The 57,671-nt window shown below is 46.8% G+C and carries 49 protein-coding genes and 2 pseudogenes (1 of these 51 running past the window's edge); 43 read left to right on the forward strand and 8 right to left on the reverse strand.

Annotated features, from left to right (window positions below):
- Window positions 1-305: 305 nt before the first annotated feature.
- Complete coding sequence (thiM, locus tag J2S00_RS08930) at window positions 306-1,049, reverse strand: hydroxyethylthiazole kinase (protein WP_307338393.1); 744 nt, start codon at window positions 1,047-1,049, stop codon at window positions 306-308.
- 233 nt (window positions 1,050-1,282) lie between these two features.
- Between thiM and J2S00_RS08935 the strand changes: the two genes are divergently transcribed.
- The 15 genes and pseudogenes from J2S00_RS08935 (at window position 1,283) to J2S00_RS09005 (ending at window position 17,559) form a co-directional block, all read left to right on the forward strand.
- Window positions 1,283-1,798: a DoxX family membrane protein gene (locus J2S00_RS08935; RefSeq protein ID WP_307338396.1), complete on the forward strand. Its 516-nt coding sequence runs from the start codon at window positions 1,283-1,285 to the stop codon at window positions 1,796-1,798.
- 152 nt (window positions 1,799-1,950) lie between these two features.
- The gene (adhE, locus tag J2S00_RS08940; RefSeq protein ID WP_307338398.1) at window positions 1,951-4,557 is read left to right on the forward strand and encodes a bifunctional acetaldehyde-CoA/alcohol dehydrogenase; all 2,607 of its coding nucleotides are present in this window, start codon (window positions 1,951-1,953) and stop codon (window positions 4,555-4,557) included.
- Between the two features lie 39 nt (window positions 4,558-4,596).
- Window positions 4,597-6,824, forward strand: a pseudogene (gene pflB, locus J2S00_RS08945) (formate C-acetyltransferase).
- A 28-nt stretch (window positions 6,825-6,852) separates the two neighbouring features.
- The gene (pflA, locus tag J2S00_RS08950) at window positions 6,853-7,623 is read left to right on the forward strand and encodes a pyruvate formate-lyase-activating protein (RefSeq protein WP_307338401.1); all 771 of its coding nucleotides are present in this window, start codon (window positions 6,853-6,855) and stop codon (window positions 7,621-7,623) included.
- A gap of 129 nt (window positions 7,624-7,752) precedes the next feature.
- Window positions 7,753-9,171, forward strand: coding sequence for an anion permease (locus tag J2S00_RS08955; protein ID WP_307338404.1), 1,419 nt, complete (start codon window positions 7,753-7,755; stop codon window positions 9,169-9,171).
- 30 nt (window positions 9,172-9,201) lie between these two features.
- Window positions 9,202-9,399 carry a hypothetical protein gene (locus tag J2S00_RS08960; RefSeq protein WP_307338407.1) on the forward strand — a complete coding sequence of 66 codons (198 nt, stop codon included), beginning with the start codon at window positions 9,202-9,204 and terminating at the stop codon, window positions 9,397-9,399.
- Entirely contained in the window at window positions 9,392-10,237 is an 846-nt protein-coding gene (locus tag J2S00_RS08965) for a fumarate hydratase (protein ID WP_307338410.1), read from the forward strand. Before J2S00_RS08960 ends, J2S00_RS08965 begins: the two co-directional genes overlap by 8 nt.
- A 13-nt stretch (window positions 10,238-10,250) precedes the next feature.
- Window positions 10,251-10,829, forward strand: coding sequence for a Fe-S-containing hydro-lyase (locus J2S00_RS08970; RefSeq protein WP_307338413.1), 579 nt, complete (start codon window positions 10,251-10,253; stop codon window positions 10,827-10,829).
- A gap of 6 nt (window positions 10,830-10,835) precedes the next feature.
- A complete protein-coding gene (locus J2S00_RS08975; RefSeq protein WP_307338415.1) occupies window positions 10,836-12,545 on the forward strand; it encodes an FAD-binding protein in 1,710 nt (569 codons plus the stop codon).
- Window positions 12,545-13,501 (forward strand): succinate dehydrogenase/fumarate reductase iron-sulfur subunit, encoded by a 957-nt coding sequence (locus tag J2S00_RS08980; RefSeq protein ID WP_307338418.1) that lies wholly within the window; start codon window positions 12,545-12,547, stop codon window positions 13,499-13,501. Before J2S00_RS08975 ends, J2S00_RS08980 begins: the two co-directional genes overlap by 1 nt.
- Window positions 13,498-14,379 carry a CoB--CoM heterodisulfide reductase iron-sulfur subunit B family protein gene (locus J2S00_RS08985; protein ID WP_307338419.1) on the forward strand — a complete coding sequence of 294 codons (882 nt, stop codon included), beginning with the start codon at window positions 13,498-13,500 and terminating at the stop codon, window positions 14,377-14,379. The genes J2S00_RS08980 and J2S00_RS08985 overlap by 4 nt, the downstream gene beginning before the upstream one ends.
- 293 nt (window positions 14,380-14,672) lie before the next feature.
- On the forward strand, window positions 14,673-15,395 hold the full coding sequence (locus J2S00_RS08990) for a helix-turn-helix transcriptional regulator (protein ID WP_307338422.1): 723 nt from the start codon (window positions 14,673-14,675) through the stop codon (window positions 15,393-15,395).
- A gap of 82 nt (window positions 15,396-15,477) precedes the next feature.
- Complete coding sequence (gene ybaK / locus J2S00_RS08995; protein ID WP_307338425.1) at window positions 15,478-15,963, forward strand: Cys-tRNA(Pro) deacylase; 486 nt, start codon at window positions 15,478-15,480, stop codon at window positions 15,961-15,963.
- 60 nt (window positions 15,964-16,023) lie between these two features.
- On the forward strand, window positions 16,024-16,914 hold the full coding sequence (locus tag J2S00_RS09000) for an EamA family transporter (protein ID WP_307338428.1): 891 nt from the start codon (window positions 16,024-16,026) through the stop codon (window positions 16,912-16,914).
- 93 nt (window positions 16,915-17,007) lie between these two features.
- Window positions 17,008-17,559: a hypothetical protein gene (locus J2S00_RS09005; protein WP_307338431.1), complete on the forward strand. Its 552-nt coding sequence runs from the start codon at window positions 17,008-17,010 to the stop codon at window positions 17,557-17,559.
- Between the two features lie 143 nt (window positions 17,560-17,702).
- Here the strand turns inward: J2S00_RS09005 and J2S00_RS09010 are convergent, their stop codons facing one another.
- From J2S00_RS09010 to nikA, 6 genes are read right to left on the reverse strand one after another with little or no spacing between them, the layout of a single operon-like run.
- Complete coding sequence (locus tag J2S00_RS09010) at window positions 17,703-19,085, reverse strand: MATE family efflux transporter (protein WP_307338434.1); 1,383 nt, start codon at window positions 19,083-19,085, stop codon at window positions 17,703-17,705.
- A gap of 37 nt (window positions 19,086-19,122) precedes the next feature.
- Entirely contained in the window at window positions 19,123-19,890 is a 768-nt protein-coding gene (locus J2S00_RS09015) for an ABC transporter ATP-binding protein (protein WP_307338436.1), read from the reverse strand.
- Window positions 19,890-20,966 (reverse strand): ABC transporter ATP-binding protein, encoded by a 1,077-nt coding sequence (locus J2S00_RS09020; protein WP_307338439.1) that lies wholly within the window; start codon window positions 20,964-20,966, stop codon window positions 19,890-19,892. The genes J2S00_RS09015 and J2S00_RS09020 overlap by 1 nt, the downstream gene beginning before the upstream one ends.
- A gap of 2 nt (window positions 20,967-20,968) precedes the next feature.
- Window positions 20,969-21,805 carry a nickel transporter permease gene (nikC, locus tag J2S00_RS09025; RefSeq protein ID WP_307338441.1) on the reverse strand — a complete coding sequence of 279 codons (837 nt, stop codon included), beginning with the start codon at window positions 21,803-21,805 and terminating at the stop codon, window positions 20,969-20,971.
- On the reverse strand, window positions 21,802-22,746 hold the full coding sequence (gene nikB / locus J2S00_RS09030) for a nickel ABC transporter permease (RefSeq protein WP_307338444.1): 945 nt from the start codon (window positions 22,744-22,746) through the stop codon (window positions 21,802-21,804). The genes nikC and nikB overlap by 4 nt, the downstream gene beginning before the upstream one ends.
- A gap of 1 nt (window position 22,747) precedes the next feature.
- Window positions 22,748-24,304 carry a nickel ABC transporter substrate-binding protein gene (gene nikA, locus J2S00_RS09035; RefSeq protein ID WP_307338447.1) on the reverse strand — a complete coding sequence of 519 codons (1,557 nt, stop codon included), beginning with the start codon at window positions 24,302-24,304 and terminating at the stop codon, window positions 22,748-22,750.
- Window positions 24,305-24,416: 112 nt separating this feature from the next.
- Here nikA and cls point away from each other — a divergent pair.
- The 13 genes and pseudogenes from cls to J2S00_RS09100 all read left to right on the forward strand — a co-directional run.
- A pseudogene (cls, locus tag J2S00_RS09040) lies at window positions 24,417-25,762 on the forward strand (cardiolipin synthase); the annotation flags it as partial.
- Window positions 25,763-25,912: 150 nt separating this feature from the next.
- Window positions 25,913-27,517: a multicopper oxidase family protein gene (locus J2S00_RS09045; RefSeq protein ID WP_307338449.1), complete on the forward strand. Its 1,605-nt coding sequence runs from the start codon at window positions 25,913-25,915 to the stop codon at window positions 27,515-27,517.
- Window positions 27,518-27,616: 99 nt separating this feature from the next.
- The gene (locus tag J2S00_RS09050) at window positions 27,617-28,165 is read left to right on the forward strand and encodes a TVP38/TMEM64 family protein (RefSeq protein WP_307338451.1); all 549 of its coding nucleotides are present in this window, start codon (window positions 27,617-27,619) and stop codon (window positions 28,163-28,165) included.
- 114 nt (window positions 28,166-28,279) lie between these two features.
- Window positions 28,280-29,212 carry a F510_1955 family glycosylhydrolase gene (locus tag J2S00_RS09055; protein WP_307338453.1) on the forward strand — a complete coding sequence of 311 codons (933 nt, stop codon included), beginning with the start codon at window positions 28,280-28,282 and terminating at the stop codon, window positions 29,210-29,212.
- Between the two features lie 84 nt (window positions 29,213-29,296).
- Complete coding sequence (locus tag J2S00_RS09060) at window positions 29,297-29,611, forward strand: hypothetical protein (RefSeq protein WP_007502341.1); 315 nt, start codon at window positions 29,297-29,299, stop codon at window positions 29,609-29,611.
- 166 nt (window positions 29,612-29,777) lie between these two features.
- On the forward strand, window positions 29,778-30,188 hold the full coding sequence (locus J2S00_RS09065) for a MerR family transcriptional regulator (protein ID WP_307338466.1): 411 nt from the start codon (window positions 29,778-29,780) through the stop codon (window positions 30,186-30,188).
- A 1-nt stretch (window position 30,189) separates the two neighbouring features.
- Window positions 30,190-30,459 carry a thioredoxin family protein gene (locus J2S00_RS09070; protein ID WP_007506641.1) on the forward strand — a complete coding sequence of 90 codons (270 nt, stop codon included), beginning with the start codon at window positions 30,190-30,192 and terminating at the stop codon, window positions 30,457-30,459.
- Window positions 30,460-30,861: 402 nt separating this feature from the next.
- Window positions 30,862-31,038 (forward strand): hypothetical protein, encoded by a 177-nt coding sequence (locus J2S00_RS09075; RefSeq protein ID WP_307338475.1) that lies wholly within the window; start codon window positions 30,862-30,864, stop codon window positions 31,036-31,038.
- 42 nt (window positions 31,039-31,080) lie between these two features.
- Window positions 31,081-31,677 carry a class I SAM-dependent methyltransferase gene (locus tag J2S00_RS09080; RefSeq protein WP_307338477.1) on the forward strand — a complete coding sequence of 199 codons (597 nt, stop codon included), beginning with the start codon at window positions 31,081-31,083 and terminating at the stop codon, window positions 31,675-31,677.
- A 176-nt stretch (window positions 31,678-31,853) separates the two neighbouring features.
- Complete coding sequence (locus J2S00_RS09085; protein WP_307338480.1) at window positions 31,854-32,606, forward strand: urease accessory protein UreH domain-containing protein; 753 nt, start codon at window positions 31,854-31,856, stop codon at window positions 32,604-32,606.
- 180 nt (window positions 32,607-32,786) lie between these two features.
- On the forward strand, window positions 32,787-33,395 hold the full coding sequence (locus J2S00_RS09090) for a hypothetical protein (protein ID WP_307338483.1): 609 nt from the start codon (window positions 32,787-32,789) through the stop codon (window positions 33,393-33,395).
- A 73-nt stretch (window positions 33,396-33,468) separates the two neighbouring features.
- Window positions 33,469-34,173, forward strand: a complete 705-nt coding sequence (locus J2S00_RS09095) for a response regulator transcription factor (RefSeq protein ID WP_307338485.1) — start codon at window positions 33,469-33,471, stop codon at window positions 34,171-34,173.
- Window positions 34,170-35,594 (forward strand): sensor histidine kinase, encoded by a 1,425-nt coding sequence (locus J2S00_RS09100; protein ID WP_307338488.1) that lies wholly within the window; start codon window positions 34,170-34,172, stop codon window positions 35,592-35,594. The genes J2S00_RS09095 and J2S00_RS09100 overlap by 4 nt, the downstream gene beginning before the upstream one ends.
- 304 nt (window positions 35,595-35,898) lie before the next feature.
- On the opposite strand, the gene J2S00_RS09105 is transcribed toward J2S00_RS09100, so the two are convergent.
- On the reverse strand, window positions 35,899-37,578 hold the full coding sequence (locus J2S00_RS09105; RefSeq protein WP_307338491.1) for a plastocyanin/azurin family copper-binding protein: 1,680 nt from the start codon (window positions 37,576-37,578) through the stop codon (window positions 35,899-35,901).
- Window positions 37,579-38,111: 533 nt separating this feature from the next.
- Between J2S00_RS09105 and J2S00_RS09110 the strand changes: the two genes are divergently transcribed.
- The 15 genes from J2S00_RS09110 to J2S00_RS09185 all read left to right on the forward strand — a co-directional run.
- On the forward strand, window positions 38,112-38,543 hold the full coding sequence (locus J2S00_RS09110; protein ID WP_307338494.1) for a cytochrome c family protein: 432 nt from the start codon (window positions 38,112-38,114) through the stop codon (window positions 38,541-38,543).
- 16 nt (window positions 38,544-38,559) lie between these two features.
- Window positions 38,560-40,428: a Sec-dependent nitrous-oxide reductase gene (gene nosZ, locus J2S00_RS09115; RefSeq protein ID WP_307338496.1), complete on the forward strand. Its 1,869-nt coding sequence runs from the start codon at window positions 38,560-38,562 to the stop codon at window positions 40,426-40,428.
- 101 nt (window positions 40,429-40,529) lie between these two features.
- Window positions 40,530-41,093, forward strand: coding sequence for a hypothetical protein (locus J2S00_RS09120; RefSeq protein WP_307338498.1), 564 nt, complete (start codon window positions 40,530-40,532; stop codon window positions 41,091-41,093).
- Complete coding sequence (gene nosD / locus J2S00_RS09125; protein ID WP_307338501.1) at window positions 41,090-42,460, forward strand: nitrous oxide reductase family maturation protein NosD; 1,371 nt, start codon at window positions 41,090-41,092, stop codon at window positions 42,458-42,460. The genes J2S00_RS09120 and nosD overlap by 4 nt, the downstream gene beginning before the upstream one ends.
- Entirely contained in the window at window positions 42,460-43,254 is a 795-nt protein-coding gene (locus tag J2S00_RS09130; RefSeq protein ID WP_307338505.1) for an ABC transporter permease subunit, read from the forward strand. Before nosD ends, J2S00_RS09130 begins: the two co-directional genes overlap by 1 nt.
- Window positions 43,254-43,925, forward strand: a complete 672-nt coding sequence (locus J2S00_RS09135) for an ABC transporter ATP-binding protein (protein ID WP_307338508.1) — start codon at window positions 43,254-43,256, stop codon at window positions 43,923-43,925. The genes J2S00_RS09130 and J2S00_RS09135 overlap by 1 nt, the downstream gene beginning before the upstream one ends.
- Window positions 43,922-44,296, forward strand: a complete 375-nt coding sequence (locus J2S00_RS09140; RefSeq protein WP_307338510.1) for a FixH family protein — start codon at window positions 43,922-43,924, stop codon at window positions 44,294-44,296. Before J2S00_RS09135 ends, J2S00_RS09140 begins: the two co-directional genes overlap by 4 nt.
- A 701-nt stretch (window positions 44,297-44,997) precedes the next feature.
- Window positions 44,998-46,167 carry an MFS transporter gene (locus tag J2S00_RS09150; protein ID WP_307338513.1) on the forward strand — a complete coding sequence of 390 codons (1,170 nt, stop codon included), beginning with the start codon at window positions 44,998-45,000 and terminating at the stop codon, window positions 46,165-46,167.
- Between the two features lie 172 nt (window positions 46,168-46,339).
- The gene (gene queD, locus J2S00_RS09155) at window positions 46,340-46,780 is read left to right on the forward strand and encodes a 6-carboxytetrahydropterin synthase QueD (protein WP_307338516.1); all 441 of its coding nucleotides are present in this window, start codon (window positions 46,340-46,342) and stop codon (window positions 46,778-46,780) included.
- 217 nt (window positions 46,781-46,997) lie between these two features.
- On the forward strand, window positions 46,998-50,681 hold the full coding sequence (locus tag J2S00_RS09160; RefSeq protein ID WP_307338519.1) for a nitrate reductase subunit alpha: 3,684 nt from the start codon (window positions 46,998-47,000) through the stop codon (window positions 50,679-50,681).
- The gene (gene narH, locus J2S00_RS09165) at window positions 50,671-52,149 is read left to right on the forward strand and encodes a nitrate reductase subunit beta (RefSeq protein WP_307338521.1); all 1,479 of its coding nucleotides are present in this window, start codon (window positions 50,671-50,673) and stop codon (window positions 52,147-52,149) included. The genes J2S00_RS09160 and narH overlap by 11 nt, the downstream gene beginning before the upstream one ends.
- A gap of 18 nt (window positions 52,150-52,167) precedes the next feature.
- Window positions 52,168-52,722, forward strand: a complete 555-nt coding sequence (gene narJ / locus J2S00_RS09170; RefSeq protein WP_307338525.1) for a nitrate reductase molybdenum cofactor assembly chaperone — start codon at window positions 52,168-52,170, stop codon at window positions 52,720-52,722.
- Complete coding sequence (narI, locus tag J2S00_RS09175) at window positions 52,719-53,426, forward strand: respiratory nitrate reductase subunit gamma (protein ID WP_307338529.1); 708 nt, start codon at window positions 52,719-52,721, stop codon at window positions 53,424-53,426. The genes narJ and narI overlap by 4 nt, the downstream gene beginning before the upstream one ends.
- Before the next feature lie 274 nt (window positions 53,427-53,700).
- Window positions 53,701-54,111: a hemerythrin domain-containing protein gene (locus J2S00_RS09180; RefSeq protein ID WP_307338532.1), complete on the forward strand. Its 411-nt coding sequence runs from the start codon at window positions 53,701-53,703 to the stop codon at window positions 54,109-54,111.
- Between the two features lie 16 nt (window positions 54,112-54,127).
- Window positions 54,128-57,671: the 5' portion of a nitrate reductase subunit alpha gene (locus J2S00_RS09185; protein ID WP_307338535.1), read on the forward strand. It continues 137 nt past the right edge of the window; only the first 3,544 of its 3,681 coding nucleotides appear in the window; the start codon lies at window positions 54,128-54,130; its stop codon lies beyond the right edge, outside the window.

Below are 57,671 nucleotides of genomic sequence, written 5' to 3' on the forward strand. Positions count from 1 at the left end.
TTTCATCCATTTTGTTAATTCCCTACCGCGCTTCCGCTTGGGGGCCTTTTCATCCAGTTAACGGCTTTGCCATTACCTGTATGAAAAGGGAAATATATCTCCAACAAATATTTTACTCATACGGCAGTTCGCCAGTCCTCAAAGTTTCTTTCATTGTTAATCTACAACCACGTTCATCTCAAACAACCACAACGCAGCGCAAGTACAAAAAAGAAGCAACCCACCTTGGAAGCTGGCGGGTGGGTTGCTTGATGTCAGGACCGCTTTTTGGGGATGATGAAGGGCAGCCAGATCAGCCGCCCAAATTACAAGATGGATGCCACCCTTTTTTCCAGCTGTTCAGGTGTGATGTGATACAAAGCGTCCAACAGAGCCGGAACGAAGCTGCCTGGTCCGGATGCCTGGGCCCCAGCCATCTCCCCTGCCAGTTTAAGCATGCTTAAGGCATGAAACGCTGCTTTCTGAGCGTCTTGTTCCACAGCCAGAAATAATCCAATCAGGGAAGTGGCCAGACAGCCGGTGCCTGTCACTCTGGCCAGCAGCGGATGTCCACCAGGGATGGCCACGTGATTGACATAGTCCGTCTCTCCCGTCAATGCCATCACCGCCTCGAAAGGCCAGTCGATAGGAGCAGCAGACGAGCCGGCATCCACTCCCTTTCCTTCCCAGCTGCCATTGGCCAGAAAGGAGAACTCTGCTCTATTGCCGCAAATCACGACAAAGGAGACCTCATCCATCAAACGTGCAACGGCACGGCGGCGGAAAGCGGTTGCGCCCACCCCAACCGGGTCCAGCACAACGGGAATGTTCAGCTGGTTGGCTTTTTTTCCGGCGAGTGCCGCGGCCTCGACCAGGCCAGGGTCAAGGGTGCCAATATTGATCACCAAAGCTTGGGCGTGGCTGACCATTTCTTCTACTTCCTCAGCATGGTGGGACATGACAGGACTGCCGCCGGCAGCCAGTGTCCCGTTAGCCACGAAGTTCATCACCACTTGATTGGTAATATGGTGAATAAGCGGAGATTGCGCCCTGATTTTTCTCAACAGCATAATCGATAACCCTCCTTATTCTTGCCAGGCTTATACCTTGGCTGATACCATTCCTATTCTTTAGCAAGTATAAAGCGTGGAAAGGGGATGTCAAGGCAAAAATTTCTAACAAGACTGTGACCAAATTATGAAAACAAACAAAAATGTGATGTATTTCACAGGTCTTTAGCTGCTAAGAACTGTACACTTAAGGTGTAAAAAACACCACTTCATTTTGAAAGGAGGAATGGTTGATGTTTGTCAAGTTTCTCAGGGAGAGCGCCGTTGCGGCTTGGTTGTTATTAGTTGCCCGTCTGTGGCTGGGGTGGAAATGGTTGAAGGCAGGTTGGGGCAAAGTGACAGGGGATTTTGACGCTTCAGGGTATTTACAAGGAGCCATTGCCAAAGCCAGCGGAGACAATCCAGTTGTACAAGAGTGGTGGGCCAACTTTTTAAGCGGATTCGCACTTCCTAATGTTAACTTGTTCAACTTTTTGGTTGCCTGGGGAGAGTTACTTGTCGGTCTGGGTCTTATTTTAGGCACATTTACAACATTTGCAACTTTGATGGGCGTTGTGATGAATTTTGCTTTCCTGTTCTCTGGAACAATCAGCACCAACCCTCACATGATCCTAGTGGCCATGTTTATCCTGGTTGCCGGAGCCAATGCCGGTAAAATCGGTTTGGACCGCTGGGTCATTCCTTACCTCAGACAAGGAATGCAAGGGCTGCTCAACCGGGGTAAGGAGTTTAAACAGACTGGTGTCTAGGGAGAGATGTATAAGCAGAGAATGAATAAGTAAAGAAATAATAAAGAATAATTGTTCTGAGCAATACCTGTTCTTTTTTTAGCCATATATGTGAAATGTTTCACAAACTCAAGCTTGTTAAACCTTTAATAATGTAGGAGGAGAGAGAAATCATGGCGGTCAAACACAAAGAAGCCAAACAATCTGATCTAGCTGCAGTGATTGACACGTTAATCACTAATGCTGAGCATGCCCAGCGGGAGTATATGCACCTCAATCAAGAGCAAGTGGATCACATTGTCAAGGAGATGGCGCTGGCTGGGCTGGACCAGCATATGGCCTTAGCCAAACTGGCCGTGGAAGAGACCGGGAGAGGTGTCTTTGAAGACAAAGCAACCAAAAACATTTTTGCTACTGAATATATCTACCACAATATTAAATATGACAAAACAGTAGGCAGCATTAAGGAAGATCCGTACAACGGGATCATGGAAATTGCCGAACCCGTGGGGATTGTGCTGGGGGTGACACCCGTTACCAATCCCACCTCAACAACCTTGTTTAAATCCTTAATCGCCGTTAAAACACGCAATCCTATCATCTTCGCTTTCCATCCTTCTGCTCAAAAATGCAGCCGTGAGGCGGCGCGCATTGTCCGTGATGCAGCGGTCAAAGCAGGGGCACCTGAGCATTGTATCCAATGGGTAGAGAACCCTTCTGTGGAAACCACCCAGGCGCTGATGAAGCATCCTAAAGTGGCCTTAATTCTGGCCACCGGAGGGGCAGCCATGGTCAAATCAGCTTACAGCTCAGGCAAGCCGGCCTTGGGTGTGGGACCGGGGAATGTGCCCTGCTACATTGAAAAGACAGCTCACATCAAACGGGCTGTGACTGACTTGATTCTCTCCAAAACTTTTGACAACGGCATGATTTGCGCTTCCGAGCAGGCTGTTATTGTTGATAAAGACATTTGTCCAGAAGTTAAGGCGTATATGGCTGACAATGGCTGCCACTTTTTATCACCTGCTGAGTTGAAAAAAGTGGAGAAACTGGTGATTAACCCTGCTTCCTGCGTAGTGAACCCCGATATCGTCGGACAACCAGCGGTCAAAATTGCTGAACTGGCCGGCATTAGGGTGCCTGACCAGACAAAAATCCTGGTCGCTGAGCTAAAAGGGGTCGGCCCCCAGCATCCCCTTTCCAGGGAAAAATTAAGTCCGGTTTTGGCCTTTTATCAAGCGAAAACAACAGAAGAGGGACTCAAACTGGCTGAAGACATCATCGCCTTTGGAGGCATGGGCCACTCCGCTGTGATTCACTCCAGCAATCCCAACGTGATTGAAGCGTTTGGCAAGCGCATGAAAACAGGACGCATCATTGTCAACGCCCCGTCTTCACAGGGGGCCATCGGCGATATTTATAATGCCTACATCCCCTCGTTGACTTTAGGGTGCGGCACATTTGGCCATAACTCGACCACAGCCAATGTGTCTGCCATCCATCTCATTAATGTGAAACGTATGGCCACACGCACGTACAACATCCAATGGTTTAAAGTGCCGCCTAAAATTTATTTTGAAAAAGGCGCAACTAAATACCTGGAAAAAATGAGGGATATCAGCCGGGTCTTTATTGTGACAGACCCTCACATGGAAAAGCTGGGTTACGTAGACCGGGTGCTGTACTGGTTGCGCAAACGTCCCGATTATGTCCAGGTGGAAACATTCTCGGAAGTGGAGCCGGATCCCTCCTTTGACACCGTGCTCAAAGGGGCAGAGCTGATGAAAAAATATGAACCTGATGTGATTATTGCCCTGGGAGGAGGATCCCCTATTGATGCAGCTAAAGCAATGTGGCTGTTATACGAATATCCGCAAGTGGATGTAAACGGCATAAAGCAGAAGTTTTTGGATATCCGCAAGCGGGTGTATAAATATCCTTTGTTGGGCAAAAAGGCCAAATTTGTGGCCATTCCAACCACGTCAGGAACCGGGTCTGAGGTCACGCCCTTCTCCGTCATCACGGATAAAGCAGAGAATGTGAAATATCCTCTGGCTGATTATGAATTAACCCCTGATGTGGCCATCATTGACCCGGAGTATGTGCTCAGTGTGCCTAAAAATGTAACGGCAGATACGGGGATGGATGTGCTGACCCATGCCATTGAAGCCTATGTTTCCAACATGGCCAACGACTATACGGACGGATTGGCCATCAAGGCGATCCAGCTGGTGTTTGAGTACTTGCCCCGGGCCTATCATAATGGACGGGATGAAGTGGCCAGAGAAAAAATGCATAACGCTTCGGCCATCGCCGGTATGGCCTTTGCCAATGCCTTCTTGGGCATCAATCACAGCCTGGCCCACAAGCTGGGGGCAGCCTTTAACATTCCCCACGGAAGGGCCAATACGATCCTGATGCCCCATGTGATCCGGTATAATGCCCTGAAGCCGACCAAATTTTCCTCTTTCCCTAAGTATGAACACTTTGTGGCCGACCAGCGATATGCCGAGATAGCCCGGGTTCTGGGTTTGCCTTGCCGGACAGTGGAAGAAGGGGTACAAAGCCTGATCAAAGCGGTGATTGATCTGGCTAAAGAACTGGAAATGCCCCTCAGCATTGCCGAGTGCGGTGTCGGGCGTGAGGTGTTTGAAGCCCAGGTGGATCAGTTGGCCGAAAAAGCCTTCGAAGACCAGTGCACAACCACCAACCCCAAATTGCCGCTGGTCAGTGAGTTAGCGGAGATTTACCGTCAAGCTTACGAAGGTTACAAAGACTGAACAAAGCATATTCAGAAAAACTTGAAAGGAGCATGTGGTATGGACAAGTGGAGAGGTTTTAAACCTGGAAAATGGATGGAGGAAGTGAATGTCCGGGATTTTATCCAGCTGAACTGGTCTCCTTACACAGGGAATGAATCATTCCTGGCCGGTCCCACGGAAAGAACAAAGCAACTGTGGGAAAAAGTACAAGTGTTATTAAAAAAAGAGAGAGAAAAGGGCGGGGTGCTGGATGTGGACACGAAAACCGTCTCCACCATCACCTCCCATCTGCCAGGCTATATCGATAAAGAGATGGAGCAAGTGGTGGGCTTACAAACGGACGCTCCCCTTAAACGGGCCATTATGCCGTTCGGGGGCATCCGCATGGTCAAAGAAGCGTGCCGGGCTTATGGTTATGAGCTGGACCCTGGGGTGGAAAAAATCTTTACCCTGTACCGCAAAACTCATAACCAAGGGGTGTTTGATGTCTATACCCCGGAGATGAGGTTGGCCCGCAAGGCAGGCATTATTACGGGTCTGCCTGACGCGTACGGGCGGGGGCGGATTATTGGTGATTACCGCCGCGTTCCCCTGTACGGCGTCGATTTTCTCATTAAACAAAAGCAGCAGGAACTGGCCCTCTTGGAAGCAGATGTCATGCTGGACGAAACAATCCGGGAGCGGGAAGAGCTGGCTGAGCAAATTAAAGCGCTCCAGGAGCTGAAGGAGATGGCTGCCAGCTACGGCTATGATATTTCCCAGCCGGCTGGAAATGCACAAGAGGCGGTCCAGTGGTTGTACTTTGCCTATCTGGCTGCCATTAAGGAGCAAAACGGGGCAGCCATGAGCTTGGGGCGTGTCTCCACCTTCCTGGATATTTACATTGAGCGGGATTTGCGGGAAGGGACCTTAACTGAGCAAGAAGCCCAGGAGCTGATCGATCACTTTGTGATGAAACTGCGCTTGGTTAAATTTTTACGCACGCCTGAGTACAACGAACTGTTCAGCGGGGACCCAACCTGGGTAACCGAGTCCATCGGCGGTATGGCTGTTGATGGGCGTCCGCTGGTCACCAAAACGTCGTTCCGGTTCTTGCATACCCTGGACAATCTGGGGCCGGCTCCTGAACCCAACCTGACTGTGCTATGGTCGACACGTTTGCCCGAACCGTTTAAGAACTATTGTGCCAAAATGTCTATTAAAACAAGTGCCATCCGGTATGAAAACGATGACCTGATGCGTCCCGAGTTTGGGGATGACTATGGCATTGCCTGCTGCGTGTCGGCCATGCGTATCGGCAAGCAGATGCAATTTTTCGGCGCCAGGGCCAATTTAGCGAAAGCGTTGCTGTATGCCATCAATGGCGGAAAGGATGAAAAGTTAAAGATTCAGGTGGCACCCCGGTTTGAACCAATCAGGGATGAGATCCTTGATTATGAAGTGGTCAGGGAGCGCTTTGACCAGGTCTTGGATTGGCTGGCAAAACTGTATATGAACACGTTGAACGTGATTCACTATATGCACGACAAATATTGCTATGAACGGATTGAAATGGCCCTGCATGACAGGGAGATTGTCCGTACCATGGCTTGCGGCATTGCCGGATTGTCCGTAGTCGCAGACTCTTTGAGCGCAATCAAATATGCCACAGTGAAGCCCATCCGGGATGAAAACGGGCTTGCTATAGACTTCAAGATCGAAGGAGACTATCCCAAATACGGCAACGATGATGACCGGGTGGACTTATTGCCAAAGAGATCGTCCACACCTTTATGAACAAGCTGCACAAACACAAAGCATACAGGGGTGCCATTCCCACCCTGTCTGTGTTGACCATTACTTCCAATGTGGTCTATGGCAAGAAAACGGGTAACACCCCTGATGGACGCCGGGCAGGAGAACCTTTTGCCCCCGGGGCCAATCCCATGCATGGACGGGACACTAAAGGGGCATTGGCTTCCCTCAACTCGGTGGCCAAACTGCCCTATCAGGATGCGTTGGACGGGATTTCCAACACGTTCTCCATCATACCCAAAGCCCTGGGCAGAGAAGAGGAAGACCGCGTCCACAATCTGAAAGGGCTTTTGGACGGTTATATAAGCCAACAGGCACACCACATTAATGTGAATGTGCTCAACCGGGAAACATTGCGGGATGCGATGGAACATCCGGAAAAATATCCTCAACTGACCATCCGCGTTTCTGGTTATGCCGTTAACTTTATTAAATTGACAAGGGAGCAACAGTTAGATGTGTTGAAGCGGACCTTCCATGAACAGATGTAACAATTAAACTGAGGAGTTGAGTCATGTCATGTTAAGAGGACGTATCCATTCCGTTGAAACTTGCGGGACCGTTGACGGTCCCGGCATCCGCTATGTGGTGTTTATGCAGGGGTGCTTGCTGCGCTGCCAATACTGCCACAATCCAGATACCTGGGACTTAAAGGGAGGAAAGACGGTCACGAGAGAGGAATTGCTGCAAGATATGAAAGGGTACGTCCCTTATATGACTTTTTCTGGCGGTGGTGTCACTGTCTCTGGAGGTGAACCGCTGTTGCAAGCCGAATTTGTGGCAGAACTGTTCAAGGCCTGCAAGGAGCGGGACATTCATACTGCTTTGGATACCTCAGGGGGTTGTTTCACCGGCCATGGGGTACAGCGCCAGATCATTGATCGTTTGCTGGAGGTCACCGATCTGGTCCTTCTTGACCTGAAGCATATTGATGAGGCGAAGCACCGCCGCCTCACTGGACGTTCCAATGCTCACATCTTACATTTTGCCCGTTACCTTGCGGAAAAGGGAACGCCAGTTTGGATCCGGCATGTGCTTGTGCCAGGTTATACCGATGATGAACTTGATTTAGCCCGTCTTGGCCAATTTATCAAGACATTGCCCAATGTACAAAAAATAGAGATTCTCCCTTATCATCAGCTTGGTGTTCATAAGTGGCATGCGTTGGGACTCCATTATCCTTTGGCAAACGTACACCCGCCCACAGATAAGAACATTCAGCGGGCCTATTTGATCCTGACTGGGAAAGGACAACAGTCTAATCTGACAGGCCAGCTTGATATGTGTTAACAGGGTGAAGGAATCATGGCTATTAAGAAGGGAACGATTTTTTTTAAAGTTGTATGTGAAATAATTCACAATTTGTTAATCGTGCAACCGTTGAATGCACAAATGAATGGACAAAGGGAGTGATAGAAAATGACGAAAAAAAGCGATGTGAAGCTTATTCCTTTATTGATCACGTTAGCGATTGGGATTGGTATTTGGAATATTGCCCCCCCAGCCGGATTGGAAAAGGAAGCATGGCAGCTTTTCGCCATATTTGTAGCTACGATTGTCGGGCTTATCATTAAGCCCATGCCGATGGGAGTTGTGGCTATTTTCGGTCTGACGGCGACCGTATTGACCAAAACGTTGACGATAGGTGACGCACTGAGCGGTTTCAGCAATTCCGTCATATGGCTGATTGTCATCGCCTTCTTTGTTTCCCGAGGGTTTATTAAAACGGGACTCGGTTCGAGAGTGGCTTACTTTTTCGTTATGAAATTTGGCAAAAAGACGCTTGGGCTTTCGTATGCCTTGCTGTTTAGCGATCTGCTTTTGGCGCCGGCGATGCCGTCCAATACTGCGCGGGCGGGAGGGATTGTGTTGCCGATTATCCGCTCGTTGTCCGAAGCGTACGGTTCCCGGGTCGAAGACGGAACGGAAAGAAAAATTGGTTCTTTCCTGACCAAAGTGGCCTTTCAGGGTGACATGATTACATCGGCGATGTTTCTGACTGCCATGGCAGCCAACCCATTAGTGGTGAGCATTGCGGCTGAAATTACGGGAGTAAACATTTCCTGGACCGGGTGGATGGTCGCAGCATTTGTTCCCGGAATTGTAAGTTTAATCATTATCCCGCTTGTGATTTACAAAATTTATCCGCCCGAAATTAAAGAAACACCTGGCGCGGCAGAACTGGCCAAACAGAAATTGGCGGAAATGGGGCCGTTGAAAAGATCGGAATGGTATATGGTCGGCGTGTTTTTCCTTATCCTCTGCCTTTGGATTTTCGGAACAAAAGTGGGGATCGACGCGACCACGACCGCTTTTATCGGATTGTGCGCGTTGCTTTTGCTTCAGGTTTTATCCTGGTCAGACATCAAAAATGAACAAGGGGCATGGGATACGCTGGTCTGGTTTGCGGCTCTCGTCATGATGGCCACCTTTTTAAATCAGCTCGGCTTCATTCCATGGTTTAGTGGAATAATGGAAGGCAGTGTGTCCGGCATGTCTTGGGTAGTCGCACTCATTGTCTTAGCTCTGGTGTACTTCTATTCACACTATTTCTTTGCCAGCAATACAGCTCATGTCAGTGCGATGTACGGGGCATTTTTAGCTGTATTAGTTGCGGCAGGAGCGCCGCCCTTATTATCCGCTCTGGTTCTCGGTTTCTTCAGCAATTTGTTTGCCTGCACTACGCATTACGGCTGCGGGCCCGCTCCAGTGTTTTTTGGCACTGGCTATGTCAGTCAAAATAAATGGTGGTCTATCGGCTTCCTTATCTCGATCATTCATATCCTTGTCTGGTTGGGAATCGGTGGACTGTGGTGGAAATTGTTAGGACTTTGGTAAGAGCGTTTTTTCCATAAGGAGGTGATGTAAGTGGCGGTGCTGATGAATGGGGTGGAATCTCCCTGTTGTTCAGCGAAGGTGGTCAAGGAATTTCGGATTGAACTTTACCATGGAGCTGATGATGAATACGAGTTGAACGTTCCGTTTTTCATCTGTATCAAGTGCGGCGAACCTGTTTCGCTGTTGCAAACGGCAGATATGATTGGAAGGGGGAAAAAAGATGCGTGAAATCTCGACAGAACAAGTGATAAAGACGGTAAGAAGACTGTGTATCGAAGCTGCCTGCGATTTGCCTGAAGATGTGGAGCAGGCTTTGAGGAAGGGGTTGTCTGTGGAAGAATCGCATTTTGGCCGATACAGTTTGGAGAAAATCTTGAAAAACGTGCATCTGTCCCGGGAAGAACAGGTGCCAATGTGCCAGGACACCGGAATGGCGGTCATTTTTGTGGAGATAGGACAAGACGTTCGTATTGTGGGCGGTGCTCTGAACGAAGCGATTAACGAAGGAGTTCGGCAAGGATATAAAGACGGTTATCTAAGAAAATCGGTTGTCGCAGATCCGGTTCTTCACCGGCAAAATACTAGCGACAACACCCCCGCGGTGATCCATACCGAAATCGTGCCTGGCGATAAACTCAAAATCCAGGTGATGCCCAAAGGCGCCGGAAGCGAAAACATGGGAGCGGTGAAAATGTGCAAACCGGCGGAAGGATTGGACGGGGTGATGGACTTTGTTGTAAACACCGTCACACAAGCGGGTGGCAACCCTTGCCCGCCGGTGATTGTCGGCGTCGGTATTGGCGGGACGATGGATAAATGCACCCTTCTGGCCAAAAAAGCGCTGGTCAGGGATGTGGGGCAGCCCCACCCCAACAAAGAGTATGCAGAAGTAGAAAAAGTATTGCTTGAAAGAATCAATAAGCTTGGCATTGGGCCTCAGGGCTTTGGAGGAAAAGTGACAGCTTTGGCCGTTCACATCGAAACCTATCCGACTCACATCGCGATGCTGCCTGTCTGTGTCACCTTGAACTGCCATGCGGCGCGCCATAAAGAGGCTGTGTTATAAGGGAGGAAAAGAAATGAGCACGGTAAAGAAGTTAACGACTCCATTGACTGACGAACAGATCCGATCTTTAAAAGCCGGCGATCAAGTTACGATTACAGGCGTTATCTATTCGGCGCGAGATGCGGCTCATCAAAGGATGGTCGATGCGCTTAAAGAAAACAAACCGCTGCCTGTCGATCTAAAAAATCAGGTGATTTATTATGCGGGACCAACCCCGGCCAAGCCCGGAAAAGTCATCGGTTCGTGCGGACCGACCACCAGCGGGCGAATGGACGCTTATTCGCCGGCCTTGATGGAGCAAGGACTTAAAGGGATGATCGGCAAAGGGCCGAGAAGCAGGGAAGTGATTGCCGCAATGAAAAAGCACGGCGCGGTTTATTTTGCGGCTATCGGCGGGGCCGCCGCCCTGATTGCGGACACGATCAAAAAGGTGGAAGTCGTGGCTTACGAGGAACTGGGTCCGGAAGCGATTCGCCGGATGGAAGTGGAAAACTATCCTTGCATTGTCGCTGTCGACTGCGAAGGAAACGACCTGTATGAAATAGGCGTCAAACAATACAGAATCGAAGAACAGACGTTGGAACAGGAGTGAATGCAGATGTTGAAGTACGATGTGATCGTTGTCGGCGCCGGGGGAGCGGGCATGATGGCCGCTCTTTATGCGAGTAAAGACAAGAATTTGCGCGTGGCCTGCTTGTCGAAAATATTCCCCACGCGTTCCCACACGGGCGCGGCTCAAGGCGGCATCAACGCGGCGATGGGTTACCGGGACGCGACAGACTCCCCCGAAAAGCATTTTAGAGACACGGTGAAAGGAAGCGATTTTTTGGCGGATCAGGATGCGGTTGAATATTTTACCGCCAACATGCCCGCTATCATCTCGGAACTGGATTATTACGGCGTTCCTTTCTCCCGTGATCCAAACGGAAGAATCGCCCAGCGTCCGTTTGGCGGCGCTTCAAGTCCTAGAACGTGCTATTCGGCGGACAAAACCGGCCACGTGATTTTGCATGCCTTATACGAACAATGCCTGAAAAACAACGTTGAGTTTTTGGACGAATGGTTTTTGCTGTCGCTTGTCGTGGCGGACGAAACGTTTCATGGACTGGTCGCGATGAATATCAAAACAGGCGAAATTCACCCTTTTCTGGCCAAAGCGGTTGTGATCGCGACGGGCGGGTTTGGCCGCATTTACTGGAACCGTACGACCAACGCCATCAACATGACCGGCGACGGGACGGCCGCCTGCTTCAACGCCGGCATTCCGTTAAAAGACCCTGAATTTGTGCAGTTTCATCCGACTGGATTGGCTTCTACAGGCATTTTGCTGTCGGAAGCTTGCCGGGGAGAGGGCGGTTATTTGATCAACAGGGAGGGCGAACGTTTTATGAAACGCTATGCCCCGGAAAAAATGGAGCTGGCCCCGCGCGACCTGGTGTCGCGGTCCATCGAGATGGAAATTAAAGCAGGGCGTGGTTTCGGCCAAGGTTTGGAAGCATACGTGCTGATGGACCTGAGACATTTGGGTAAGGAAAAAATTATGGAACGGCTGCCGCAAGTAAGGGAGCTGGCCATGGATTTCGAAGGCGTCGATCTCATCGAAGAGCCGGTTCCGATCCGCCCGAGCTGCCACTATATGATGGGCGGTATCCATGTCAGCGATTACGCCACATTGGCCACGCCCGTGGAAGGGATTCATGCCGCCGGTGAATGCGCCTGTGTTTCCATTCACGGGGCCAACCGACTGGGCGGCAATTCCGTAGCGGATGTCGTGCTGTTTGGCAAGTATGCCGGCATCGGCGCGCGCGAAAGTGCGAAGAAACGCCCGTTTGGCCTCGAAACTTTGGTGATTAAAGAGGCAAAAAAATGGGAGAGCAAGTTTGCAACTATGCGCAATAAAACTTCAGGTATTCGTCTGGTCGATATACGCAACAAAATGGCGGAAGTGATGTGGAATTATGTCGGCATTTTCCGTCATGAGCAAGAAATGAGGGTTGCCCTGGAGACGATCGATCAACTGCTGAACGATTATGAACATGCGTATATTGGCGATCCCGCCCTTCGTTACAATACGGCTTTTGTCCATTATGTCGAAATCGGAAACCTGCTAACTCTGGCGAAAGCCGTTGTGCTAGGAGCGATAAACCGGAAAGAAAGCAGAGGCTCCCATGCAAGGGCTGACTATCCGCAAAGAGATGATGAGAACTTTCTGAAGCATACGCTAATTTATAAACGAGGCGATCGTTATGAACTGAAGTATCTTCCTGTCAAAATTACGAAATATCCACCGGAGGAGAGAAAGTACTGATGGAAAACATAACTTTTCGAATTCGGCGCTATGACGGTACCAACACATGGGTTCAAGAATATCGGCTTCCATATGAAAAAGGAAAGACAATTCTCTGGGCATTAACCAAAATCAAAGATGAAATCGATCCTACGTTAAACTTTACTTCCGCATGCAGGCATGCCATTTGCGGCAGTTGCGGTGTCAAAGTTAACGGTCATGCCTTCCTGGCCTGCAAAACGTCTTTGGATAAATTGCTCGAAACCTTTGATACATCTGTATTATACTTTGAACCTCTGGGCAATTATGACGTGGTCAGAGACTTGGTCGTCGATTGGAAGCCAAAAATGGAAAAGATGAAAAAGGTAAAGCCATGGCTGCTTCCTTCCAGGGAAGGAAGCAAAGAAGAGGGGTTTCGCCAAAGCAAGCAGCAATTTGCCAAAATCTCTTCCTCTACCGATTGCATTCTTTGCGGTATATGCGCTTCCGAATGCGGCCAGCTTGCCATTAATGACGGAGGTTATTTGGAGCCGTTCATCATCAACAAAGCTTACCGCTTTGTCGTCGATTCAAGGGATAACGCACCTGAAGAACACATTAGGCCCGTATTGGAAAACGAGCTATGGAAATGTATTCATTGTATGCAATGTGTTTCAAAATGTCCGAAAGAGATCCCATTAACGGATGAAATCGCCTATCTAAGAAAAGAGACCATGAAAATGGGCGAAGTCCATAATCAGGGAGCGCGGCATGCCTACGCATTTTATCATGACGTAAAAAAATGGGGAAGATTAAACGAAATGACGCTACCCGTTAAAACGGACGGCATGGTCACCACCTTGCGCAAACGAATTCCTTTTGCTTATCGCATGATAGTCAAAGGAAAGATAAACCCGCTTCGCTTGCCTAAAGCGGTGAAAGGGATTAAAGGGGTAAGAAAAATTTACCAACAGGTAGAGGAGGAAAGCAAATCATGAGATACGCTTTCTTTCCCGGGTGTACATTGGAGTCGGCGGCAGCGGAATTGATGATTTCCACCAAAAAGGTCGCTTCCGCCTTAGGCATCGAATTGATTGAATTGGAAGGCTGGACTTGCTGCGGGGCAACGCATTTACAGGACGTTGACGAGCAATTGGCTCTGGCGATCAATGCGCGCAACATCGCCTTGGCCGAACAGCTGAACGCTCCGCTGCTTACCGTTTGCAACACTTGCACGCTTATGCTGCGGACTACAAAGAAAACACTCGATGAAAATCTACAGCTGAAAGAAATAACGAATCAAAGATTAAGTAGCGCAAATGTGGAATATCAAGGTACAAGTGAAGTGACCCACTTGTTGTGGGCCCTTATTCAAGATTATGGCCTTGAAAATTTAAGGGCAAAAGTAAAAAGACCGCTCAAGGGCTTGAAGGTTGCCAATTTTTACGGCTGCCACATCATTCGGCCGCAAGAAGTGTTGGGATTTGAAAACCATATGAATCCCCATTCGATGGAGATGGTCGTGGAAGCGCTTGGGGCGGAGAGTGTCGAATTTTCGCAAAGGTTGGCCTGCTGCGGCTTCCACGCTGTTTTTCCAGCGGAAAAAGAAGTGATGAGACTGACAGCGTTAAACTGCTTGTCGCCGAAAAAGGCCGGTGCCCATTGCATTGTGACCCCCTGTCCGCTATGCCAGATGCAACTCGATATGTACCAGCCCGATGCGCAAAAAGGATGCCGCGACAATATTACCATGCCTGTTCTGCATCTTCCGCAGCTGATCGGATTGGCCCTTGGATTCGAACCGGAAGAATTGGCCATTAACCGACATATTGTTGACGCGATTCCGGTGCTGCAGCAACATATAGGAGTAATATAATTTGTATTGGTGCTCATTGAATTAATTCAGCATTTATTATAGGCGGTGTAAATACGGGGGATCAGCTTCATGAGGCTGGTCCCCTTTATGGTGCCTATTGACTGACATCGTTTTGCGGACATCGTTTCAGGGATGGAGTTGATGGTGGCTCTCTTTTGTACTAAAATTTCAGTATCGTCAGAGAGTATGGATTGTTAAAATACAGCTGGTTTTACCATGAATGAAGGGTTTACTATTGGTCACCCACAATTAGGTGAACCTACAGTAAAGACTATAAGAAAGGCGAGGTAAAGATGGAACAACTCAGCCACGCAGTGTGTGAAATACGGCGTTATCCAGGCAAGTGCCTCACCCATAAGCACAGTTTTGGTCAGCTTTTATTTGCCTTAGAAGGCAGGATGATGATTGATACCGGTCCGCAGTTTTTGGAACTGGAGGAGGACCAATGCTACTATCTCCCCCCTCACTGTGTGCACACGTTTGAAGCCAAAGACCGCCATCAGTTTTTGGTAGTGGATGTTCCGCTTCGCTTTCTCCAGTCTAACCATCAGCAGGTTCAAGCTGACCATCATGGGCGGCTCATTTCGTTAGATGAGCGGCTGCGCTCCCTGCGCTTTTTGCTGCTGGATGAATCGGGAAGGGGAGCATCTTCGTCAGGTCCCCTTGATGATCTTGTCCATTATTTAAGCAAAGCGATTCTAACTCAACCCAAATACCGTTCTATTGAATATATTCACGCTCATTTTAATGAACCTATCACCATTGAACAGCTGGCCGCTGTGGAGCATTACCATCCGGCGTACTACCAGCAGTGGTTTAAGAAAATAACAGGAAAAAATCCGAGCGAGTATATCCGGGAGTTGCGCCTTAACGAAGCAGAACGGCTGCTCAGGGAGACTGCTTGGTCTGTCACGGATATTGCCTGCCACGTCGGTTATAGCCATCCTGCTTCATTTATTCGGGCCTTTGTGCGGCACAGGGGAGTCACACCTCATGTGTTTCGTCAAAATATTTAATGAAGTAAACAACAATGTTGGATAAGGTTTATTCCGCCTTAAGCAGCTGGTGTATACTAAACAACACGTGGGGTGAATCATGATGAAAACCAACGCCATGAGGTTATTGGAGCAGCATCAGGTTGAATATCAAATATTGACTTTCACCTATGATGAAACAGATTTAGAGGCAACGCAAGCAGCGAAAGAAGTCGGCCTGCCTCCGTCACAGGTATTTAAAACACTGGTACTAAATGGGGACAAGACCGGAATTGTGCTGGCTTCCCTGCCTGCGGATTGCGACTTAAACCTGAAAGCGCTGGCCCGGGCCAGCGGCAACAAAAAAGTAGAACTGTTGCCGGTTAAAGAGATCCCCAAAGTGACCGGATATGTCCGGGGAGGGGTCTCTCCAGTGGGTATGAAGAAAAATTACCCGTTCTATATTGACCATCGTGTGACAAAGGAAGAAAAAGTAGCGGTCAGCGGTGGCAAACGGGGCGTGCTGATGATGCTAAGGAGCAGAGATTTAATTAAAATCACCAATGCAGTGTTGGCAGATCTGTGTCATACAGACAGAACTAGGTCATAAATCAGAATGTAAAGGGCAGGCAAGCGTGTAAGAGACACAGTTACCAGGGGGAACGGAAAAATGGATTCAAGAGTTGCTGGCAGTTTGGTTCTTTTGGCGGCAGTCTTATGGGGCACGACGGGCACCGCCCAAGCCTTTGCCCCCCAAGGGGCAAGTCCCCTGGCCATTGGTGCCATGCGCCTGGCAGTGGGAGGATTGGCCTTATTATGTTTTGTACTCGTACGGGGCACCCTTAGCCGTAAAAAAGCATGGCCGCTTGGGGCTACCTTGATAGCAGCGGTAAGCATGGCCCTTTATCAGCCCCTGTTTTTTTCGGCTGTCGCTTCAACGGGAGTGGCCGTTGGAACTGTGGTGGCCATCGGCAGCGCTCCTATTTTGGCCGGGATGTTCGAATATGTTTTTCGCGGCGTTAAACCGGGCCAAAGATGGTGGCTGGCTACTGCACTGGCTGTGGCGGGCTGTGTCCTTTTGCTCGGTCATCAAGGGGAAGTGAGTATCAATATTGGAGGCCTGTTGATGGCGCTTGGGGCAGGCTTTAGTTTTGCCGTCTATACTTTGGTCAGCAAGGGGTTGCTGGCCCAACATCGGCCTGAAGAGGTTGTAGCTGTCGTCTTTAGTTTAAGTGCTGTGTTGCTGTCTCCTCTCTTACTCTTCTATGACTTAAGCTGGTTGCTGGAGATGAGAGGTTGGGCTGTCGTGTTGCATCTTGGATTGGTTGCCACTGCATTGGCTTACCTGCTGTTTGTGCGGGGCTTGACAGGGATACCTGCTGCACATGCTGTCACCCTTTCTCTGGCCGAACCCTTGACAGCTGCGCTGTTGGGTATTTTTCTTGTCGGGGAGATATTAACCTTAGCCGCTAAGTTTGGTATTGCACTTTTGTTTTTGGGTTTAAGCCTTTTGACTGTCCGGTTTCGTTCCTTGCAACAGGGCAATGTCCCCGACAAATGACCATGTGTTGTGACATAGTTCATATCAAAAACAGGGCCCTCTTGTTACGATGAAGTTACGAAACGGTTTTTCTCTTTTAAAGGAGGGTTTCCTGTGCGTTCTGTCAAGGCTAATAATGAAGAATTAAACCTGCAAGAGATTAAAAAAGATTTAAAAAACAAATTACGTGTCTGTTACGAACTGGATTTAACACGTTGTACAGACTATCAACGCTTAATTTGCTCAGAAATTCAAAATGTGGCCCGGCTGGTGCTATACCATGCTTATCACGGTTTTCAGATATCGAAGACTTATCAACTGAAAAAGAGCACGGCCCCGGAAACATTCCAGCGCCTGGTTTCTTACCTTAACAAAGGAGTATCTAATAAGGGAATTGATCAAGCTGTGTTGGATTTGTTACAAGTGTATGTGAAAAATATGCAACAAAGCGATAAAAATAAGTCTGAATTGGATCAATCTATCATGTTGTACCTGATTTATTTTACACTGGTTGAATTGGGACTTGATCATGAAAAGTATCGCTTTTGTTTGCTGAAGAACTGGCTGAAAAACAATTTTGAACTGACCGTGTTTGCCCAAAAAGAGGAAGATATTGACAAAATGTCCAAGCTCATAGGTGAAGTTTTTCCATCCCTGACAGAGTAAAAGAGGATCGAAATGGCAAGGCCAATCGGTTAAAAAATTTCCCATATGTTCTAAGAAAAGCCCCGAATAAGGGACTTTTTTTGTTTGGCCCATTATTCGGGTGTAGAACATGGGAACCAGAGGTTTTTTTGGATGTATATTGATTAAGCGGAACTGCGGTTGTGCTCTGCTGCTACGTTTTGTGGAGCAAACATCCGGTTTAAACGGGGGAGATAGGCCCACAAAACCAGGGAACGGGACAGGCTGAACAGAGTAAAGCTGAACCACAGTCCGTGATTCCCCCATAAGGGGAGAAACAGCCAAATGGCGATTAAGAAGACACCCAGGGAAACAACAAGGGAGTCGCGAAGGGGTCCCGCTTCAGTTGCACCGGCAAAGATACCGTTTAGCTGCAAGCCCCAAAAACTAACCAGGGGATAGAGCACCACCCACTCTGCAAATTGACCGGCAGCGAGCTGGACTTCCGGGATGCTGGTAAATAGGGCAATCACCCAGCCTTTATTTATAAATAGAAAGGCACCAAGCAAGACAGAAGCCGTAAAAGCCCACAAGGCTGAGAAACGGATGGTCCGGATATACAATGGCTGGTCACCCGCACCGACAGACCGACCCACTAAGATACTGCTGGCATTGGCGATCCCGTCCAGGACATAAGCCAGTAATAAATGGAGCTGAAACAAGATGGCATTGGCGGCCAGGGTCACATCACCCATGGTGGCTCCCTTGGCCGTAAAAATACCGAACACAGCGAGCAGGCAGACGGTACGGATAAACAGATCACGGTTCATTTTTAACATCTTAAGGAGCGGAGCGGTGGCTAAAATCTGTCCCTTATCCCATTTTCCCCCTTGCAATTCCTTGGATAGGTAGATGATCACCAAGCCAAGCCCGACTGCGGTAATTTCGGCAATCAGGCTGGCGGCAGCTACTCCTGCGACGCCGAATCCTAGCACCAGTACGAAAAGCAGGTCCAGAACAATGTTGAACACATTCATAAATACTTGCAAAAAGAGGGCCAGACGGACCCGGGCAATGCCAATGAGCCAGCCTAAAATCACATAATTCATCAGGGCAAAAGGAGCTCCCCAAATGCGGATCTCAAAGTAACGCAAGGCCTGGGCTTCAACGGCCTGCCCCGGATTGATCAACCACATGGCCACCCATTTGACGGGCGACTGCAGCACAATAAACAGCATCCCGCACAAAACGGCGATGCCCAATGGACGCAGAAAGGTCATCAACAATTCAGCCTTATCATTGGCCCCGTGTGCTTGGGCGGTAAAACCTGATGTACTGACACGCAAAAAACCGAGCAGCCAGTATAAGGTATTAAAAATAAGCGTCCCAACGGCCACGCCCCCGATATAAACCGGGTCAGGCAAATGACCCACAACGGCCGTGTCTACAGCTCCCAATAAAGGGGTGGACAAGGCGCCCAGGATCAGGGGCAAGGCCAGGAGCAGAAATTGGCGATGCGTGACCGTTTGGTTCTTCACGGTGTCTACAGGAGATGTTGCTGTTTTCATCTTTCATCCTCCCTCAAATTGGGTTGTTGATTGACGTTTAAGAACTGGCTGCCAGTAATTGACGGGTATAAGGATGCCGCTCGGATTTGAACAGAGCACCAGCCGCACATTGGTCCACGATCCGGCCTGCTTTCATGACAATCACGCGATCACACATAAAGCGCACAGCAGCTAAATCATGGGAAATAAAGACATAGGCCATTCCCAGTTCTTCTTGCAGTGATTTAAGCAAGTTTAACACCTGGGCTTGGACGGAGACATCCAGGCTGGCCGTGGGTTCATCACAAACAACGATTTTGGGATTAATACTGATGCCCCGGGCGATAGCGACACGTTGCTTTTGGCCCCCGCTTAATTGGTGGGGGTAACGGTCAAGGATGTCTTCGCCCAGACCGACCATGTGAAGCAGGGCCGCAGCCAGTTTACGGCGGTCATGACTCACTGGCTTTAAGAAAGAAGGAACCGCATGGGGAAAGTTATCCAAAGGTTCAAGCACAGAAGTCATCACGGTCAAACTGGGATTGAGGGAAGCATGGGGATCTTGGAATACAGCCTGGATATGCTGCCGCTTAAGTCTGAGCGCTTCCCGCCGCATAGTATAAAGGGGAACCCCTTCCAAGAAAACCTCCCCCCGGTCAGGACGTTCAAGCGCCAGGAGCAACCGGGCTAACGTGCTTTTGCCGCTGCCGCTTTCACCAACAATTCCCAGGCAGTGGCCCGCTTCTAATTGAAAGGAAATGTCATCAACGGCGGTGACTCCGGATGGATAGGTTTTGGTCAAATGTTTGACGTTTAACACCATCATCAGCCCAGTCCTTTCTCTTGCTTCGTGCTTTTTTCCAGGGGCACATCAAAAAGGTGGCAGGATGCTTCGTGGTGATCATGTATAAGTGTTCGCACAGGAGGGGTCGTGTGACATTGATCGATGGCATAGGGGCAGCGCAGGGCAAATGGGCACCCTTGATCAGCCACAAGCCCTGGTTCACCTGGAATAGTGACCAGACGCTTGGGAGGGGATGACAAGGAAGGCTTGCTTTGCAGAAGCAGCTGCGTATACGGGTGCTGTGGATTGTGCTGAATGCAATCCTTATCTCCTTGTTCCACCAGCATGCCACCATACATGATTCCAATGCGGTCGGCCCACTTCAGCACGTCGTTTAAGTTATGGCTAATTAAAAGGACAGCGCATTGGGTCTCCTGCTTGAGCTTCTGCAATAAGGCCAGCACATGCTGGGCGCTGAGGACATCCAAGGCGGTGCTCGGTTCATCAGCGATTAATAAGGAAGGACGTAACATGAGTGCTGTGGCCAGTGCTGCCCGCTGGAGTTGCCCTCCGCTCAACTGAAATGGATAGCTGGCAAATGCCCGCTCGGCAGGGAGGCCCACCCGTTTCAGAGCAGAGAGAGCCAGTTCCTTGGCTATCTTCCGTTTAACATGGAGGTGGGTTTGAATGGTTTCGACCATTTGTTTGCCAATGGTTAAGAAAGGCGTAAAGCTGCTGCGGTAATCCTGGAAAACAAAGGCGATTTCTTTATGACGCAAACGACGGTGTTCCTTCTCTGTTAGTTGAAGAAGATCAGTCTCCTTAAACAAAAGCCGCTCCCCGCCAACAGACATGGAAGGGGGCAATAGCCCAATCACTGAGAGGGCAGTAATACTTTTGCCACTGCCGCTTTCACCAACCAAGGCAAACGTTTCACCGGCCCGAATGTCTAATGTAAGGTGGTGAACTAACGTTTGGGGGAGGTGATGCTTATGGTGAAACACGATGCTGACGTTTTGCAACTTAAGCACAGACTGTTCAATCCGCTGCTTTTCGGGTGGTCCCAAGTTTAATTGTTGTGTCGGCACTCCAGTCATCTCCTTCAAGTCACTGGTCATACTCAGATGCGTTTAACATCCAATATATCTCTCAGTCCATCACCAATCAAATTGAAACTTAAAACAACCAGTAAAATAGCCAGTCCCGGGTAGATCATCAGGGAGGGCATGGTTTGGAAGTAGGCCCGGCCGTCATTCAACATGGCTCCCCATTCTGGAAGAGGAGGTTGCGCTCCCAGGCCAATATAAGAGAGTGAAGAGATAAGCAAGATCATTTTGCCCATATCTAATGTCGCCATAACCAACACGGGGGAGAGGACACGCGGCCACAAATGCTTGTATAAAATTGTCCGCTCTCTTGAGCCGCTGACCCGTGCAGCCAGAATGTACTCCTTCTCTTTTTCGGCGAGGACAATACCTCTCACCAGGCGGGCATAGCTCATCCATTTGACCATAATCATAGCGGCCATCAGGTTAAACAGGCTGGGGCCCAAAAAGCCGGCAATAGCAATGGCCACAATGAAGTCGGGAAAGGCGATAAATGAATCAACCACTCTCATTAAGACGTTATCCACCCAGCCCCCCCTGTATCCTGACCACAGCCCCAATGGAACGCCAATCAATAGAACGGTTAATAAAGCTAGAAAAGAAACACCCAGGGTTATTTTGCCCCCCTCAATCAAACGTGAAAAAATACAACGTCCTAAATGATCCGTCCCCAAGGGATAGGTTGGGCTTGGACCCTGAAGCCGTTCAGCCATATTCACCTCTGTTGGATCATTTGGTACCAGGAAAGGGCCGGCAACTATGAGCAAAACAAGAACGAGCAGCACCACAAGACCAGTTAAACAAAGCGGTTCGCGAAACACGTAGCTGGCAGTTTCCATGACACGAATCATTGCTTTTCATCCTTTCCAAAACGGATGCGGGGGTCCAGCCAGCGGTAAGACAGATCAATCACCAGATTGGCCATGACCACAAACAAGCCTGTAAACAAAATATAGCCTTGAATAATAGGATAGTCCCGTTTAAACACGGCATCGACCACCAGCTTGCCCAAACCAGGCCAGGAAAACAAGGTTTCCACCACCACAGCCCCTCCCAGCAAGTGGCCCAAGCTCATTCCCAGCATGGTGATCACCGGCAGCAACCCGGCGCGCATGGCGTGGCCCATCAAAATCTGCCACTCTGGTAACCCTCTGGAGCGGGCGGCACGGATGTAATCTTGGGAAAAGCTTTCCAACAGGCCTGCGCGGAGCAGGCGGGCATAGACTGCCGCCATGCCCAAGCCCAAGGTCACTGAAGGTAAAATTATATGTTTGAAGCTGCCTTCACCCATGGAAGGCAGCAGTTTGAGTTGGTAAGCAAATATATAAACCAATAACAGCCCCAGCCAAAATTGGGGCAGGGATGCGCCGATAAAGGCCAGCATCCGGCTGACATGGTCAAGCAGACGGTGATGAAACACGGCAGCCAGTGTTCCCAGGGGCAGGGCAATCACGATCATGACCAAGAGGCCTCCCAGCGCCAGGTAAACCGTTGGCAGGAGCCGGTCCAGCAGTTCATCCAGAACCGGACGTCCCGAAACGTACGAGACGCCCAGATCCAGCTGTATAACCCGCCACAGCCAGTGGCTGTATTGCACTGCCCAAGGCTGATCCAGACCGAGTTCCTTCCGCACAGCCTCTTCATCGGATTTAGTCACTAAGACCTCGTCAGCTCTTAGGATAGATCTTACCGGGTCTCCTGGGGCTAATTTCATTAACATAAACGTAAACAGAGAAAGCATGAACAGGACTGTGGCCAGTTGGCCTAACCGGGACAAGATCAACCGCTGCATGTTATCTCACATCCAGCTGGTGGGTGAGCATGTAATATTCCTCAGCCCCCGGTGACCAATTCAGCACCCGGTTATTAATCCCAACCACAATATGGGGGTAAATGATAAAGGCATGTAAGGTTTTATCCTGAATGATTTGCACAGCTTCCTGTGTCAAACGGTGCCGTTGTTCGGGATCACTCGTTTGGTTAAGCTGAGCAATGATCTCGCTTAAGGCAGTATCCTCAATGCCTCCTGCATTAAGGGCACCTTCTGCTGTATAGGCCACATTGAGGAAGTATCCCCCGTCACCTCTGGGAGCGGTCAAGCTGCTGTAAGTGGCCAAGTCCCAATCATGGTGTTCATGCAGATAGGTGTCGATGTTGTCCACGGACTGAATGTTAATGGTCATGCCAATTTTGGCAGCCTCGGCTTGAAGGAGTTGGGCGATCAGCGGTAACTCAGGTCTACTTTGATAAGTTAACAGGTTTAATGACAAGGGCTTTCCCTCTTTGACCAGTTGGCCCGTATCATCTAACTCCCATCCTGCTGCTTCTAGCAGTGCTCGGGCCTGTTCGGGGTCGAAAGCAGGGGCAGTTTCCCCGGCACTAAAGGGGAAATCAGGATGGAAGGGACCATTGGCCGGGGTGGCATGCCCTTGCATCACTTGATGACTAATCGTGCCCCGGTCAATCAATAGATCGATGGCCTGACGCACTTTTTCATTTTGCATGTGAGGCTGTTCATGATTAAAGATTAAGAAATGGGCTCTCAAGCTGGAAACAGATTGAACAGTTAATTCTTCCTGTTGCTCAATAACCTCTAAACTTTCTACCGGAAGGTGATAAACGATATCAGCCTCATGGGACTGTAACGCCAGTGCTCTGACATTGGCATCCGAATTAATTACAAACTTGGCTTTCTCAAGCGGGGAAGGGCCAGCCCAATACTCATCAAACCGTACCAACCCGATTTCCACATCAGGAGCAAAGGATTCGACCTTAAAAGGACCAGTGCCGACGGGAGCACGATCCAAGTCAGTGGTGTCCACCTTAACAATAGAAGTGTTAGGGTTCACCAGTTCTGAGGGCAAAGCCGGATAAGGCTCGGTTGTCTTAATCATCAGTTTCTGTCCGTCCGCCTCCAAGGAATCGATTTTGAGCGTGGTTTGTAGAGACGGATTGACCTCCAACCCCCGCTCTAAAGAAGCTTTGACCTCCTCAGCTGTTAACGGCGTTCCATCGTGAAAGGTCACCCCCTCCCGGATGGTGAAAACCCAGGTGAGTTCGTCCTGTTGGGCCCACTCTGTTGCCAGCCAAGGTTCCAGTTCCAGCTTTTCGTTTAGCCGCACAAGGGTTTCAGTGATCCCCGCCCGCAACGTGACCCATTCTTGATGGGGATCCAAGCTGCTGGAAGGAAAGCTGTACATAATGGTTACGGTTTTTTCCCTTTCACTTTGTGCACTGGTTTCAGTTTCACTCGATGAGTGCGTTTCTGATGAACTGCAGGCAGCCAGTAACAATAAGAGAGCAAGTGAGATTGCCAAAAAGTTAAGAATACTTCTGGAGCTTACAGTCATTATGTATCACTCCCAACATTAATAATAATAATTACGATTTATATTCCCGACTATTACTATGGGCCAAAGGAAAATATTTGTCAACAACTTATGCCTGCTGATCAATGGATGCACCATCACCTGGTTGATTGTGCTGGCTGTATTTCCCGTGGTGGGCATTCTGTTCTACTTTTTATTTGGCCGCAATTTCCGACGCAGGCGTATGTTCAAGGAAAAAGCAAAAGCCGATGCGGATGAAATTATGCATCTTAAGCGGTTTACCCCCCATTCTCTTCTGGCTTTGGAGGGGGTGCCGGCTCATCAGTATCGTTTTTTCCAACTTGCTCACCGGATTAGCAATGCGCCCATCTCTTTTCAAAGTAAAACTGAGGTGCTGACGGATGGAGAGGAGACGTTCCAGTCGCTGCTGGCTGCTCTGCGCCAGGCCAAACATCATATTCATTTAGAATACTATATCGTCCGGGATGATGATCTGGGACAGCGGGTGAAGCACATCTTGATTAAGAAAGCAAAAGAAGGGGTGGAAGTCCGTTTTTTGTATGACAGTGTGGGGTGTTGGAAGCTTTCCCAGCGGTACATTGATGAGTTAAAACAGGCCGGGTGAAGATGGAGCCGTTTTTTCCGGTCACTTTTCCACTGCTCAATCATCGCCTCAACTTTCGCAATCACCGTAAAATCGTCGTGGTGGACGGTGAAGTGGGCTTTGTGGGAGGGTTGAATATCGGGGATGAATATTTGGGCAAGGATCCCTTTTTCGGCCACTGGCGGGACACTCATCTGAAAGTGGAAGGGGAAGCGGTTCGCTCACTGCAAATGATTTTCTTGCTGGACTGGTTTTACATGACCGGTGAAAAATTGCTGTATCCCCCCTATTTGTCCCCCCATTTGATTGACCACGACCGCCAGCAGGAAGGGGGCGTCCAAATTATCGCCAGTGGTCCTGACCACGAATGGGAAGTGATTAAGAAGCTTTATTTCGCCATGATCACCTCGGCCAAGGAAAAAGTGTATATTTCATCCCCTTATTTTATCCCGGATGAAGATATTTTGAGTGCGCTGAAAGTGGCTGCCTTAAGCGGCGTGCAGGTGAAACTGATCCTACCCAGCAAGCCGGATCATAAGATTGTGTTTTGGGCGACCCGCTCCTATTTCACCGAATTATTGGAGGCAGGAGTGGAAATCTATCTCTATCAAAAAGGATTTATGCACAGCAAGGTCGTCATTGTAGACGAAGAACTGGCCTCAATTGGCTCGGCCAATATGGATATGCGCAGTTTTCACCTTAATTTTGAGGTCAATGCTTTTTTGTACCGTAATCACAGTGTGAAACGGCTGGTGGAAGACTTTAGGCAGGATATCTCCGATTCGCAACAGGTGATGTTGAACCGCTACCGGCAGCGCAAATTTCATCACCGTCTCTATGAATCGGTGGCTAGATTGTTTTCCCCCTTGTTGTGATCGTTAGCGGTTAAATTTTTTAACTATTAAAAGGTGACAACAATGTCAACTCTGGTTATGATCGCTTTCTTCATATTTTCTTCACAATTTTTGTTTATGATAGATGTTGCAAAACAATAGCTGACTTAACAAGAAAGGAAGAGGGGCCAGATGAATACATTCTTGAAGGCAACACTCATAACAATAGGGTTAATCATAGTGCTTGTTGGTTGCAGTGTACCTATTGCAGATGATGCTAAACAGGTCAGCCATGATCCTGAAGAGAAGACCCATGAAGACTCGATCAAGGAAGAAGATGGAAAAGTTGTGATTAATTTAAAAGCGACAGAAACCCAGTGGATGTTTAACGATGAGCTGATGGAAGACATTTGGTCTTACAACGGTTCTCTGCCAGGAAAAGAAATTCGTGTCCGTGAAGGAGACCATGTGGTTGTCCGCTTTAATAATGAACTTGATGTGCCGACAGCTGTCCATTTCCATGGAGTTCCTGTTCCCAATGAGATGGATGGCGTGCCGGGCATCACTCAAAATGCGGTGATGCCAGGAGAGGAGTTCGTCTATGAATTTGTGGCCGATGCTCCAGGGACTTACTGGTATCATTCCCACCAGGACGGAGCTAATCAGGTGGAAAAAGGATTGTATGGTGCCTTTATTGTGGAGCCTAAGGACCAACCAGATTACGATCTTGATCAGGTGATCATGATTGATGATTGGTCTTCCGTGGGCATGGTGCACGTAGAGATGGAACATGGTGAAATGGAACACGGTGATCACGGCAACATGGATCACAATGGCATGCATCATGGGGAAGACAATGGAGAGGGTCACATGGGTCATGGTAAGAGGGACCACGGCATGCATCAAGATGAGATGTCCCATGATGAGATGATGAAAATGATGTACGATACCTTACTCATTAATGGTAAAGCTGGTCAAGCCATTGAACCGATTAAGGTACAGGAAGGGGACATGGTTAAGTTGCGGTTTGTCAATACAGGCCTTTTCACGCAAGTGATTACCATTCCGGGCCATGAGTTTAAGGTGACCCATTATGACGGGCAGGAAGTGAATCAACCAGAATGGATCTCTGGCCAGGCTATCCGCATTGCTCCGGCTGAACGCTTTGATATCGAATTAAGCATGAACCAGCCGGGTGCATGGGACATCCGAGTCTATGCCGAACGGAACCCGGACCAGTTGCAGGTCATTATTCCTCTCATCTATGACGGCTATGAGAGCGAAACTGTTGTGGCCGCTGATGACTTTGAAACATTCTTTGACTTGACCGCCTACGGTGCTCCGCTGGAGATTGAACTTGGTGACGTGACCAAGGAGTACAACATGATTCTGGGTTCAGATGATGGCGGAGAAACTTTCACCATCAACGGCAAACAGATGAATACTGAGGAAGTGGATGGCCACGAGGTGTATGACGTTCAACAGGGCGATGTGGTTAAAATGACCATTGTAAACAAAACAGACGTGGACCATCCCATGCACCTGCACGGCCACTTTTTCTATGTCACTTCCCGCAATGGGGAACTGGTATCAGGTTCACCTGTTAAAAAAGAAACGTTAAATGTACGTCCCAATGAGACCTATGAGATTGTCTTCGTGGCTGACAATCCGGGCAATTGGATGTTCCATTGTCATGAACTGCACCACGCCAGCGCTGGCATGGTGGCCAAAGTTCAGTATACAGACTACGAATCCAATTTCACACCAGACCCTCATATTCCCAACAAACCGGAGTAGGGTTTGGGGCAAATAAGACACGGAAACAAAAAGAATGGAAGGCTCCTTCAGGCAGGGAGCCGTGCTTGACGTATATAATCTTAGTTGTAGGAGCGGCTTATGGAAGGATATATTCTCGTCTACTTTGAGAAATATGAACAGGTTGCCTTTGTGATCAGCATCCTGCTCAATGTGATCATTGCTGTGCTGGGGGTGATCCCCAGTTTCTTTTTAACAGCGGCGAACTTAGTCTTCTTTGGATTCTGGAAAGGGACACTCATTTCCTTTATTGGAGAGTCAGCCGGGGCAATGGTGGCCTTCTATCTATACCGCAAAGGGTTTCGGAAGATGTCGCAGAAACATGTACAAAAGTATCCCAGAGTGAGACGTTTGCTTAACAGCCGAGGCAAGGAAGCATTTTTTCTGGTCTTTTCCTTGCGTCTCTTGCCGTTTGTTCCTTCCAGTTTGGTCACCTTTGCAGCCGCCATTGGAAACATCTCATTTTTGCTGTTTGCCATGGCCAGTACGATTGGTAAAATACCAGCCCTGTTAATCGAAGCCTATTCGGTGTACCAGGTGACACAATTTGAATGGCAAGGAAAAATCATTTTGTCCCTGGCCGCGGTATACATGTTGTACTCGATCTGGCGCAGAACTTTCCAAAAGTAAGAAAATCAAGCCAGCTCGTCTCCAAGGGGTACAGCTTCTAGAGGATGAGCAAAATGTGAGTCACAACAACCACGATTTTGATATTTAAAATAAATGAAGGGAGATTAGTCATAGATGTACAAGAAGGTCAGACTATTCATTACACTTTCATTACTGGTTATATTAACAGCATGTGCTCAAAACGACAAGGATTCCGTGGATGTAGGGGAGAGCGTAGACTCCTTTATGCATGTACACGGGCTATCCTATGATCCACAAGAGCCTTATGATCTCTATCTAAGTACACATCATGGTCTGATTCGAATCGATGATGAGGGACAATGGAACTGGACGAGCTCAGCTGAACATCGACACGATTTAATGTCCTTTACATTTCGGGATGAAGAGACGATGATTTCAAGCGGTCATCCCGCTAAGGCTTCTGACTTTCAAGATCCCTTAGGTGTCATTATCAGTAAAGATCGGGGCAAAACATGGGAACCCATTGCCTTACATGGGGAAGTTGATTTTCATGTCATGGAAGTGAATGCCAGTGACCCCGATGTGATCTATGGGATTGATGCACATGGATCGGGCTTGTACCGGTCAACGGATGGCGGGTTTAATTGGGAAGTTCTAGAAACTAAAGGTTTACCAGAGGATTTTGCCACAGTTTTTGCCTTGGTTTCCGACCCTGGTAACCCAGAGTCTGTTTTGGCAGGCACTCAGCGGGGCATTTTCAAGTCAGAGGATGGCGGAAAAACATGGGAACTTAAAAGTAACGAACAAACCTTTGTCAGCGGAAAAGGAGTATCCCAACAATCTGGTATGATTATTGTCTATTTATACGGACAATCTCCAGGGCTGATGATCAGTCATGATTTCGGAGAAACATGGGATTCATTAAATCTGGTGTTAGAAGGCAATGATGCAGTGACGCATATTGCAGTGCATCCAAGTGAAGAAGGGGTCTATACGGTAGGAACCGGAGAAGAGCATCTGTTTCAAACGGCAGATGGCGGAGAGAACTGGATTCAAATTGCTGAAAACGGGAAACCATTACGTTAAAACATGATTTCTTCATATCTTCATCACAGTTTTATCAAATCTTTTGGGTATATTTTTACTGAAACAAGAAAGGAGGAGACGCAAATGCAAAACAAAAAACTGATGTTGGTCATGTCATTTGCTCTAGCAGCCGTATTGGTGGTAGGAGGGACGGTTTTTGCTTCACCATCTGAAGGAACCGGTGGCATGGGTATGATGAGCGGGATGATGAACGAAAATGGAAACGGCATGATGAACATGATGAATGGACATGGGATGTCCAGCATGATGGAGCGCATGATGGGAGAAGGAATGAAGGAAATGATGGAAGCCATGAACTCTCCTGAAGGACAAAAAATGATGGAGACTTGCCTCAACTTCATGTCATCTAATTCCCAAAAAGAAAACACACAAGAATAAGATTCCACGTACAGGAAAAGGGAGACCAACAAAAAGTGGTCTTCCTTTTTCATGGTAATGGTAAGTATAAGGGATGCTTCTTGAACCATTTTTTTAAAAAAGAAGAAACATAACCATTGACCCCGTACCTTACTACAGATGGTATGCTAAAGTCGGAGGTGAACAGATGAGCTTAACGATCGGTCAAGTGGCCAAACGATCAAACGTCAATCTAGAGACGGTTCGTTATTATGAAAGACTAGGATTAATTAAGGAGCCACCGCGGACAGAAGCGGGATACCGCATGTTTCCGGCAGACGTGGTAGACAAGATCAAGTTTATAAAAAGAGCTCAGGAACTGGGTTTTACATTATCTGAAATTAAAAAACTGATTCGTATCGCTGAAAATGAAGAGCACTTTACCGCTCATGAAGTCCATCAATTTGCCAAGCAGAAACTTGATGACCTTGAGGCAAAGATTCGGGACCTTGAAAAAATGAAATCTGTTTTACAGGATTTGTCAGAACGGTGTTCTGGAAAAGGACCCATTTGTGATTGTCCAATTATCCAGAGTTTATCTCAGGAAGGAGAGAGTTAAAATGAGCAAAAGGCGTATAGAAGTGTTTACAGCAGGCTGTTATCTCTGCGATAGTGTGGTAAAAGAGATCAAAGCATTGGCTTGTTCCAACTGTGAAGTGATTGTTTACGATTTAAACAATAAATGTAACTCTAACGAGTGTGAAAATAAAGTAAAGCAGTACGGCATTCAATCGATTCCGGCTGTGGCCATTAACGGTAAGTTAGTGGATTGCTGTCAAGGTAAGGGCGTAGATATAGAAAAGTTAAAAGCAGCGGGACTTGGTCAATAATTATACCTGAAAACAAGAGAGTAGGAGGCTGGCTGTCAGTCTCCTGTTTTTATTAACAACGTAGAAAATTTAAAAAGGTGATTCAACCTTTCACTAGAACATTATGATTAAAACTGATGTCTATATCAAGCTTTTTTGAAAAAGGGGAGTGTACCGTGGATACATTACTCGAATATTTATCCTATGTGTTAATATTAGTGCTGGTGTTTATGATGTTTTCTTGCTTAAGAGGCATTGGAAAAAGCGGAGGCAGTGGCTGAGGTATGCATGGTGGTGGGAAAGATTCCTGCCATACCAACCAGAAGAAATCGTCTTCGGTAACATTCACTGAATCCATTATTGTTACTCTTAATTGCAATTAAAGCGGTTTGTTTAGTTATTTGTTGGAAGGGAATATCTATGGTGAGCAAGAAAAGTAGACAGGGAAATAATAAATCAGAAAAGGATCCAATTATTACTTCCGATCAAAGTTACCAAGAAGAGTTGCAATCTCTCCAGAAAAGAATGAATGAACTGATGGAGCAAAATGAAAAATTAAGAAAAGAAATGCAAACGATAAAAGATTCGAATCACAGATAAGTTAGCTATCGGTACAAACTTTCAATTCGGAGGTGAAACATCATGGGAAAGTGGTTTTCTAAGCTTTATGATCTGGTAATGGAACCTTTAGAAAGACTCAAGTTTCGATACATTCGAGAAACGCTTATTCATAAAGCAAAAGGAAATGTGTTAGAAATCGGTTCCGGTACAGGATTGAACTTTCCGTATTACACGCAAGCAGTAAAAGTCACCGCCATTGAACCTGATCCTACCATGAGGAAGAAGTCTTTAAAACGCGCAGAACATGCCCAAGTCCCCATTGACGTCATTTTAGCTGATGCACAAGCACTCCCTTTCCCGGAACATACTTTTGATACAGTTGTAGGTACCTTAGTGCTTTGTACAATACCCAATCCTGAAAAAGCTTTGAATGAAATCCGGAGAGTTTGTAAGCCGGGTGGCCATGTTCTCTTTTTCGAACATGTCCGGGCCGAACACTCGCTATTAGGTCGTTTGCAGGATTGGATGACCCCCGTATGGAAACGAGTTTGTAACGGTTGCCATTTAAATCGCGAGACGCTCGAAACCGTAAAAAAAGCAGGTTTTACAATTGTTCATGTTGAAAAGCACAACAATGGGATCTTGCTCATGATTGAAGCTTTGAATGAAAATAGATGATTGAAAACATGCTAAGTTAAATCATGAATGGTCTTCCTATACTTGTAGCTTCCATGATTTGGATAGAAATTCCATAATGTTAATATAGTCTTCATAGTTTTATCACATTTAATGTTTATAGTAGATAACAAAGTCATTTGAGAAACGAGACGACAAGTTCAAAGGAGCAGTACACTATGGATTGGTATATTCAGTTTGTGCAATGGTTATCTTTTATCAGTGAGCCCTTAAGTAATCTTTATCATTCTCAACAAACTCCGATTCTTGGAGCCTTATTGTTAGGGATATTAGGTGCTGTAGCCCCTTGCCAGATTTCAGCTAACATGGGGGCCATCTCGTATACGACAAACCGAATGGCACAAGGTAAGAAATGGCTCACCGAAATCGTGAGTTTTTTTGCAGGGAAAACTTTCGTGTATTTTTTATTAGGATTATTGGTTCTGTGGATGGGCAAAGAGCTCGAAGCTTTGACCATTCCGGTTTTTCAGGCTACTCGAAAAATAATTGGTCCATTGTTTTTGATCACGGGTCTTTATTTTGTTGGTTGGATTAAAATCAGGGGACTATTTACGGAAAGATTACTTAAATATCGAGGCCTAACCGAGAAGTTTTCCGGCAATAAGCGGGCTTTCTCTTTGGGAGTTTTATTGTCTCTCGCCTTTTGCCCCACTATGTTTTTAATCTTTTTTGGTTTATTGATGCCTTTGGTGTTAGGGATCACGGGATATGGATTTATACTACCATTATTGTTTTCTATTGGTACGTTTATCCCCGTGTTGCTTTTCTTCGTGCTGGCTTTTAGCTTTGGAGTGGATCGTGCCTTTATGAAGAAATCAAAAAAAGTGGCACGCATCATTCAGGTCATGACTGGTATCATTTTCATTGTGCTTGGTATTCATGACATTATTTTGTACTGGACGCTATCTTAAATCGGTTGTGAAGCAGGAAGAAACCAATGAGGTGTCATTTCTTGCATATCACAAATAAGTCAGTAGAGAATGACAAGATGCAGTCATCATTGCCTCCACGTATTAGATTCACTGTGGACATAGTCGGGGTATCTGATCATATCTATAATATAGATATTGAAAGAATAGGTGGTATGAAAGATGTATGATCATATACCCTTGGTTAGTATGTATATCATCGCCGTTTTGTGGGTCATCTGTTTTGCTTTTGTGTTTCATCGTCACATTACAGGAATGGCCGGTATGGTGGCTGCCATGGGGATTGGCATGACCAGCGGGCTAGGTATAGGCATGGTTTTAGGTATTGCCCAAGGGGACTATTTTTTACAAGCAATCATCATGGGCATGTTGGTCGGGATGATCTTTGGTCTTTTGGCAGGAAGTCCTTTTGGTTTGGTGGCCATAGTGGATGGGATTTCATCTGGGATTATGGGTGGGATGATGGGAGCCATGACTGGCGCCATGATCCCTCCTGAACATGGCCTGTCTATGATTAAAATTATTTTTGTGTTGTCAATGGGAATGTATTTTATTATTTATTTGCTGCTTCACCAGGAAGCAGATCTTCATGAGCGTAGATCAAAGCAAACGGGATGGGTCAAAATCATGTTGTCCAAACCTTCTCTGCTCTTTATTATTGTTTGCTTCTTTCTTATTCAGATCTACAAAATGGAGGGAACAGAAGTTAAGAAAGGATTAGATGATGCACCACATCCATCGCACGGTATGGTGGTGGAAGAAGGCCCATGATCATCACATTTTTATCACATTTTAGATTTAAAATAAGAAATATAAAACAGGGTTTAAAAAATGAGGGATTGAAGTGAACAAGTTTCATATTCTTATTGTTGACGATGAATGGAACATGAGAAACCTGTTGCGCATTCATTTGACTAAAGCAGGATTTCAAGTGAGTGAAGCCAAAAATGGACAGGAAGCATTAGAACTGATAGAACAACAAAATGTGGACTTGATTATTCTTGATTTAATGATGCCGGATATGGATGGTTTGGATGTATGTGCAAAGATTCGCCAAACAAAGCAGACACCTATCCTCATGTTGACGGCTCGAACAGACACAAAGGATAAGGTTGATGGGCTTAATGTCGGAGCGGATGACTACTTGACCAAGCCGTTTGAAGCGGAGGAGCTCGTTGCCCGGGTTCATGCTTTGCTTAGAAGGGCTTACAGGGGCGAAGCACAGTTAAATAAAGGGATATTAACGTTTCGTAAGTTAAAAATCGATCCGGCAGGAAGAAAAGTGATCGTTGCCGGACAACCTGTTCATTTTACGCCAAAAGAGTTTAGCCTGTTATTATTACTGGCCAGTCATCCTGAACGCGTATTTACCCGGGAACATTTGCTGTACCACATTTGGGGAGAAGATTATATTGGGGATGAACGAACGGTTGATACCCATATTAAAAGTATACGGGCTAAGTTTCGTCAAGCGGGCCTGTCCTATAATCCCATCCAGACAGTATGGGGAGTAGGCTACAAGTTTAAGGGACGTGAAGGGCAGACATGAACCTCAATCGGATTGATATTAAATTAGGTGTTGCTATGATGCTTTTCTTTCTCGTCCTTTTACTTCCCTTGGGATTTGTTATCAACCAGATTTTTTCTGGTTTTTATTATACCAAAGTCCAAGAGGAAACCAGCCGACTTTCAGCGCAATATGCCCAACTGCTTGCCAATAATCGTAACGAGATGATGATACCGATGATTGAAATGATGGCCCAATTTTCTCAAGCAAGAGTATTTATTATCAATCCTGAAGGACAAGTCAGCGCTGTTGCCAATGTCCCGGGTCTTAATAAGGGCGATTCAATCATGATGGAAAAATTAGATGCTCTTGCCCTTGGACAAACCATCCAAACAACCTATACAGATCCGGAGGGTACACCGTATTATATGACCGGTACCCCGATCATGGATCAACAGTCATTCTATGGAGGGGTTTTTGTCTTATCATCCATAGAAGGGATTTACCAGTCCCTTCGTGGGGTTCGGAATTTGTTAGTCCTTGCAGGTTTTGGTGCTTTTTTTATTGCTTTAGGGTTTACAATGGTGTTATCCAGGTCTTTGTCCCGACCGTTGCTTCAAATGGAAACGGCAGCACGCAAAATTGCCAAAGGGAAATTGGAGACCCGGGTGGAAGTTGGTACAACAGATGAAATAGGTTCACTAGCGATGGCGATTAACGATTTAGCCAGGGATTTAAAACGCTACAGAGATACGAGGAGAGAATTCTTGGCCAATATTTCCCATGAATTGCGGACACCTCTCACCTATTTGGAAGGGTACGCCAAAGTATTAAAAGAAGGGTTGTATCAATCTGCAGAGGCAAGGGATAAATACTTGGATATTATCCACAAAGAGACCAAACGGTTGAACCAATTGATTAATGACTTATCTGAACTGGCTAAAATGGAGGAAGGAAGAATCAGTTTAAATTTCCAATGGGTGGACATTGCGGAAGTGTTGGAAAGTGTCTTATCCAAAACCTCATTAAAAGCCAAAGAGAAAGGATTGCTTATTCAGGTTGATATTGAGGACGATCTTCCCTTATTATATGGTGACGGCTTACGACTGGAACAAATCTTTTTAAACTTAGTGGAGAATGCCATTCGTTATACAGATGCAGGAACTGTGTCTGTTCAAGCCAAGCTTGTTGGTCAGAAAATCATCAGAACGATTGTTGAAGATACAGGCAGAGGGATACCAGAAGAGGAGCTGCCTTATATATTTGAACGGTTTTACCGCGTAGAAAAATCCCGGTCACGTCAGCATGGCGGTTCAGGTCTGGGATTAGCGATTGTAAAGAAGCTGGTCGAATTGCATGGTGGAGTTATTATGGTTTCAAGTCAGCCCGGAAAAGGGACCCGTTTTGAGGTTGATTTTCCAGTGTCGGCAAAAAAGCAAGACAGGAATGAGGGGCAGAAATGAGAGGGTTAGAGTGGATTATCGCCGTTGTATTGGTTTTTATCGGTTTACATTGCTTAACCGTGTCAGCCGTATGGATGTTTAATCCCGAGTCAATAAGACAGTACTTTATAACCCTCTTTCGTATTTGTCTTTGGACCGGGATTCCGGTTATTATTGCAGTGATCATATGCTTATTTATAAAAAAGTACAACACGAGCAAATAAAAAATAAATTGCAATGACAGACAAACAGAAGGCCCCGATCACCTTCAAACCTTTGTCAATAGGGAAGAAGCTGAGGAGCCTTATTTTACTCATAACAGGATTTAGGAGCGGAATTTGCGGATGATAATGGGCAATACAATCATCCCGGCAAGAGCTAGCGGCAGTGCATACCACATGTTAAAGCTTGCTTGTTGTGAACCGCTTTTCTCATCTGAATCGTAAACGATTACTTTTCCTTTCATGTAGGGATGGGGAATACAAATATATTCATATTCGCCTACTTCTGTGAAGGTATAGCTAAACTTCTCGCCATGTCCCAACAACGGTGAGGCAAACATTTCAGGTCCTGAGGTGGCCGCTACATCATGGATACCCGCAAACTCGCCCTCAGCATAGGTAAAGATATCTTCATTGATCCATTCAACCTCTGTTCCTACAGGCACTTTCAACACCTTGGGGTAGAAGGAATTGCCGATAATTTCTACCGTAGCCTTTTGCTGCTCTGGTGTGATAATAAATGGTTCATCGATATCGGTAGGTTCATAAGGTGAGATAATGCGCTCTGCCAATTCACGGAACTCGGCCAACTCCTCTTCTGTATAGGTCGGTCCGTCAGCCAGGATGACGCTGACCACTTCTTCATGATCGTAACTGGCTGAAAATGCACCGATCGCTCCTCTGGTAGCACTTCCAAAAGCATGGGTGACTAAGAGATAGTTGCCCTCATCTTCAGGGATTCTAAAGTCTATCACCCAGGAATCAGATGGTCCTGCCAGTACTGTCTGGCCGCCAACAAATACATTATCGGGATGGCCTTGCCAATAGACATGATCCCAGACTACGCCAACGATGTGCAATGTAGATATGATGTTAGGTCCAACGTTAAGAAAATAAATGCGTACATTATCACCGGGGCGCACTTTGATCGGGTCTTCAACATAACGAAACAGCTGGCCGTTAAACAGCACATACAGAGGATCTCCCATAATAGCATCCTTACCTGTTTTGTACATTTCGTGTTGGATCAGATACAGCTCTACATCCGGTTTTTCGCCCCTTTTTTCCAGTTCATATCCATCATCTGGCAGTACCACCAGCATCCCATACTGTCCAAACAAGGTATGCATGGGGATAGCATGACCACCCGGGGCACAATGATACATATAGACACCAGGATAAGTAACCTTGAACTTGATGCTCTTTGTTTCCCCGGCTCCAATCTGGCCTACATATTTAGACGTTTGAGTGTAAGCGGCATGGATGGACATGCCGTGGGGAATCTTGCCGGTGTTGACCACTTCAATCTCAACAATGTCGTTTTGCTTAACGATCAAGGTAGGTCCGGGAATTTTATCGTCGATAGTAAAACCGCTGTACAGTACGCCTTTACCTAGATAAACGTCCCCTTCTTTTAACGTCAGCGTAAACTTTTTGTCCGGCTCCACATCTTGCGGAACATAACTGGTGGGAGGAAGGCCGTCACAACCTGTACACCCATTCTGCTTGTCGTTCATGGGTTGCAAAATTTCAATTGGCTCCTGTTCATCTGCCTTGTCAGGCTGCTTGTTATCTGTCGTCAAGGGCGTGACTCTGTAAGGTGCATTATCTCCCCTGACAAGATCTAGTATTTCCCTGGCTTGCAGGGATGTTTCAGCCTTCTCTTCTTGCATTTCCATAAACTTCACATTACAGAAGTCACAAGCCTGAGAGACAGGAGCAAGAGCAACAAAAACAAGCAAAATAGCCAACAGGACACACAACTGCCATTTTTCTCTGGACATTTCCATACGCCTCCTCTTAGTGTGGATGTTTTAATTTTTTTATTTTTAAGCATTTAGTTTTTTAAGAGCAGGCTGAGTGGCCTCTCTTCACTCCTAATGTATAAACACACCTTAGAAAGGGAGTGTGAGTGTACTCACAGCAAAGTTTGGTTTCACAAAACCTCCTCTAATTAGCCACATTTCAACCATTTTTAAATGTGAAAATAGTCATCGGACAAGTGATACGTTCGTTATCACCAATGTAACGGTGGATAGGACTCAGAAGGGAAGTGATGTGGAAGCCCAGGCATGTAGAGGCTGTGGAGCGTTGAATAGAACCAAGGAGCAGATAGAGGATGTGAAAAACATTTTGCAACATCAGCATTTTGATTTACAACTGCAGTTTGTGAACAAAACATGGATAATCAGTGGCTGTTGTGTGTCTAAAAATTGGAATATATGTGAACTGTGACCACAATCACGTTACTTTCATATTTAAAGAGTTAACTTGAACGTGACAGCATCATATATCATGCCTGGAAAGGAGCCCGCAGATGAAGAGCAAGATCATCGCTTTTTTGATCAGCTTTTTGGTTGCGTTTGGCGGAACCTACTTATTTTTTCAATACTCAGGAAGCTCAACAGGGTCTGACCAGGGTTCCGTGGTTGGTAATGAAGTGGAAGATGAGGGAGGTGAACAAAGTATTGGTGAAATGGTAGATGCACAGTCTGGGGAGCCTTTGGAGCGTTTGGGTTGCCTCAACTGTCATGCCGTTTCTTCCTTGGGGATTCAGGGAGGTACAGCCGGACCTGATTTATCTGATGCTTACTATGTGGTAGAAGGAAAACATGGGAAAAAACTGGAGGAATATTTACAGGCACCGTCCTCAGCCGTGATGTCCGGTGTGATAGAATCCAACCCATTAACAGATGAGGATATCGAAGCGCTGGTTTCCCTTTTGAAAGAAGCAGCTGAAAAACAATAGGAGGAGGGCGCAGGTCATGAAAAAACAACTTATTCCTGTGCTGGCAGGTTTGTTGGCTGGCGTTTTGGTGGCGACCTTATTCTTTGCTGAGTTTACCACGTACGGTCCGTATTCAACAGCCGGAGTAAACAGTGCGGCTGAAAAGGTTTACGTCCCTCTTGGTGAACATGATGATTATTATTTGATAGCCTCAGGAGGACATTCGGGACAGCTCTATGTGTATGGAATTCCTTCCATGCGCAGGATTAGGACGGTCCCAGTCTTTACCCCTGATCCAGCCACTGGTTATGGCTTTAACCAGAAAACAAAAGAGATGCTGGGTGGATATACCTGGGGAGACTTTCACCACCCTGCCCTGTCCTTGACCGAGGGGGAATATGATGGTAAATGGCTCTTCGCCACCGATGTGGCTAATAACCGCATTGCTGTACTGGACTTAAAGACATTTATGGTTAAGGATATGTTGAAGGTACCCAATACGGGGGGACCGCACTGTTCCGCCTTTGTGACCGAAAACACGGAATATATTTTCTTGCCCACCCGTTTTTCCGTTCCTTTTGGGCATGAATATGCCTCTTTAGATGATTATGAGAAAAAATTCAAAGGTGTCATGTCTGCTGTCACATTTGACGAAGAGACACAAAAACTGGAGCTGGCTTACCAAGTGGCTTTACCTCCCTATTCTTATGATGTAGCCGATACAGGCAAAGGAATTTCCGCTGATTGGGCGGTCATTACCACATACAATACGGAATTAGCAACGACTGATTTGGAAATTAATGCATCCCAATTTGACAGGGACTATCTGGTGCTCTTTAACTGGAGGGAACTGGAAAAGAAGATTGAGCAAGGTGAGTATGATCTCATTGATGGGATCAAAGTGATTGATCCGCTGAAGCATAAGGGAGGTATCTATTTAGTTCCCGCAGCCAAATCCCCCCATGGTGTGGATGTGACGCCGGATGGAAAATACTTCATCTCTTCCGGAAAATTGGCGCCTTTGTTAACGGTGTTCTCTTTTGAAAAAGCATTTGAGGCCATTGAGAAAGAAAAATTTGTAGATGAAAAGTTTGGTATTCCTGTTCTAGATTATGAGTCGGTGATGGTCCGGGAAGTTAATCCAGAGAATGCGCTGGGTCCTTTGCACACCACTTTTGATGATCAAGGTTATGCTTACAGTTCCATGTTCATTTCTTCTGAAGTGATCAAATGGAATTATGAAACAGGTGAAGTGGTGGACCGCGTGGATGTCCATTACTCTCCGGGACACTTGGTGGCTGCTGAAGGGGATACCAAGTCACCAAAGGGTGAGTGGCTGGTTTCACTGAATAAAATGGCCAAGGACAACTTCTTGTCCGTGGGGCCCTCCCATCCTGAGTCCATGCAGCTGATCGATATTTCCGGAGACAAGATGGAAGTGGTTTTAACCGTGCCGGTTGATCCTGAACCCCACTATGCCCAAATTATCAGTGCAGATAAAATCAACCCGATTCATGTGTTTGAAAAAGATGAAGGCCGGCCTAACTCTGTCTGGCGGCAAGAAGACGCCCGCATTGAACGCAAAGGCAACGAAGTCCATGTCTACGGAATTGCCATGCGTTCCAAGTATATCTTTGATGCTAACGCTAAGCGCAAAGACGTCATTGAGGTCGAAGAAGGGGACAGGGTGTTCATCCATTTGACCAATATTGATCTTGACCAGGATATCACCCACGGACTGGGGATCAGTGATTATGATCTCACCATGGAAATCCAGCCCGGGGAGACGGTGACGCTGGAATTTACCGCTGATAAAGCCGGAACCTACCCGCTGTATTGTACCAACTTCTGTTCTGCTTTGCATCAAGAGATGAAAGGTTACTTGCTGGTTAAGCCGAAAAAGTAGCGTTATTTGGAGAATGAATAGCTAAGAAGGAGGAAAAGGAAGTGCTGCTTTTCCTCCTTCCTATAACCCATAACCTCTGTATTATATAGGAGATGAACATAATGCCTGCCAAACTGTCCAAACGATCCGGCTTGCTCATTGCCGGGGCTGCTGTATTGGTTTTGATGTCCGTATTCCTTCCCTGGTGGGGCATGAATTTTTATGCCCCTCAATATCCTGAAGGCTTAACGGTTAAGGTTTTTCCGTACAAGCTAGAAGGAGAGATCGACATTATTAACAGTTTGAACCACTATATTGGCATGAAAACATTCAGTGAAGAAACCTTTCCCGAATTAAAGGTATTGCCATATATTCTTGTCGCTCTTGGCTTGTTAACCCTTGTTAGCGCCTGGCTCAGACGGAAAAGATGGCTTTATATCCTCTTGGGCGTCTACATTGCCTTTGCGATCGTTGGCCTGTACGATATCCGCCGTTGGCTGGTTGATTTTGGCACTGACCTTAATCCCCAAGCTCCGATTACTGTTGAGCCTTTTGTTCCCCCCGTATTTGGAAAGAATGTGATTGCCAACTTTGAAACTTTCAGTTTTTTCAGCTACGGAGCAGCAGCCTTTGGCTTAGCCTTTATGTTAATGCTCATTTCTTTGTGGAAGGAGCGTGACCAATGACCAGGAACGGGGAAAGGAGAAGATGGCACTACGCTTTCATTTTATTCCTCCTGGGCCTCCTGTTTATTTCCGCTTTGGCTCACTTGAGTCCGGATAAGGTTTCTGGTCAAGATGGCAGACAGGAATTTTATGATTTACAAGCGCGGATTAACCAAACCACTGACAACGGTACATTATACTTGGAACCAGGCATTTATCATGGCAATGTGGTTATCGACAAACCACTGACCTTGGTTGGCAGCGGTGAGACTGTCATCCGTGGAGACGGAACAGGCGATGTGCTTACCATCACAGCTTCCGGTGTTACAGTGAAGAATGTGCACATAGAGAACAGCAGTTTCAGCCGCAACTTTGAAGATGAATTTGCCGGCATAAAAGTTTTGTCCAATGATAATCTGGTGCAAAACGTCACGATCAAACAAGCTTTTCACGGCGTCTATTTACGCTATGCGGATCACAACCGTTTAATCAATATCACTGCAACCGGGCAGGGATTTGGGATTATTGGTGGGCAGGGGAATGGCATTCATGCCCTGTATGCCCATCACAATGAGATCACAAAGAGTCAGTTCACAGGTTTTTGCGACGGCATCTACTTGGATAATGCCGATCATAATGTGATACAGGACAATCTGTTGCAGGAAAACCGCTATGGATTTCACACCATGTATGCCAGTTCCAACAAGATAATTGGCAACAGGTTTGTGCGCAATACAGGGGGCGCAGCTATTATGCATTCCAGAGAGGGAAAGATCAAGGACAATACCTTTATTTTTCACCAGGGTCCCCGTTCCTTCGCTTTGCTGTTGCAAGCCAGCAACCAGCACCAGGTGCATGATAATCGTTTTTATTTCAATCAACGGGCCCTATATGCGGATCACGCCCATGAACACCGGGTGGCAGCCAATTTGTTTGCAGCAAACAAATTGGCGGTGGAACTTTGGGGCTCGTCTGGCTATCTGACTTTTACTCAAAACCGCTTTGTTCAGAACGTGATAACTGCTGTAAAGGTGGGTGGCCATCCGCAGCAAGTTTTTTGGGGTGAAGCTGGTAAAGGAAATTACTGGGGGGTACCGCTTTTGGATCTTGACCAGGACGGGGTGGGGGATATTCCCTTTCAATATCAATCCGCGTTGTCACAGCTAGTAGAACAAAGCGAAATGTTTCATTTATTTATCAATAGCCCTGCGCTTACCTTATATGAACAGATCCAGCGGATACTAGAACGGCAAGAGGTTGTCTTGGAGGATCCCTATCCGCTTATCGGGCGGGGAGGGAGCGCATATGCCCAATGGTGGATGGCTGCCGCAGCCCTGATCCTTAGCGCTGGATGGTATGAGTACCGCTCTAGAAGGAGGACGAGGTAATGGCTTACGTATGGAAAGAATGGCAGGAACAAATACGGAGTCAGGGACTGTGGCTGGTCATGGGTATGTTTGTCTTTTCCTCGCTGATGCTGATCAGTGATTTTAGGGCGTATCCCACTGACCAGCGTTATGACATGTATCTGGTAACTTTTTATAATGTTTCTCAATATCTTCTTCCCCTGTTTAGTTTGTTTGTGGGGTCGTTTGCAATCTGGCAAGAAAAAGAGCAAAAAACACTGCTGATTCTCATAGCCAAAAAGGAATCATTTCTTACCTTCTATTTTAAAAAAAGCATTGCACTGCAAAGTGTACTGCTGGGCTTGTTCATGGCCGTCTACGTATTCCTTTCGTTTCTCTTAAAACTGTTCATCGGCTTTCACAGGCAAGGCTTTTTGATATTCCTGTTCACCATCATGGCCCTTTTATATGTGTTTAACCAGATCGGGTTAAGTCTGGGCAGTCTGTGTCACTCACGTTTACAACTAGTTGGGGCTTCTATTATGACCTGGTTTTTCTTTGCCTTTTTGTTTGATCTTGGTCTCTTAAAATTGTTGCCCCTCATTACCTATGATAATGTGCAGCTGTTTTCTCTGCTTTTCTTTCTGCAGCCCATTCAGGCAGGGCGGATCTATCTTGAAGCAGGGCTTGGCCTTTTTCCATTGGACCAATTGTCACGGCTGATGGCGCTGATGTTGTGGCTTTCACCAGGGGTCTTCCTGGTGCTTAATGTGCTGGTTTGGACCGGCGTGTCATTTTTTGCTGCCTGGGCAGGGCAATGGAAGGGGGTTCGCTGATGATCACCATTCAAGGTTTGTCTCAAAATTATCACAACCAGACTGTTTTAAGAGATATTCACTTAACCATTGATGAGCATGAACGGTGTGCCCTTGTCGGACGTAACGGATCAGGAAAAACGACACTGATCCATACTCTGTTAGGTTTTATCCCTTTTAAAAAAGGCCAGGTTTTACTCAACGGCATTCCCGTTCACCGACAGGAGTGGAAAGCTTATGTTTCCTATTTGCCGGAAAAATTCAGTTTGTACCCTCACTTGACAGGGGGGGAAAACATCAGCTTTTTTGCGGGTATTGAAGGCAAAAAGGTGGATGAAGAGAAGGTGAAAGCGTGTCTAAAGAAGGTCGGTTTGTGGGGAGACAAAGATAAGCAGGTCAAAGGCTATTCCAAGGGGATGTTACAACGTTTGGGACTGGGTATCATGCTTTATTTCGATACCCCAATCATGATTTTGGATGAACCGACCAGCGGCCTTGACCCCCACGGGCGGGCTCAGTTTTTATCCATTCTGAAAGATTTACAGGACAAAACGATTCTGTTTTCCTCTCATCATATGGATGAGATTAAGCAGATTTGTACCCATGTGGCTTTGTTGGAAGATGGTGTCATCACTAAGTTTACACTGGAGGAATTTAATCGGGAACAACATAAACGGGGATGGTTGACATGAAAAAATATGGGAGAAATATAAAATATGCAGTGGTGCTAATGGTCATATTGATGGCTATGATCGGCTGTTCTTCTGGACCTGCTTATGAAGCAGAGATCACAGCTGAAGGAGCGGTACACGAAGACAAGGTCGTGCTTCATTTAACAGTGACGGAAGGAGAGCAGCCAGTCAGCGGGTTGGATATCAAGGGGATTCTTGAGATGCGGCGCATGGATCATGGCATTATAGAGGTACACTTTGTTGAAACGGAGGCAGGTACTTACCGGGGGGAAGCCCAGTTGCCCATGGGAGGAGAGTGGATTGCTACATTGCAGATAGACAATGGTCAAGAACATGTTAGACAGATTGTGGAATTTGAGGTTATGGACTAAATGTGCAACCTGTCAGGCCTTACATTTCTTCATTGAGCGTGGTTACGTTTAAAGGCTCGGCCAGGAGTAAGATACGCCTGGCCATTTTTGTGTACGCCCGGCATGGGTGCATGATCTACATAGGAATGAGCAGGAGGGACATAATAGTGTAAAAAAAGAGTTTACAATATGGCAGACTTAACTTGGCTTACAATGGTCTTGTTGGTGCTGGCCAGTTACCGCTTAACCCATTTAATCATCCTTTGACAAAAATTTATTCGCAAGCTGTTTATGGCCCGCAAAAAGTTACCGATAAACAAGGACATACAACAACAAAAGAAGTTCCTACCTCCAAAATCGACTATCTCCTGAACTGTTACTGGTGTATTGGGGTATAGAGTGCCGGTGGGCTTAGCTTATTTTTGCGTGCCTGTTATGCCATGCCAGTTATTTTAATTTTGGCCATAGCTGGTGCTTCAGCGGTTTTGGAAACGTTTGCTGGTGTGGGGACCAAGCTGGTCGGTCTGCTCAGTCAAAAGGAGAAAGCAAGTTGACGGGTGTTACAATTCTTGTGAAAAATTTTTACTCTAATATTGAACACTTTTTGACACAGTGTTCGAATGTTAAGTTTATCACATCTAGGTCAAATCGCGATTTTATACAATGTAACCACAACTTGATAGTGTTTTAATGGACTCATTAGATGATGTGGAGGGATTAGCATGAAAGGTCAAAAATCGGCCTTAATCTTGTCAACCATTGCCATGATTATTGGTTTTGCAGCCTGGTCTGTGTTTTCTCCCATTGCGTTGCAAATAAGAGAGGCCTATAATCTGACTGCTGTTCAAGGCAGCATTCTTGTCGCTACTCCCATTCTGTTAGGGTCTGTTGCCCGCATCCCGATGGGCATATTAACAGACCGCTATGGAGGACGGAAAGTATACACTCTGACGTTGTTCTTCTTAGTCATTCCATTAGTTGGTGCAGGGCTGGCTAATTCGTTCGAGGTACTGTTGTTTTGGGCATTTTTAATTGGGATGGCAGGTACCACCTTTGCCATTGGAATCACTTTCGTATCAAAATGGTATCCTCCAGAGCAGCAAGGTTTTGCTTTGGGTGTAACTGGGATGGGCAATTTGGGGACTGCTGTCGCCGGATTCTTAATCCCGACCATTGCGGTTACGCTGGGACTGCCGTGGGTATTTTGGCTTTCTGCTGCAGCAGTGGCGTTGATGGGAGTGGTGTTCTGGTTGGGTACACAAGATGCGCCCCAACCAGGTAAAGCGAAATCGTTAGGGGAAGCATTATCCGTTTTAAGGATGAAGGAAACATGGGTTTTATCATTGTTATACTTCCTCACCTTTGGTTCCTTTGTCTCTTTTGGGGTTTACTTACCAACTTTACTTCAAGAGTTGTTTCAGTTGTCAGTGGTGGATGCAGGCTTCCGGGCTGCAGGGTTCGTTGTTTTGGCTACCTTTATGCGTCCTGTCGGAGGATGGTTATCTGACCGCTTGGGAGCTGAAAAAATTCTGGGGGTCGTTTTTATTGGAGTGGTCTTAGGTGCCTTGCTTATGAGCATTTCAACCAATAATTTGTTTTTCTTCAGTATTGGGTGTTTAGGTGTAGCCTTCCTAGTGGGGGCAGGTAACGGCGCGGTTTTCAAATTGGTACCACAAGTAGCACCGGAAAATACGGGCGCTGTAACCGGAGTGGTTGGTGCTTTTGGGGGAATAGGAGGTTTCTTTCCGCCAATTCTTCTGGGAGGTATTAAAGATCTGACCGGAGATTACTGGTTAGGCTTTGTCTTGCTTGCCATTGTGGCACTAGTGTGCTTCCTTGTAAACCGCCAGTCATTTGGAAAAGAAAAGAGGGCATCACATAAGCTGGCATAGTTTGAAGCAGAGTACAATATTAGGATTAAACGGAGGTGTTAACCTCCTTTTTTTAAATTGGGCGAACCAAGCCGTTGGAGGACAACTACTACCAGGTAAATAAGCGGTAAGCTGTCAAATTTGAAATGACTCGAATCTCTAGCTTGAAAATATTTAACGGGGAGTGAGAATGATGCCCAATGAAGTAATTGTCAGTAAGCGTTTTACTTTTGACAGTGCCCATCAGCTGGTCGGACACAAGGGGAAGTGTGCTAACCTACATGGTCACACTTATATTCTGGAAGTCATGGTTAAAGGTGAAACAAAGTGCGAGCAGCATGGTTCAGACGAAGGGTTTGTGATAGACTTTGCTGATTTAAAGGATATTGTCAAACTTAAGGTCTTAAACAGTCTGGACCATGCCTTTTTAGCCAAAGGAGATGAACCTGTTATTGATGTTTTGAAGGCGTCAGGGTCTAAAGTGGTCATCCTTGGTTTCAGAACAACGGTTGAAAATCTGGCAATCTATATTTGCCGGACACTCAAAAATGCAGGTTTGCCACTTTATGCTGTCAGGCTTTATGAAACGCCAACAAGCTGGGCGCAAGTGATGGCCGATGATATTAGGGACTAATTGGTTGTATGCAGGAAAATAAGGATGAGCATCTATACAGGAAGTTTCACCAGGCGGGACTGTGACGAGTTATTGACAATTTGGTTAAAAAAATATGATAAAGCCATATAGTGTGAAATATTTCACATCTCCAAGCTTGTTCCCCAGATAAAATGAGGTCACAGATCATCTTATGTTGGTTATAGAGCATGACATAACTCTAGAGGAGTGAACAAACTTGGGTAAAAAAAGGTCACCACTTTTGGAACGCCTTAATTTTTTTTCACCTGCTGAACGACTCAGCAATCAGCACAGCGAGGTGACTTATCATGATCGGGACTGGGAGAATGTTTATCGACGCAGATGGCAGCACGACAAAGTGGTTCGTTCCACCCATGGTGTCAATTGTACCGGTTCATGCAGCTGGAACATTTATGTGAAAGATGGCATTGTTACCTGGGAAGGACAGCAGATAGATTATCCTTCCACAGGACCTGATATGCCAGATTTTGAACCACGGGGTTGTCCGCGTGGAGCGAGTTTCTCCTGGTATATCTATAGTCCGTTACGTGTCAAGTATCCTTATATTCGCGGTGTGTTGCTTAAATTGTGGCGCGAGGCTAAGCAAGAACATTCCGACCCCTTACAAGCGTGGGAAAGCATTGTTGAAAATCCTGAAAAAGCCAAACAGTACAAACAGGCCAGAGGTAAGGGTGGATTTGTCCGGGCCAGTTGGGATGAAGCGGTTAATCTTATTGCTGCTTCACTTCTGTACACAATCAAAAAGTACGGCCCAGACCGCAATGTAGGTTTCTCTCCGATTCCGGCCATGTCCATGGTCAGCCATGCCGCAGGTGCCCGCTTTATGAATCTGATTGGCGGACCGCTTTTAAGCTTTTATGATTGGTATGCGGATTTGCCCCCGGCTTCGCCGCAAATATGGGGAGACCAGACCGATGTTCCTGAAAGCAGCGATTGGTATAATTCGGGTTATATCATCACCTGGGGTTCCAATATTCCCCAAACACGGACGCCTGATGCTCATTTCTTGGCTGAAGTACGTTATAAGGGAACCAAAGTGGTTTCGGTCAGTCCTGACTATGCCGAGTCTACCAAATTTGCAGATGACTGGCTGCCCGTTAAACAGGGAACAGACGGTGCCTTGGCCATGGCCATGGGACATGTAATTTTGAAAGAGTTTTACGTCGAGAAACAAACGGAATATTTTCTGAACTATGCCAGAAAGTATACTGATTTTCCATTCTTAGTTACTTTGAAGAAAAGTGATGATGGATTTATTGCTGGCCGTTTTCTCAATGCACAGGATCTGGGACGTAACACGCAGCATGCTGAATGGAAACCGGCGCTCTTTGACGAGAATAGCCAAGATTTTGCCATTCCACACGGGACGATGGGTTCGCGTTGGGATGAACAAGGTAAGTGGAATTTGAAGTTAGTGGATGAGCAAACAAATGAGAGCATTAATCCACGCTTAAGTATGTTAGGGATAGAAGATGAGCTCTTAACCGTAAAAATCCCTTACTTCGGGGCTGAGGAAAAACGTATCTTAAAACGAGTCGTCCCGGCTAAAGCAGTCAAGATAAACGGTGAGTCCGTATATGTCACGACAGTGTATGACTTGATTTTGGCTAATTACGGTGTAGACCGGGGATTGGGTGGCGAAGTGGCCGCTTCCTATGATGATAAGGTTCCGTTTACACCAGCTTGGCAGGAAGCGATTACCGGTGTTAAACGGGATCTAGTGATTAAAATTGCCCGTGAATTTGCCACCAATGCCATCGATACGAAAGGACGATCCATGATTATTGTCGGAGCAGGTATCAACCACTGGTTTAACTCTGACATGATCTACCGGGCGGTGCTCAACTTAGTACTGTTCGTCGGCGCACAAGGGGTCAATGGAGGGGGTTGGGCCCATTATGTGGGACAGGAAAAGCTGAGAACCGCTGAGGGATGGCAAACGATTGCCATGGCCAGAGACTGGACGATGCCGCCTAAATTGCAAAACGGCACTTCTTTCCATTATTTTGCCACTGACCAGTGGCGATATGAAGAGATCCCTGTTGACAAACATGTCTCACCGCTTGTCAAAAAGGTGCGTTACCAACATTATGCTGACTATAATGTCCTAGCCGTACGTTTAGGTTGGTTGCCATCCTATCCTACATTTGATAAGAATGGCATAGACATTTACGAAGAAGCGGTTCAAGCAGGGGCCAAAACACCGGAAGAAGTTGGTCAGTATGTGGCCGAGCAGTTAAAGCATAAAAAATTGAAATTTGCTATAGAAGATCCCGATCATCCTCATAATTTCCCTCGTAATCTATTTGTCTGGCGTGCCAATTTGATTGGAAGTTCAGCAAAAGGACATGAATATTTCCTTAAGCATCTGCTGGGTACATCCCATGGGTTGTTAAATGATGACAACGACAGCTTGCGGCCACAAGAAGTGAAATGGCGTGAAAAGGCTGCAGAAGGAAAATTGGATCTGCTCATTAACCTTGATTTCCGGATGGCAGGTACAGCGCTCTATTCCGATATTGTTCTTCCAGCTGCAACCTGGTATGAAAAACATGATCTCAGCACAACGGATATGCATCCGTTTATTCATCCGTTTAACCCGGCCATTTCAACGCCGTGGGAAGCGCGTTCGGACTGGGAAATATTCAAATCTATCGCCAAAGCTGTGTCAGACATGGCCAAAGAGCTAAATATGAAGCCGATCAAAGAAGTCGTGGCGACACCCCTGCTTCACGATACGCCGCAGGAGTTGGCTCAACCTTTAGGCGAGGTGAAAGACTGGAGCAAAGGGGAATGTGAACCTGTTCCAGGTAAAACGATGCCCCAGATTCATGTCGTCGAGCGCGATTACACCCAAATCTATGACAAAATGACAACTTTGGGTCCAAATATTGCTGATAAGCCTTACGGTATTAAAGGGATCAACTGGTCAGCAAAGGAAGAGTATGAATTATTGAAACGCTTATTAGGCACTGAAGAAAAACCTGGAGTGACACAAGTTTGCCCGGTGATCCGAGATGATCGTCAAGTGGCTGAGGCCATCTTAACCTTGTCATCGACCTCAAATGGCAAAGTAGCCGTCAAGGCATGGGAGGCCTTGGAGAAGAAAACAAACCTCGAACTGAAGGATTTGGCCGTAGAACGGGAAGAGGAACGTTTTACTTTTGAACAAATTACGGCACAGCCTAAGACGGTTATTACTTCACCTGCTTTTAGCGGCTCAGAAAAAGGGGGGCGGCGTTACTCACCGTTTACAACTAACGTTGAACGCCTCATTCCTTGGCGAACGGTGACAGGACGTCAATCCTATTATGTCGATCATGAACTGATGCATGAATTTGGTGAAACGATGGCGACGTTTAAGCCAGTAGTCGATAATTCACCATTTGGCAAAAAAAGACCTGATGCGGAGGGTAAAGAGCTTATTCTTAACTATTTAACACCGCATAATAAATGGTCAGTGCACAGCATGTACTTTGACTCACAACCCATGTTAACCCTGTTCCGCGGAGGACCGACCATTTGGCTGAACAATGAAGATGCCCAGGAGGCAAACATAGCTGATAACGACTGGATCGAATGCTTCAACCGTCATGGTGTGGTCGTTGCCCGGGCCGTTGTCTCACACCGCCTGCCTCGTGGTATTGCCTTTATGTATCATGCTCAAGATCGGCACATCAATATACCTGGTACGAAGTTGACCGATAACCGGGGGGGTACACATAACAGTCCGACCCGCATCCATGTCAAGCCGACACATATGATTGGCGGATACGGGCAGCTCAGCTACGGGTTCAACTACTATGGCCCCACAGGCAACCAGCGGGATTTAAATGTGGTTATCCGCAAACTGAAGGAGGTCGAATGGCTTGAAGATTAAAGCACAAGTCGGCATGGTGATGAACCTGGACAAATGTATCGGTTGTCACACTTGCAGTGTGACGTGTAAAAACACCTGGACAAACCGTCCAGGTGCCGAATACATGTATTTTAACAATGTAGAAACCAAACCTGGTATTGGTTATCCGAAAAGATGGGAGGATCAGGAGAAATATAAAGGGGGGTGGGAGCTTAAAAACGGTGAACTGCAGTTAAAATCAGGTTCGAAAACGAATCGCTTGCTCAATTTGTTCTATAATCCTCATCAACCAGAAATAGACGATTACTATGAACCTTGGGAGTATGACTATGACACCTTGATCAACAGTCCACAAAAGAGATTCCAACCGGTGGCGCGTCCCAAATCTTCTCTTACGAAAGAATATATGAATATTGAATGGGGGCCCAACTGGGAAGATGATCTGGCTGGTGCACATGTGACGGGACTTCAGGATCCGAATATAGAAAAAATAGAAGATGCGATTAAAGCAGAGTTCGAAGATGTGTTTATGATGTATTTGCCGCGGATTTGTGAGCATTGTCTCAATCCGCCGTGTGTCTCTTCCTGTCCTTCTGGTGCCATGTATAAGCGAGAGGAAGACGGTATCGTTTTGGTTGACCAAAACGCCTGCCGTGCTTGGCGGCATTGTGTATCATCTTGTCCGTATAAGAAAGTCTATTTTAACTGGCAAACCTATAAAGCTGAGAAATGTACACTGTGTTTCCCCAGAATTGAGAATGGTCAGCCTACTATTTGTTCTGAAACGTGTGTTGGGCGGATTCGTTACCTTGGTGTAATGCTCTATGATGCTGATAAAGTGAAAGAGGCAGCATCTTGTGAACATGAACAGGATTTGTACCAAGCCCAGCTAAATATTTTCTTGGACCCGCATGATCCGGAAGTGATCCGCCAAGCCAAAGAGGAAGGAATTCCAGGCGCATGGATTGATGCGGCCCAGCGTTCACCCATCTACAAAATGATTGTAGATTGGAAAATTGCTTTGCCCCTTCATCCTGAATACCGTACATTGCCGATGGTGTGGTACATTCCGCCATTGAGTCCCATTATGAATACGATTGAAGGTCAAGGCAGCGGCCTTGATGAAACAGATATTTTCCCTGCCATTGACAAGATGAGAATTCCAATCCAATACCTGGCCAATCTATTAACAGCAGGAGATACAGAACATATTCGCACCACTCTGAAAAAAATGGCTGTGATGCGTCTGTACATGCGGGCTGTGCAAACCAATAAAAAACCTGATCTTCAGATGCTTGCGGCACTTGATTTGACGGAGCAAAAAGTGAAGGAGATGTATTGTTTATTAGCCATTGCCAAGTATGAAGATCGTTTTGTGATTCCTCAATCTCACCGGGAAGCAGTGTCCGATCTGTATGCGGAACAAGGCAGTTGTGGATTGGAATTTGCTGGAGGGCCGGGAGCTTGTGGGCCAAAAACTTTAACATAGAGGAGAGGTGGCATGGTCATGGATTTTTCAGAAGCCCAGCAATTATTTAAATTCGCCTCCCGTTTGTTGATGTATCCATCTGAGGAATGGAGACAGGAATTGGCTACGTTTGTTGAGATGATAGAATCTGTTCAGCACCGCCAGATTCAAGACCATTTGCGCCAGTTCATTGAATGGGTCACTGCACAAGCAGAAGAAGAGCTGCTCGATCATTATGTGTCCACATTTGACTTTGGTAAAAAGACCAACTTGTATATCACTTACATCAGACATGGAGAAACACGGGACCGGGGAGCTGAACTGTTAGCCCTAAAACAATTATATGCCCGTGCGGGTTTCGCCATGACAGACAAGGAATTACCGGATTATTTACCTTTGATGTTAGAGTTTGCCTCTTGCGGTCCAGAGAAAGAAGTGAAGAAGATGTTAAAAGATTACAGTGCGGAGATAGGAGTTTTAAGAGAACAATTGGTACAAGTTCAAAGCTTATACACTCTTATATTAGATGCAGTGATGATTGCTATGGAGGAGATTGGTATTGAACGGCCAGTGGAAAGTGGGGTGGTCAGATGATCGAACAATTTTTATGGGTCATATTCCCATACATTGCCTTAACCATTTTTATTGGCGGACATATCTACCGCTATAACCATGATCAATTTGGCTGGACGGCTAAATCGAGTGAGTTACTGGAAAAGAAGCAATTAAAATGGGGAAGCAATCTGTTTCATTTTGGGATCATCTTTGTTTTTTTCGGGCATGTACTGGGTATATTAATTCCGGCCAGTATTTACGAAGCGCTTGGAGTGACCAAAGATATGTATCACATCTTGGCTATTGCAGGGGGAATACCTGCTGGGATTATCGCTACTGTTGGTTTGTTAATATTAATCAATCGCAGATTAACAGATAAGCACGTAAAATTGACCAGCAGTAAGGGGGATTTTGTCGCCTTATTCTTTTTGTCTGTGGTGATGCTTACCGGTCTAGCTTCCACGTTTTTAAACATTAACCCTCAAGGATTTGATTATCGGACAACAATAGGACCTTGGTTTAGAAGCTTGTTTGTTTTTCAACCTGATCCGACATTAATGAGTACGGTACCAATCTGGTTCAAGATTCATATCTTAGCAGCCTTTGCCTTTTTCGCCGTGTGGCCGTTTACCCGCATGGTTCATGTATTCAGTTTCCCGTTAAAATATTTGAGCCGCAGTTTTGTCGTCTATCGTAAGCGCCGTCCATATAAACAGGATCAGCCTGTGAAAAAGACACTTTAGTCTGGCCAGAATTCCAAGCCGGGATCATTTCCTGGCTTTTTGTATAATATCCGCTTTTATATTGATGCTGCTGTTAAAAGAGTAAAACAGCATGGTCATTAGACCTGTTTGATGACATCACAATACACACAGAAGTCATGAAGGACCTGTGCTTCATGGCTTCTTTTTTTATTGTTGGCTTGAAAATATTGTCACAATTGCATAAACGTGTTCATTAAGAGAGAAACTACTAAACAAATTGTTTGTCACCAAAAAAAGTAAAGGGGATGAACTCATGTCCGGTCCTGCTTTAGAGCAACTGCATGCCCACCGCTCCATTCATGACGGGACACTGGCCGAGGCTAAAAACCTGACTCAATTGCTTGAACAGTTATATGCAGAAAAGCGTATCAAACATTCTCAAGAAGTGGCAGATGCGCTGCTTGAACATTGGGAGACAAGGGCACTTGCCCATGCTCAGGCAGAAGAAGAAGGATTTTATCCGGAGAGAGTGAAACAGAAACCGGAGCTGGCTGAGACGGTCTCCATGTTGAAGCGCGATCACGACCTGATGCGCATTTTAGTTGATGAAATCAAGACAATGATGTCGCAAGAGGGAGCCAGCGAGGAGGTTTTGGTCCGTTTCAAAGCGCTGTTACTTATTAACCGGATTCACAGCCGTGACGAAGAAAGACGATTATTGTAGATGAAAGGAGATCAAGATGAGCAGAAAAATATCCCCGCTGCTTCAAAAATTAAGGTATTTCGGAAAATCCGAGAAACCTGCCAGCCATGCTGAGCTGTCACCTTATGGACGGGAGATAGAGAAGGTTTACCGCCGACGCTGGCAACATGATAAGGTGGTGCGCACCACACATGGTGTCAATTGTACCGGTTCTTGCAGTTGGAAGGTTTACGTGAAGGACGGCATTATCACCTGGGAAACGCAGCAGATAGACTATCCGTCAACAGGGCCTGGGATGCCTGAATATGAACCCCGGGGCTGCCCCAGAGGAGCCACTTTTTCCTGGTATACATACAGTCCCTTGAGAGTACGCTATCCTTATGTGCGCGGAGCTTTGCTGAACCTGTGGAAAAAAGAGCTCCGCAAAACCAATGATCCGGTTGCGGCCTGGAGGTCCATTGTTGAGGATCCAGACAAAGCCAAGCGGTATAAAGCTGCCCGGGGAAAAGGAGGTTTTGTGCGTGCGACATGGGATGATGTCAATACGCTTATCTCGGCTTCACTGATCTATACCATTCAACAGTATGGACCAGACCGGATTTTTGGGTTTTCTCCGATTCCGGCCATGTCTATGGTCAGCTATGCCGGAGGCGGACGGTTTTTAAACCTGATCGGCGGATCTCTGCTCAGCTTTTATGATTGGTATGCAGATCTTCCGCCTGCTTCTCCACAAGTTTGGGGTGAACAGACTGATGTTCCGGAAAGCTCAGACTGGTTTAATTCCAGTTACATGCTGGTCTGGGGCTCCAATATACCACAGACGAGGACACCTGATGCACACTTTTATATAGAAGCCCGTTACAAAGGTACTAAAGTGGTGGCTGTCAGTCCTGACTATGCCGAGTTTGTCAAGTTTGCCGACAACTGGCTGGCCGTTCAACCCGGCATGGACGGGGCTTTGGCGATGGCCATGACACATGTGATTCTCAAGGAGTTTTATGTGGATGAGCAGACTGAGTACTTTCAAGATTATGTCAAGAAATTTACCGACTTACCTTATTTAGTCACGTTAAAAAAACAGGGTGACAGCTACGTGGCGCACCGCTTTTTAAGAGCCAGCGATTTGGGAATGCCGTTGTCCAACGCTGAATGGAAGACGGTCGTGTGGGATGAAAAGTCGCAAAGATTTGCAGTACCTAACGGGAGCATCGGGCATCGCTGGGAAAATGAAGGGAAATGGAACCTGCATCTGGAGGATTCGGCCAATCAGTTGACAGAGATTCAGCCTGCCTTAACCTTGTTAGGTCATGAGGATGACGTTTTGACGCTAAAGTTTCCACACTTTGAGCCTGAGACAAAAACAGTGTTGGAACGGGCTGTTCCGGTCAAAGCACTTGAACAAGAGGGGCAGACGCTTTATGTGACCACTGTTTTTGATTTGCTTTTAGCCAAAACCGGGGTTTCCCGCGGTTTGCCTGGTGATTATCCGGCTGACTATGACGATCCGAAGCCCTACACACCCGCCTGGCAGGAAGCGCTGACCGGCATCGACCGCAAATTAGCTGCTCAAATTGCCCGTGAATTTGCCCAGAATGCCATCGATTCCAAAGGGCGCTCCATGATTGTGATGGGTTCAGGAATCAACCACTGGTACCATTCCGATGCCATTTACCGGACAGTGCTCAATCTTGTCCTTTTAACAGGATCTCAGGGCGTCAACGGTGGCGGATGGGCCCATTATGTGGGTCAGGAGAAAGTGCGCCCGCTGGAAGGATGGCAAACGATTGCCATGGCCCGGGACTGGGGCGGCCCTCCCAGGCTGCAGAATGGAACATCCTTTTTCTATTTTGTCACAGAGCAGTGGAAATACGATGATCAAGCGATGAACAATCTGGTGTCCCCCTTGGTGGATAAGCCCCGCTATCAGCATGGGGGAGATTATAACTATCTGGCTGCCCGTCTGGGCTGGCTGCCATCTTATCCCCAGTTTAATGCCAACAGCATCAAGTTGTATGAACAATCGGGAGCCAAAAGCAATGAGGAAGCCGTACAATTTGTCGTTGATCAAGTTAAAGCTGGGCGCCTGAAGTTTGCCATTGAAAATCCGTCCGACCCCCAAAACTTTCCGAGGGTACTGTTTGTCTGGCGGGCTAATCTGATCGGCAGCTCAGCCAAGGGACATGAATATTTTCTGAAGCATCTCTTGGGAACACATCATGCCACTTTAAGTGAGCAAAACAAGGACCTGACAACCAGTGAGATTGACTGGTCTGGTGATTCACCGGAAGGAAAGTTGGACTTGCTGGTCAACATTGATTTTCGGATGAACGGTACAGGTCTGTACTCAGATATCGTTCTCCCGGCGGCGACATGGTATGAAAAATATGATCTCAGCAGCACGGACCTGCATCCGTTTGTCCATCCCTTTAATCCAGCCATTGCCCCACCCTGGCAATCACGGTCTGATTGGGATTTCTTCAAAGGATTGGCCCAGACCTTTTCCCGGCTGGCCAAAAACTATTTTAACGGGCCGGTTAAGGATATTGTGGCCACTCCGCTCTTGCATGACACACGGGATGAACTGGCCCAGCCCTATGGAGAGGTTTACGATTGGAAGGATGGCCAGCATGAACCCGTTCCTGGAGTCAATTTTCCCCGCTTGCATGTTGTGGAGCGCGATTATACCCAAGTTTATGACAAGTTTATTGCCCTGGGACCGGTGATCAGAGAGCAAATCGGGGCCAAGGGGCTGGGTTGGAAGGCAGATAAAGAATATGATAAGTTAAAGCAGATGCTGGGGACGGCCGAAACAGCACGGTACAAGGATTGTCCCAGCCTGTTTACTGACCGGGATGCGGCAGAAGCCATCTTGACGTTGTCCAGCTCCACAAACGGTTCCATGGCGCTGAAGGCCTGGGAAGTGGCAGAGAGCAAAACGGGACAAAAACTGAAAGATTTGGTCAAAGAGCGTGCGGAAGAGCATTTGACATTTGACATGATAACGGCTCAGCCCAGGCAAGTGTTGACCACCCCCGTGTATAGTGGTACGGAAACCGGCAACCGCCGTTATTCTCCGTTTACGACCAATGTAGAGCGGCTGATCCCGTGGCGGACGCTGACAGGAAGGCAGCACTTTTATCTTGACCACGAACTGATGCTGGAGTTTGGGGAAGAATTGCCCACCTTCAAAGCTCCTCTCCGCAAGGCCTCCTTTTACGACAGCGACCGCAAGCCGCAAATCAAAGGGAAAGAAATCGCGCTCAGATATTTAACCCCTCACTACAAATGGTCCTATCACAGCACATACTGGGACACGCTGCCGATGTTAACCTTGTTTCGCGGGGGGCCACATGTCTGGTTAAACAATAAAGATGCTGAAGAAGTGGGAATCGCCGACAATGATTGGTTGGAAATGTATAACCGCAATGGCGTTGTTGTGGCCCGGGCCGTGGTCAGCCACCGCTTGCCCAGAGGGGTGGCTTTCATGTATCACGTACAGGACCGTTACATTAATGTTCCTGGCTCACCCATTAGCAAGCTTCGTGGGGGAACATTTAACAGTCCGACACGGATTCATGTTA

Origin of the sequence: Caldalkalibacillus uzonensis (assembly GCF_030814135.1) — a bacterium.
Classification (GTDB): Bacteria; Bacillota; Bacilli; order Caldalkalibacillales; family Caldalkalibacillaceae; genus Caldalkalibacillus; species Caldalkalibacillus uzonensis.

Bases quoted from the DNA above. Each gene is read 5' to 3' on its own strand.
- thiM (WP_307338393.1), bottom strand. From the start codon at position 1,049: ATGCTGTTGAGAAAAATCAGGGCGCAATCTCCGCTTATTCACCATATT.
- J2S00_RS08935 (WP_307338396.1), top strand. From the start codon at position 1,283: ATGTTTGTCAAGTTTCTCAGGGAGAGCGCCGTTGCGGCTTGGTTGTTA.
- adhE (WP_307338398.1), top strand. From the start codon at position 1,951: ATGGCGGTCAAACACAAAGAAGCCAAACAATCTGATCTAGCTGCAGTG.
- pflA (WP_307338401.1), top strand. From the start codon at position 6,853: ATGTTAAGAGGACGTATCCATTCCGTTGAAACTTGCGGGACCGTTGAC.
- J2S00_RS08955 (WP_307338404.1), top strand. From the start codon at position 7,753: ATGACGAAAAAAAGCGATGTGAAGCTTATTCCTTTATTGATCACGTTA.
- J2S00_RS08965 (WP_307338410.1), top strand. From the start codon at position 9,392: ATGCGTGAAATCTCGACAGAACAAGTGATAAAGACGGTAAGAAGACTG.
- J2S00_RS08970 (WP_307338413.1), top strand. From the start codon at position 10,251: ATGAGCACGGTAAAGAAGTTAACGACTCCATTGACTGACGAACAGATC.
- J2S00_RS08975 (WP_307338415.1), top strand. From the start codon at position 10,836: ATGTTGAAGTACGATGTGATCGTTGTCGGCGCCGGGGGAGCGGGCATG.
- J2S00_RS08980 (WP_307338418.1), top strand. From the start codon at position 12,545: ATGGAAAACATAACTTTTCGAATTCGGCGCTATGACGGTACCAACACA.
- J2S00_RS08985 (WP_307338419.1), top strand. From the start codon at position 13,498: ATGAGATACGCTTTCTTTCCCGGGTGTACATTGGAGTCGGCGGCAGCG.
- J2S00_RS08990 (WP_307338422.1), top strand. From the start codon at position 14,673: ATGGAACAACTCAGCCACGCAGTGTGTGAAATACGGCGTTATCCAGGC.
- ybaK (WP_307338425.1), top strand. From the start codon at position 15,478: ATGAAAACCAACGCCATGAGGTTATTGGAGCAGCATCAGGTTGAATAT.
- J2S00_RS09000 (WP_307338428.1), top strand. From the start codon at position 16,024: ATGGATTCAAGAGTTGCTGGCAGTTTGGTTCTTTTGGCGGCAGTCTTA.
- J2S00_RS09010 (WP_307338434.1), bottom strand. From the start codon at position 19,085: ATGAAAACAGCAACATCTCCTGTAGACACCGTGAAGAACCAAACGGTC.
- J2S00_RS09015 (WP_307338436.1), bottom strand. From the start codon at position 19,890: ATGATGGTGTTAAACGTCAAACATTTGACCAAAACCTATCCATCCGGA.
- J2S00_RS09020 (WP_307338439.1), bottom strand. From the start codon at position 20,966: ATGACCAGTGACTTGAAGGAGATGACTGGAGTGCCGACACAACAATTA.
- nikC (WP_307338441.1), bottom strand. From the start codon at position 21,805: ATGATTCGTGTCATGGAAACTGCCAGCTACGTGTTTCGCGAACCGCTT.
- nikB (WP_307338444.1), bottom strand. From the start codon at position 22,746: ATGCAGCGGTTGATCTTGTCCCGGTTAGGCCAACTGGCCACAGTCCTG.
- nikA (WP_307338447.1), bottom strand. From the start codon at position 24,304: ATGACTGTAAGCTCCAGAAGTATTCTTAACTTTTTGGCAATCTCACTT.
- J2S00_RS09045 (WP_307338449.1), top strand. From the start codon at position 25,913: ATGAATACATTCTTGAAGGCAACACTCATAACAATAGGGTTAATCATA.
- J2S00_RS09050 (WP_307338451.1), top strand. From the start codon at position 27,617: ATGGAAGGATATATTCTCGTCTACTTTGAGAAATATGAACAGGTTGCC.
- J2S00_RS09055 (WP_307338453.1), top strand. From the start codon at position 28,280: ATGTACAAGAAGGTCAGACTATTCATTACACTTTCATTACTGGTTATA.
- J2S00_RS09060 (WP_007502341.1), top strand. From the start codon at position 29,297: ATGCAAAACAAAAAACTGATGTTGGTCATGTCATTTGCTCTAGCAGCC.
- J2S00_RS09065 (WP_307338466.1), top strand. From the start codon at position 29,778: ATGAGCTTAACGATCGGTCAAGTGGCCAAACGATCAAACGTCAATCTA.
- J2S00_RS09070 (WP_007506641.1), top strand. From the start codon at position 30,190: ATGAGCAAAAGGCGTATAGAAGTGTTTACAGCAGGCTGTTATCTCTGC.
- J2S00_RS09080 (WP_307338477.1), top strand. From the start codon at position 31,081: ATGGGAAAGTGGTTTTCTAAGCTTTATGATCTGGTAATGGAACCTTTA.
- J2S00_RS09085 (WP_307338480.1), top strand. From the start codon at position 31,854: ATGGATTGGTATATTCAGTTTGTGCAATGGTTATCTTTTATCAGTGAG.
- J2S00_RS09090 (WP_307338483.1), top strand. From the start codon at position 32,787: ATGTATGATCATATACCCTTGGTTAGTATGTATATCATCGCCGTTTTG.
- J2S00_RS09100 (WP_307338488.1), top strand. From the start codon at position 34,170: ATGAACCTCAATCGGATTGATATTAAATTAGGTGTTGCTATGATGCTT.
- J2S00_RS09105 (WP_307338491.1), bottom strand. From the start codon at position 37,578: ATGTCCAGAGAAAAATGGCAGTTGTGTGTCCTGTTGGCTATTTTGCTT.
- J2S00_RS09110 (WP_307338494.1), top strand. From the start codon at position 38,112: ATGAAGAGCAAGATCATCGCTTTTTTGATCAGCTTTTTGGTTGCGTTT.
- nosZ (WP_307338496.1), top strand. From the start codon at position 38,560: ATGAAAAAACAACTTATTCCTGTGCTGGCAGGTTTGTTGGCTGGCGTT.
- J2S00_RS09120 (WP_307338498.1), top strand. From the start codon at position 40,530: ATGCCTGCCAAACTGTCCAAACGATCCGGCTTGCTCATTGCCGGGGCT.
- nosD (WP_307338501.1), top strand. From the start codon at position 41,090: ATGACCAGGAACGGGGAAAGGAGAAGATGGCACTACGCTTTCATTTTA.
- J2S00_RS09130 (WP_307338505.1), top strand. From the start codon at position 42,460: ATGGCTTACGTATGGAAAGAATGGCAGGAACAAATACGGAGTCAGGGA.
- J2S00_RS09135 (WP_307338508.1), top strand. From the start codon at position 43,254: ATGATCACCATTCAAGGTTTGTCTCAAAATTATCACAACCAGACTGTT.
- J2S00_RS09140 (WP_307338510.1), top strand. From the start codon at position 43,922: ATGAAAAAATATGGGAGAAATATAAAATATGCAGTGGTGCTAATGGTC.
- J2S00_RS09150 (WP_307338513.1), top strand. From the start codon at position 44,998: ATGAAAGGTCAAAAATCGGCCTTAATCTTGTCAACCATTGCCATGATT.
- queD (WP_307338516.1), top strand. From the start codon at position 46,340: ATGCCCAATGAAGTAATTGTCAGTAAGCGTTTTACTTTTGACAGTGCC.
- narJ (WP_307338525.1), top strand. From the start codon at position 52,168: ATGGATTTTTCAGAAGCCCAGCAATTATTTAAATTCGCCTCCCGTTTG.
- narI (WP_307338529.1), top strand. From the start codon at position 52,719: ATGATCGAACAATTTTTATGGGTCATATTCCCATACATTGCCTTAACC.
- J2S00_RS09180 (WP_307338532.1), top strand. From the start codon at position 53,701: ATGTCCGGTCCTGCTTTAGAGCAACTGCATGCCCACCGCTCCATTCAT.